Raw genomic sequence first — 57,671 nt, forward strand, 5'->3', positions numbered from 1 at the left:
CGGTTGCAGACTGACGGTGACCTTTCCAGACTCCGTGAACTTGATCGCATTGCCGACCAGATTGAGCAGAATTTGCCGCAGCCGCGCCTCGTCTCCACACACGACATCGGGAAGATCCCGCGCAATCACCAGATCGAGCGAGATCGACTTGCGTGATGCCGCGGGCCTCAAGACTGCAACCGCCTGCCCCGCCATTTCGGCAAGGGAAAATGGCGCAATCGAAAGATCAAATTTGCCGGCCTCGATCTTAGACAGGTCGAGTATCTGGTTCAGCAGTTCCAACAGCGCTCCGGCGGACCGGCGGATGACCGTGAGCATGTCGCGCTGACCCGCGTTCAGCGGCGTGCGCTCGAGTAATTCCAGCGTAGCCAGGACACCGCTCATCGGCGTCCGGATCTCATGGCTCATCGTCGCCAGAAAACTCGACTTCGCGGCGTTGGAAGCCTCTGCCGCCCGGCGCGCGAGCGCCAGGGAATTCTCCCGCTCGGACCGATAGGCGGCATTGCGCCACACAAAGGCTATGGCAATGCCGCCGGAAAACAGGATGAGGGCAACGCCGACAACCGACATGTAGAGACCGATCCGCCGATAGGCGCGCGCACTGGCCGAGACATCGAGATATGCCTCGAACGCCCCAATAACGGTTCCTGTTTTGCCGCCGGTTCCATTATCCGAACCGGCCCCCCGGCTGAAGACCGGCAGATAGGTTTCGGCGACAATGACGGGTTCCACCGCACCGTCCGCAGGCAGTATCTCGATTGCCGCGTGCGGTTCGCCCCGGAGCACCTGATCCGCCCAATAGGCGGACGTATTGACCCGGCCGACCTCCTCCGCATTCGAGGAGGCGACGGCACGGCCGTTCTGATCGAATATGACAAAATCCCGCAACCCGCCGAGCCGGGACGCCAGCGCGATGGTGCGACGGTCGGCCTCGGAGAGGCTCTTTCCCTGGAGCACGGGTACAATCGATTCCAGATGCGCGACAATGCCGTTGGTCCAGCGTACCCCCATGGAAATTGCATCGCGCTCAAGCAGAGCGGTCTGGATACGATTGACAGCCAACACCATCAGGATTGCGGCCAGTGCCAGCACGGCCACGATCAAACCGATCAAGGCGCCGAAACCCGGTCCTCGTCCACTGTCCGGCAGCGATCTGTCGAGATGATGTTTTGCGGCAAGCGCCATAGGTCAGCCAGAAACGAAGGAGCCGATAACGCCACCATGCCCGGCCGCTGCCAGAGGCGAAATGACTTGCATCAATCCGGATCTCTGACACGCCGGGCTCGGTGACGGGATCAAAAAAACGATCCGGCGCAGCAATCTTGGAAATTCAGGCTTAGTCTTCCCCGGGCGGGATCACCCTCGGGTCGCCATAGCCGAAATGTTCGGCATACGGGGCAAGTGTGTCCAGATAAGGCGCCATCTGGTCCCGGTATCGTACCCATCGGCCAACGGCGCGCGTATAGATCGGCTCCGAAACCTGCCGGAAACTGGGGGTGCGGATCATCCCGCGCGCCTTGGCGTGCGCCGTGTGATCGAGAACCGCGTCGGTCCAGTCGAGACCGAGGAAGCTTGTCACCCGCCGGGCAGTTCCTTCCGTGTCCGCAACGAGATCCTCGTAGCGCACGGTAATATGGTCGGGCGACAGTGTCCGCTCGATCTCCTGCCACAGCGCCATGACGCGCGCATAGAAACCGGCGGCGCCCTCCATCGAGGTGAAACTGGCCATCGCCGAGTTCAGCCGTATCGACTGCATGAAGCAACTCAGGCAGCAATCGCACGGATGGCGCAGGGACAGGATCACCTTGGCATTCGGATAGAGCCTGAGAGCAAGCGGAAGATAGACGATATTGAGCGGCATCTTGTCGATCACCACACGCGGCCGGCTCCCCTCTTCGCCAGCCCAGCGCGCCAGCTTGGCACGGTATTCCGCGCGCAGCCGGTCGGCGTCAGCCTCATTGAGCGCGGCAAGACGTTCGGCCAGCGTTCCTGCGCCCAGCGCCGCGAACCCGGCCCCGACGCTGGAGAGCACCGGCTGCTCCTCGATCACCCGCGCATCCGGATGGGCATCCAGAATCTGGTCGAGCAATGTTGTCCCGGAGCGCGGAAAACCGACCATGAATACGGCGGGCGGCTCCGCTTCCGGAAGCGGCGTCCAGCGGGTCGGCCACCCGTCCGATATCGCCCTCTCATAGGCATTGAGCGTGTTCAAAAACAGGCGCGGGTCGGCAGTACCCGACGGCGCGCGCTGGACCGCGATCTCATTGCCATGCTCGAAGCGAGCCCAGGCCTCATCATATTGCCCGAGCCGGTCGAGAACGGTCCCCAGCTCAAACTCGACGGCATCGCGCCCCGCCTCACCGTCCAGCGCCTCCGGCAAAGCCTGCAAGCGATGCAGCGCGCCTTCGAGATCGCCCTGGCGACGCTCGACAATCGAGAGAAACACCGCACTGACATGATCCTCGGCGTCAATGATCAGAGCCCGGCGGGCCGCCCTGCCGGCGAGCTCAAGCTTCGAAAGTGTCTCGGCAAAGCCCGCCATGCGCCGCCAGGCCAGGTTAGTCCCCGGCTCGGCAATCACGGCCCGGCGCAACTCCGTCTCGGCTTCTCTCTCACGGCCGGATTCACGCAGAATCACGGCGAGATTGACCCGTACCCACGCCATGTTCGGATCGGCATGCAGGGCATCCCCGGCAGCGCGCTCCGCTTCACGGAGTCGCCCCAATTCCTGATAACTGCTTGCAAGGGCACCCAGCGCCTCTGCCTTGCCCGGATGCGTCAGCGCCCAGAGCGCAGTCGCCCTGTGACGGCCGGCCAGAGGTTCTGCAGTGGAGGCAACAGTCAACAAAGCCGTCGCGGATGGGGACGCCGGATCAAGCAGCACAGCCCGCCGCGCCGCCGTCAGGGCAAGCAAGGGCACTCCAGCCCGCAATCCCGCCGCCGCCGCCTGAACCCATCCACCCACCGCCGCTGGGTGGCGCCGGGCGACACGCATGAACCCATCCGCCGATCCCGCCAGATCCCCACGCTCAAACGCCGCCTGGGCGTCGGCCATCAGGCGGCGGGTTTCTGTCAGATAATCAGGATCGGCAGCAAAGGCGGACATCGGGCAAACTCTTCAACAATTCAACCCGAGAGTAGTCGATCAGTATCAGCGTGCGATAGCAATCGCGTTGCGACTGCGCTGAAAATGGAAAAGACGAAGTTGAGCTTGATGCCGAATATCGTTGGCACCATTTTCATCGCACGGGCCCATTCGGCGACCCCGAAAGATAAAAAACATCAGGGAGTATAATAATGAACTTTCGTCCATCACGCGTGATCACGGCCGGTGCCGTTGCTCTTGGGATTACATTGAGTGCCGGAATGGCCTCTGCCCAAGAAGCAAAGAACTATATCCTGTCGACCGCGTCGACCGGTGGCACCTACTACCCGGTTGGCGTCGCCCTCGCTACCCTGACCAAGGTCAAGCTGGAGCCGAAGACGAAGATTGGCATGTCCGCCATTTCCTCGGCCGGATCAGGCGAGAACGTGAAACTGCTCCGGGACGGCGAAGCCCAGTTCGCAATTCTCCAGGGGCTCTTCGGCTATTATGCCGCAACCGGCACCGGTCCTGTCGCGGCCGACGGTCCACAGACCAAACTGCGCTCCATCAGCATGCTGTGGCAGAATGTGGAGCATTACGTCGTTGCTGCCGACAAGGCGAAGACCGGCACAATGGCCGACTTCGTTGCCCTGAAGGGCCAAGCCGTTGCGATGGGCGCCAAGAATTCCGGCACAATCGGATCCAACCGTACCATCATGGCCGGGTTTGGCCTGGACATGGACACGGATTTTGAACTGATGTACGGCGGATATGGCCCGTCGGTCGCCGCCTTGCAGGATGGCAAGGTTGTCGGCGCCGGAGTGCCAGGTGGCGTTCCCGTCGGCGCGCTGGTTCAGCTGATGTCCACCGCGGGCGACCGTGTGAAGATGCTCAGCATGACCGACGACGATATGAAGAAGGCCGACAACGGTCGCGGCCTGTGGGTCCCGTACACCATTCCAGCCAACTCCTATCCCGGTCAGACAACGGACATCCAGACCGTTGCCCAGCCGAACTTCCTGGCCACGACGGCGGATATTCCGGAAGAAGATGTCTATCAGATCACCAAGACGATCTTTGAGAATCTCGGCTTCCTGAACGCCATCCACGCCGCCACGAAAGCGATGGCGATCGACAAGGCGATTGCCGGTCTGCCGGTACCGCTGCATCCCGGTGCCGCGCGTTACTACAAGGAAGTCGGGATTGCCATCCCTGACAGCCTGATTGCTAAATAAGAAGCAGATACCGTTTGTCTAACGTTGGACAGCTTGACCGGAGGCCGAATTGCACGGCCTCCGGTTTTTCAAATCCGGCATCAAGCCGGTGCAAGAAAAAACACCACGGGCAGGGCACAGATGAATCCCGAGAACGCCGAAGACATTGACGTCAAGAAAAGGTCCAAGACAGAGGTCACCATCCTTTTTCTTGCCGTGGGCATCGCCCTTTTCCATATCTGGATGAACACGCTGGGCACTCTGCCCACGCTGTTTCAGAACGGATTCCATTTCGCCGGATTTGCGCTGCTCTGCGGTCTCGTGACGTCGGTCTCGAAAAAACCCTGGGCACAACGCCCGCTGATCCGGGCACTCGATATCGGCTTCGGAGTGCTTGTCGCCCTTGCCGCGCTGTATATCGTGAATGCCGAAAGCGCGATCTACGATCGCGGCGTCCGGCTCTCGTCCCTGGACTGGGTCATGGGATCGATCTGTATCATCGGGGCGATCGAATTTACCCGCCGCACAACCGGGATGATCATTCCGGTCCTGATCGTCACGGCCCTCGCCTATATCTCGTGGTTCGGTGCCTATGTGCCGGGTGTGTTCCGGTTTTCCGGCCTGCAACCCGAAACCCTGATGTTCCGGTCGATGTATGGCGACGATGCGCTGTTCGGCAATATTGCCGGAATCTCCTCGACCTTTGTTTTCATGTTCATCCTGTTTGGCGCCTTCCTGCTGAAATCGGGGGCGGGGAACTTCATCGTCAATATTTCCAGAACCGTTGCCGGCAAGCTTGTCGGCGGGCCCGGCCTGGTCGCGGTGATCGCCAGCGGCCTGACCGGCACGATTTCGGGGTCTGCCGTCGCCAATACGGCATCGACCGGCGTGATCACGATCCCGCTGATGAAAAAGGCCGGATTCAAGCCGCAATTCGCCGGCGGCGTGGAAGCTGCCGCGTCCACCGGCGGGCAATTGATGCCGCCCATCATGGGCGCCGGTGCCTTTGTCATGGCCTCCATCACCCAGATTCCCTACACCACCATCGTGGTGGTCAGCATCCTGCCCGCCATCCTGTATTTCCTGACCGTTGCCTTCTTCGTCCGGATCGAGGCGCGCAAGGTCAACGCCGTCCTCCCGCCAGACGAGAATTCGCCGACCGTCTGGCAAGTCTTCAAGGAAGGCGGCCCGCCATTCATCATCCCGGTCGCCTTGCTGATCGCGATGCTGGTCATCGGCTATACGCCGACATATGCCGCCGGTTTCGCCATTCTGATCTGTATCGGCGCGTCCTGGCTGACCCCGAACCGCATGGGGCTGAAACAGATCATCGCCGCCCTTGAACTCGGGTCGCGAAACATGATCATGACAGCCATCCTGTTGTGTTCCGTGGGCCTCATCGTCAACGTCATTGCGACAACAGGGCTCGGCAACACCTTTTCTCTGATGATTACCAGCTGGGCAGGCGGCTCACTGGCCATCGCCATCATTCTGGTGGCGCTGGCCTCCCTCGTCCTGGGAATGGGCCTGCCGGTAACCGCTGCCTATATCGTGCTGGGCACCCTTTCGGCCCCCGCGTTGAACCAGCTCATCCTGCAGGACCAGCTGATCGATCAACTGGTCAGCGGCACCCTGCCGGACACCGCCAAGGCAATCTTCATGCTGACCGCGCCTGAAGCGATAGCAGCGCTTGCCGGCCCCATGCCTTTCGACCAGGCCCACACGCTGATCAAGGGCATGCCGTTTGAAAGCCTGTCCCTGCTTTATGACACGGCGTTCACCGCCCCGGTGCTGGCGACCGCCCTGTTGTCAGCGCATATGATCGTGTTCTGGCTGTCCCAGGACAGCAATGTGACCCCGCCCGTGTGCCTGGCGTCCTTTACCGCGGCCGCAATCGCCAAATCGCCGCCAATGCTGACTGGATTCTATTCCTGGAAAATTGCGAAAGGGCTGTATTTCGTCCCCTTCCTGATCGCCTTCACGCCGCTCATGAGCGGCAACTGGGGGGAGATGCTGGAAGTGTTCGGTTTCGCCGTTTTCGGTTTCTGGGCGCTCTGCGCTGCCTTGGAAGGCCATTGGGAAAACAGGATGAACCTGCTTGAACGTGCGGTGATTGGCGCGGTCGGCTTCGCCCTGATGTGGCCGGCCCATCTCTATGTCAACATCGCCGCGCTTGCCGTGTTTGCCGTGGTCTTCTACCTCAACAAACGCAAGCCATGGCCCCATGCCAATGCAACAGTGGGCGCGTCGGGCACATAACGCACCCTGCCCGCCGCTTGAGCCATCAGGCGGCGGGTTATGGTGAGTTAGTCTAGGTCAGCGGTAAAGGCGCACATCGCGGCAAACTCTTCGTTCCGTTCAACCACTCCGGCACCTCTCCGAACAGGGGCCGGAACCCGGGACCGCGGTCGGTCTGAAGATGCGGCCCCATCCTCAGAAGATGAACCGGACGCACCGGGCATGAAGGCCGCAATCCCCGTTGGCAGGGCGACGCTGCTAGTCTATGGGGTAAGACGGTCATTCACGGCCACCCTGCCAAGCGCTGCGTCAGACTGCGCCAGAATTGTCGACCCGCCCCCGGAGGAAACATGCCAAGCGTCGGCACCCTGATCGTGGACACACTGGTCCGGAACGGCATCGACCGGGTCTTCTGCGTACCCGGAGAAAGCTATCTCGGCCTGCTGGATGCGCTGTACGAGCGGGACGATATCGACACCGTGGTCTGCCGGCATGAAGCCGGCGCCGGGTTCATGGCGCTGGCCGACGCCCGGCTCTCCGGGGTTCCCGGAATCTCCTGCGTCAGCCGCGGCCCAGGTGCCAGCAATGCCGCCATCGCCGTCCATACCGCCCAGCAGGACGGCGTGCCCCTGATCCTTCTCGTCGGCCAGGTGCCTACACAGGATTTGCGCCGGGATTCCTTCCAGGAGATCGACTATGGCCACATGTTCGGCCGGATCGCCAAATGGACTGCCGAGATCACCGACCCGGCACGCGCTCCGGAGGTCATGCTGCGGGCCCTCGTCACCGCGACGACGGGAACACCGGGGCCGGTTGTCATCGCCGTGCCAGAGAATGTCCTGACGGCGGATGTCGACGCCGCGCCGGTCGTCGTGCCAGCATTGCCGGCAACGGCACCCGACCCGCACCTGCTGTCCGAACTTCGCGCGGCACTCTCGACGGCGGAACGGCCGCTTGCCGTGGTCGGCAGCGCCTTTGACCGGCCGGGCGGTCGCACGGCCATCGGCAATTTTCTCTCTGCCTGGCAGGTACCGGCAGTGGTCTCCTTCCGCCGCCAGGATCTGGTCGACAATACCGAGCGGCATTATGCCGGCGACATGGGGCTGGCCAACCCGACAGAGCAGATGGCAGCGCTACGCGACACCGACCTGCTGCTCGTGCTCGGCGCACGGCTTTCGGACATCACCACACAGGGCTACAGCTTTCCGCGCATGATCCAGCCGGAGATGAAACTGGTCCATGTCCATGGCGACTCGGCGCAGATCGGCACCCATTTCGCACCGGACATCTCGTTCGCCTGCGATCCCATCCGTCTTGTCACCGACATGGGTTCGGCCGCGGCGCCTCCGCCGAACGGCCGGGCGGCCTGGACCGACCGGTTGCGCACCATCCGCAACAATATCGCCGCGCCGCGCAGCTTTTCCGTGACCGACGGTATCCCGTTCGAGACCGTGGTCCACCGGATGGGCGAAATCCTGCCGGAAGATGCCATCGTCACCGTGGATGCCGGAACCTTCGGTGCACCGGTCTATCGCGTGGTGCCGTTCCGGCCCTCCCAGAGACTGCTGGCGCCGATCTCCGGCGCCATGGGTTTCGGAGTCCCGGCAGCGGTTGCAGCCGGTTTGCGCCGTCCCGGCACGCCGGTAATCTGCCTTGTCGGCGATGGCGGTTTCCTGATGACCGGCAGCGAGCTTTCCGTCGCCATGGAACGCGCCCTGCCGCTGAAGGTGATTCTCTCGGAGAACGGCGTCTATGCGTCAATCCGGATCAATCAGGAACGGCACTTTCCGGGCCGTCCGGTCGGGACCGGCTTCGTCAATCCGGACCTCGAGCTGATGGGACGGGCCTATGGCTTCGCCGTCACACGGTTGAAGACAGAGGCCGATCTCGACCGCCTGCCGGCGCTTCTCGTCGCGCCCGGGCCGCAATTCATTGTCGTCGATACCAGTCTGGACGCGGTGCTGCCCAAGAACAGCTAGGCGACCGCCATCAACCGCGGGACTGGCCAGGCCGGTCCCGGAATGCGAACCCGCAACAGGGCAAAGGGAAAGGAAACCAGTATGAGCGAGCAAAAAGTCGCATTGATCACAGGCGGGGGCGGCGGAATCGGAGCCGCTATGGCTCACGCGGTCGCCGCACGCGGCGTCCGGATCGCCGTAACTGACATAGATGGCGCCGCCGCCGGGAGAGTGGCCGGTGAAATCAACGAGCGGCATGGTGCCGGCTCCGCTATCGCCTTCCCTCACGATGTCTCGGTCGAGGCGGACTGCACCAGGGCCGTCGCCGAGACAACCGCCGCCTTAGGCAGCCTCGACATCCTGTTCAACAATGCCGGGATCAGCGTCAGCACATTCCGGCCCGACGCGGAGACGAACCTGCCCTCCATCGCCGAGGTCACGCCGGAGCTGATGACCAGGTTCTTCTCGATCAACTACATGGGCGCCGTGCACATGATCCGCGCCGCGGTACCGGCCATGGTCGAAAGTGGCTGGGGCCGCGTCGTCAACAACACGACCAGCTTCATCACCATGCTGCGGGTGCTGCCCTACGGCCCCCTGAAAGCCGCCCTGGAGGCGAGCTCCGCGGTCTGGGCGCAGGAACTGGACGGCACCGGCGTCACCGTCAACGTCCTGGTCCCGGGCGGACCGACCGATACCGCCTTCATCAGCGACGGGGCGGGCATTCCGCGCGCCAAGATGCTGAAACCCGAGGTAATGGGCCCACCGGCCGCCTGGCTGGCCAGCCCCGAGTCCGACGGGATCACGGGCAAGCGCTACATTGCCGGCTTCTGGGACACGGCCCTGCCCGAGCGCGACGCGGCAAAGGAGGCCGGTGCCCCGATCGGCTGGCCCGACCTCGCCACCGCCACGCGCCTCTGGCCCGGCCAGGAGCCTGGCAAGGGTCCCGGCAAGGGACTCTAGCGGGGTAAGGGGGGCGGTGCGCCCTTGCCATGCAGCGGACTCCGGTGCGACAGGGGGGAGAGCATTCGTGGCACCTTAGATGAACAACAGAACCGGGGTGAGACCAGTCGCAGTTTCTGTGATACCGCACGCGTCGGCGCCGTCTTGCCTGGAGCGCGAAAAGCATCCTCAACTGTCTGGAGTGAGGCGGTCCAATCGGGTAGGCTCGACCGCGAATTCGGCGTGACCCCAGCGTCATTGAGGCAGTTCGTCAGCCAAAGGCTCAAGCATGGATTTTCCGCATATCGAGGCTCCAGGAGGGCGGCGGCTCGCCTATCTTCCCGAACCGTGGGTCGAACCCTTCCTGCTGACCGTACTCGAGGGGCGCGAATACCCGCCGCTGCCGTTCAAAACCTTCGCGCCGCCGGTGATCTTCGACATCGGGGCCCATATCGGGGCGGCGGCGCTGTATTTCGCGCATCAATACCCGCGAGCCCGCATTCACTGCTTCGAGCCGAACCCGAAGACGCTCCCGGTTCTCCACCACAATGTGGCGGAGCTCGCTCAGGTCACCGTCCATGACCACGGCCTGGGGGACCAGGCCCGTATGGCCGACCTATACAGCGGCGTCCACAGCACCATGCAAGTCAGCTTTCTGCCGAATCCGGAGAACACACCGGACACTGCCGCCGCGCCCATCAAAGACGTCGCCAGCGTGCTGGCGGAGGTACCGCTCGTGGCGCCGGCCCTGGTCAAGCTGGACACCGAAGGCATGGAACTCGAGATCCTGAATGCGCTCGCCGACCATCTCTCAGCCGTCGGCGTTCTGTATGTCGAGTATCACAGCGAAGCAGACCGCCGGGCGATCGATGCGCTGCTGGGCGCCGATTTCACCCTGTTCCACGCCAGCGTTGCTGAACCCGACCGCGGGATCATGGGGTTTGTCTCGGCCCGACTGCTTGAAGCCCTGCGCGCAAGCGAGAAGGTCGCGCGGTTTGCCTGGCCAAAACCCGCGCCACACTGGTCCTGATGTCGCCGCCGCTGCCGCCAATCCCATTGCTGTCGCTTGCCCCGCTCCTGGATGACGTGCCCGATATCGCCGTGGTCGATGTCGGCGCCAACCCGTTCTACGACGAAGCCGTCTATCGCGGATTCCTGGACAACGGCTTGGCGCGGGTGGTCGGCTTTGAGCCGGAGCCCGAAGCGCTGGCAGAGCTGCGGCGGCGCGCCGGGCCCCGGGAGACCTACTTCCCCGAGCTGGCCGGCGACGGCCGCGCGCATGAGTTCATCCGCTACCGCGAGAGCGGCTTCTCGTCGGTCCTGGCTCTGAATCCGGCAATCCTGCCCCACATGCACTACCTCGGACAGGCAAGTGAGGAGATCGGCCGGTCGCCCCTTCCGAGTGTCCGCATCGACGATGTCGACGCGGTCGACCGGATCGACTGGTTCAAGATCGACGCCCAGGGCAGCGAGCTGATGGTGCTGGACGGTGCCCGCCGCAAATTGACCGACGCCGCCGTGATCCATGTCGAGGTGTTGTTCGCCCCGCTATATCGCGAGCAGCCGTATTTTGCCGACATCGACGCATACCTGCGCAGCCAAGGGTTCCTTCTGCACCGTTTTCTCGACATCGAAAGCCGCGCCCTGCCGCCGTTCATCAGCCAGGGCGACCGCACCAAGGGCCTGAGCCAGGTGTTTTGGGCCGATGCTCTGTACGTGCCGGACTTCACCCGGTGGCCGACGTTGCCGGCCGACCGGTTGTTGCGCATCGCGTTAATCCTGAACGATGTCTATGGCTCGATCGACATGGCTTCCTGGGCTTTGCGGTGCCGCGACGCCCAACTCGGCACCGAGCTTGCGGATATCTATCATCGCGCGGTCCTTGCCAAATCGAGCGACAGTACCCGGTCCGCACTTTACAAAGGTCGGGTGCCAGCAAGCATGACGACAATGGAACGCGCTGCGATCGACAGGCTCGGGGAGGATTTGCCGCAGGCGGTACGGACCTGGCTCGACGGCGCGGCGTTCGACAATCCGCTGCTGCCGGTCAATCTCGGTGTGGCGCTGTCGAAAGCGGGTGCCGACGATCTGGCGATACCCCACTTGCGGCACGCCCTGCTTCTTGATCCAGCCTCGATCCGTGCGGCCAGTGCGTTTGTCGCGATGCAGCAGCCCAAGTCCCGTTACTACGCCTTGGGATCGACGATCCTCACGCTCGTTGGCGATTCGGCCGCCGTTGCCCGGCTTGGAAAAGACCTGATCCGCCGCGGTTACCTGGCGCCCGGTGTGGCCGCAATGGACCGGGCGCTTGCCGTCGAACCCGGCAACCTGGACTGGACCGGGGCCGCCGCGCAGGCCGAATGGCACCTCTATCTGAGCGACCGCGCGGTCGCTCGTTTGTTGGCGACCGGTGACGACAGGCATTTGGCCCTCGCCTACACCATGGCCTACACCACAGCTCGGGAACTGCCCTGCGATGCACGGGAGACCGTGCTCCCTAGATTACAGGCCCTGCGCGATCGTTTGATGGCGGCGCCCAGTCAGGATCCGGAAATATTCGGCAGCCAACTGTTTGTATTGATGGATCCGGCGATGCAGGTTCGGTACCGGGACTTCCTGGAAACCGTGCCAGCATTGCTGTCCGACCCTAGCCGGGCGGCTGCGGCTGCCAGCCTGACTCCCCCGGGGAGTGGCCCCGCGCCGTGGCAAACGGCATCCCAAATATCGACAGAGATCAGCGGCCCGGGCGGCGTGCCGGTGCGCCTAAAGCGCTTCGACAGACCGGTCGCTGCGGAAGACACCGGCGCGGCGGATGGCGATGACGTTGATGCAATCCGGCGGATGGCATCGGAGCACCGGCTTCATGACGTCCGCGTGCTGTCCGGTGAATGGTTCATCATCACCGCCGAAGACGAGGCCATCGCCGAAACATGGTTTCACACGCCCGCTCAGCAGCGGTCCTCCTATATCCAAAGGATGTGGCAGGACGGCTTCAGTTTTCACCCTCGCGGACCGGAGATTCACGTAGAGGACACCGCCGTTCTGATCGGCGGTGCCGACAACTACTACCACTGGATGATCGATTTCCTGCCAAGGCTGCTGCATGCGCTCTCTGCCCCGTCGATGGTCGACAAAAAGCTGGTCGTCCCGGCGCAGCGCATGCCTTACGAGCAGGAGATGATCGACCTGTTTGCCGCTCCGCCGGACCGCCTGCTGGAGGTCACTTATCCGAGCGTCGTTCGGTGTACCGATCTGGTGGCGCTCACCTTCGGGCCGCGGCCGATGGCGGCGACGGGAACCCCGGCCATGTTCCGCTGTGCCACGCCGCTGCCGGTATTGTCGGCTCTCCGGTCGCGGCTGTTGTCGGCGCTCCGGATCACCCCGAGGGAATGCCCCGCCGGTGGCCGGAGGCTGTTCGTGGTGCGGCGCGACGCGCGACGGGCAGGTCTGACCAACGAGGAAGACCTTGCGATCATGCTTGCCGGGTTCGGCTTCGAGGCGGTTGCCTTGTCGGGCCTCAGCGTTGCCGCGCAGGCGGCGCTGTTCGCCGAGGCCGAGATCATCGTCGGTGCCCATGGCGCGGGGTTGACGAACGCCCTGTTCGCACCGCCCGGTGCCGCCCTGGTCGAGCTGCATCCGGTAACCGAATGCCCCGACTTTTTCAGGCAGATCGCGGCCGTAGCCGGACTACGCTACGAGGCAGTTCTGGCGGACCGTACCTTGACCGGCGACGAGAAACGCTTCTGGCACCATTTCGCAGTCGAGCCGGCCCGGGTCGGAAACATTGTCCGCAGACTACTGCGGTAGACGAGGGGTCGAAACCGCGAAGCTCCCGACAGCTGGAGTTAACTCACGCCATCTGCGCCTCGGCCCGCGCATTGTTAGGTTCAGCGTGTATTGAAAGCGGATCCAGACCAATGCAAAGGTCGGAGTTGTCTTTTATGCGATCCTGGAACGCGTCAGACGAGATCTCCTCGCTGCACGTGATCCGGTAGCGGCGCGGACCATGCTTGATCGCCACCGAACGGCCCGCGCCAGCGGCATCCAGAACTTCGGGAAGGTTGGTCTTGAACTCAAGAACCCGGTCGAATGCCTGAACCGGACGAAGCGTGGCATGCTGCAGAATGAGGAACAGGTCGTCCCGGACAGCTACGTCGATCGGATGACCGAGTTGCTGAGCGACCGTGAACGACAGCATGGTCAGTTCTGCTGCACATTGATCGCTGAAATCAGCCAGCTTGACGCGTGATATGCGAGCTGACGCGTCGGGATCAGCACGCCAAGGCAGATCCTCTGAAGGTGTCGGCCGATACGTTGGGTCACGTAGCTCCTGAAATCGAGTGATGGCACGTTGAGTATACTGCAGTTGTGCCCCAAGCAAGCAGTCGGGCCGCTGACGCAAGAGGCTCAACATCCCGTCGAAAATCGCTACATAATCTAGGCCCATGACATGCCGCAGCAGCAACAGCGCCGGGTGACCCAGGCGAAGCGAATGCAGGAGTATCACCAGCCAAGCGTATTCAACGGCCTCGCCCCAGTCTGGTTCGGGCATTGTGTTGGTGCCGACGACAATTTCATGGGACTCGATGAAACGCGGATCAAGTTCGGGAGACTCGCGATCCGGCAGCCAGGCAGTTTTCAGTCCGAACCGGGCGCGATCCTCCGCGGAGGCCATTTCCGCGTTGGGCAACACGCCACATCTGTAGACGATCACGGAGCTGTGGGGATTGCGGTCGATCGCGACGAGCAAGCCTTCCTTGAAAGAGGCAAGCGTCTCGCCCGGTAATCCGAGGATCATTTCTGTGTAGGTTCTTGTATCCGTCGCGCGCGCATGATCAAGCATCTCGAAGTAGGCTGAATGCTTGATGTTCTGACGCTTGATGTCGCGTAAGGCTGTTTCCGAGTGAGTCTGGAATGATAGCGTCAGGCCGCGGAACATTGGTGTTTTCGCAAGCGGCAACAGAGCGTCAAGGACAGCTCGAGAAGAATTCTTCGATGTCGAGGCAATAAGCCGACGCGGATAGCCGTTCCGTTGGTAGGCGTCAGCCAGGTAAGCGGCTATCTCCTTGTCACGCTTGCGCATGCCGAAATTACTGTCTGCCGCCCAGATGGTGTGAATGCTGTTGCTGGCGATCCAGTCGATGTCGGCGAACACGCGCTCGATCGGAAACTCCGCCATCTTACTGCCGAGACTGCCCCAGTCACAGAAGGTGCATTGGAACGGACAGCCGCGATTGGTCTCCAGCAAAGCGGCGCCTTGCCGGCCGTTCAACTCAGCGAGCGGGCTGTCCATAAGGCCGAGAATATAGGGGGATGGCCGGGTGGACAGGTCACCGGGCCTGGCGCGATGCTGTGAGACTCGAATTCTGCCGTCCTGCGGATCCCGGAACGTCAAGCCATCAATAGGGCCGAGCTGTCCATCAGCAGCGATCACCCGCAATATGTCGAGGAATACCGCCTCGCCCTCGCCCTGGACGATGCCGTCGACCGCCGGATGGGCTGCAAGCACTGTATCGTCGCCGTATTTCGGATGCGGGCCGCCCAGCAAGACGATGGTCTCCGGAGAGCGGCGCTTGACCTCGGCTGCGAGTGCCATGGATGTGTTGAAGTTCCATACATAGCAAGACAAGGCGAGTATGTCCGGCTGACCTGCGCGGTCGACCAAGGTGTCGAATTCCTCGCGTATGAAAATGGTAGGGGAAAACGTAAAATTATCGCGAATATCAGCGAAACTCTCAACGTAGGCCTTGAGTACAGAGGTTGCGTAAGGAAGAGTTGTCGGATTATTCGTTTGTGACAAAGTAATGTCGACCAATTGCACCAATCGTTTTTTGATCAATTCATGCTCTCCTCAAAGTATTTGATCAATTCACGACTCCAAAAGGTGTTGAATTATTTCACTCTCTAAACAAGTTTCGTTGAAATTATTCTCCATACACACATAGTCCTCATACTATCGATAAGCTAGCACGGACTCGGCGTCGGGGTGAAATGCGAAACACTCCAAACTTGCGGCGTCTATCATGGTGTCGATGACGTTTTGTCAGAATGTACCTAACGGAACGTCGTCGGAACTCAAGATCCGACGATAGATCGGACGTTATGTTAGGGGCATCGCACCTACAGCGGAGAGGCCGGCGGTTGGTTGGTTGGGCGGGCCGGACGAGGCTCGTACCTGGCAATGGGTTAGATTGAAGCCTTGCGACAACGGCTGCAGTGGGCGGATCTGAGATTCAGATTTGGAAAAATCTAGAAATTTTATCTTCTTGATGTAGCTTGATGTCAAATCCATAAAGATTCTGATGGAAAGATTAACTTCGATGTTTGGTATCATCGATTTAACCATATGGTTGAAACTTTTTAATGAACCATTGTACGCAAGAGCTCTCCACTGCGCAGTCCCGAACTATATTGTGGGTCGTTAACCACGAATCGCCGGAGCAAATTGCCAGTCTGCGCTACATGGCCTTCCTTCCGGCGCAGGCGCGATGCGAGACCGTTGCGCGTTTCCTGCCGGGGATGAGCGCCACATCGTTTCTCGACCAATGTCGCCCGACGACTCTGGTCCTGACCAAGGCTTTCGATCCGTCAATTATTGCCTTGGCCCAGGCCGCGCGCGAACGGTCGATCCGGATTGTGGCGGTGCTTTGCGACGACCGGTCGGAATTCCCTCAGGTCCATGGTCTCGACTTGGCCTTGGCGAATCTGGCCGACGTCGTCGTCGTCCAGACAACGGCGATGGCCCAGCATGTGCGCGAGGTATTCGGACGGGAAAGCACGATAATTGAAGAACCGTACGAAATGCCGGCGGGGATCCCGCGATTCAACCCTGAAAAGACCTTGCATCTGTTGTGGTATGGCCGCTTCACAAATCACGACACACTTGCTGCGGGCATCCTGCCCCTTATCGACGATCCGGCATTGGATTTCAGGCTCACTGTCATCACGGACAGAATGACGGAGCATCTCTCGGTCTTGGCACGGCAGATCGGCGGCCGGGCGGGGGCCAGCATCGAATTGTGCCCCTGGTCGTTCGACGGTCAGGCCAAGGCACTGGAGAATGCTGACATGGTTATCATTCCCAGCCTCGACCGGCAGGACAAACGCGTTAAAGGCCACAATCGGCTTGTTGAATCGATCAGAGGCGGCGTCCTGGCGGTCGCCTATTCGTTGCCGGCCTATCGAGAGCTGTCCGAGTTCTGTTGGTGCGGGGACGATATGCATACCGGGTTGACCTGGGCGGTGGCAAACCGAGAGGCCGCGGTCGACCGTATCCGGCAGGGGCAGGCGTATATCGAGCAACGGTTCTCGATCGACGCGGTCAGTTCCCGTTGGCAACAGCTCTTCGATGCCGCATGAGCGCTTTCGGAAGGATTGCGCCGCCTGTGTGAGACTTGAAATGCAGCAGTGAACGACCGCTTTGGGTCGGCAGCGGTCACTAGCACAACGGTTGCGCTGATATCGCTCAGCAGGCCGCGTGCTAATGAGGAGCCTTTATGGGAGCTATAAGCCGCCCATTTATAGACATGGACGATATCTTGAGAAGGTCTGGCGGAGAGAGAGGGATTCGAACCCTCGGAACGCTTGCGCGCTCAACGGTTTTCGAGACCGTCCCGTTCAACCACTCCGGCACCTCTCCGAACAGGGGCCGGAACATAGCGGGGCGGGTGCAGGGATTCAACACCGGAATTGCATGCCCGGCTTTCCGGCTTTCACACTGGCCCGCCTCGCCTAATTCACTCGCCTATTTCACCCACCTATTTCAGATGATAGGTCAGGGCACTGCGAACGAGCAGCCGCAGCGGGTCGAGCGGCAGAGCTGCGCCCTCTTTGAAATGCACCGCGCGATTACCTTCATAGTGGAACGCGTCCGGGAAGAGGCTGCGGAAGTCCGGGATGATCGTCGTCTGGCAATGGGCATAGAGGGCAAAGCCGCCCTGTTTCGGCAGGCCTAGCCGGATGGTCGAGCCTGACTTTGTTTCCGGCGTGAGGTAGGCGGGCTGGCCCCATTTCAGGGTTTCCTCAAGCGTGCCGACACCAGGTGTCTCCGCTGCCGTCGCGAAGATCAGCTTGCGCACTGTGAGCAGTCCCTCCCGCAATGGCGGCGGGAAGGACTCGTATGTGGCCGCGACGGCCGGGTTCCCGAAAGGCGGAAATGTTTGCGTCATGACACCGGACCAGTTCACCCGAGCTGATCCTATCCGGCGGTATAGTGCCCGTCAAAAGCGCAGCGGATCCGCCAACTCGTCTCCTGTCCTGCGGGCTGGTGTTTCCGGGCCTTTGCGCCCGCCCACTCCAGACACTATATATAGGGGCCTGATCCGATGACGACGCGGACATCCGGGGCCAACATATCTGCCCCGCAGATTCTCTCAAAAACCGGGCAATCCGCTGTTGACTTGAACGTCGCCAGGAGTATAGTCCGCCGCTCTGACGCGGGAGTAAGTGTCCGCGCGCCCTTTTCATTGCCAGAGTATTGACAATGTTCGCAGTCGTTAAAACCGGCGGTAAACAGTACAAAGTCGCCCCGAACGACGTTATCAAGGTTGAGAAGCTTTCCGGCGACGCCGGTTCTTCCATTGATCTTGCCGACGTTCTGATGCTGGGTGAAGGCGAAGACCTCACAGTTGGTGCGCCGACTGTCGAAGGTGCTGTTGTACGCGCCGAAGTGCTTGAGCAGACCAAAGGCGACAAGGTCGTCGTCTTTAAAAAGAAGCGCCGTCAGGGCTATCGCCGGACCCGCGGACACCGTCAGGATCTGACAGTGCTGCGCGTGACCGACATCCTGGCCGACGGCAAGAAGAAAGCTGCGCCGAAGAAGGCCGCTGCCAAGAAAGCTCCGGCGAAAGCTGAAGCTCCGGCAGAGGTTTCGGCCGAAGCCGAGACGAAGGAGTAATCCATGGCTCATAAAAAGGCAGGCGGTAGTTCCCGTAACGGCCGCGATTCCGCCGGACGCCGTCTTGGCGTCAAGAAGTTCGGTGGCGAAGCCGTGATCCCGGGCAACATCATCATCCGGCAGCGGGGCACCAAGTTCCATCCGGGCGAGAATGTCGGCATGGGACGTGACCATACCCTGTTCGCGCTGTCGGAAGGCAAGGTTGCTTTCCGCCGGAAGAGCAACGGCCGCACCTTCGTGGAAGTGGCGCTGGCTGAAGCAGCAGAATAACGCCGCACCCGCTTTCGGGCGGGTCACGGCTGCGGATGAGGGAACGGTCCTTTGGCTGTTCCCTTTTTTCGTGCCCGAATTCCGGCCCCAATTTCGGATCGCCGGCCCGGGTTCTCACTGGATGACATGAGATGAAGTTCCTCGATCAGGCCAAGGTGTTTCTGAAGAGCGGCGACGGCGGCCCCGGCTGCGTCAGTTTCCGGCGCGAGGCTTTCATCGAATATGGTGGGCCGGACGGTGGCGATGGCGGTCGCGGCGGCGCCGTGGTGCTGGAATGCGTCGACGGCCTGAACACGTTGATCGACTACCGGTACCAGCAACATTTCAAAGCAGACAGCGGCCGTCCCGGCTCCGGCGGTAACCGCAGCGGCGCAAGCGGCGGCGACTCCGTGCTGCGCCTGCCGGTCGGCACGCAGGTCCTCGACGACGAGCGCGAGCATGTTATCGCCGATCTGACGAAGGTCGGTGAGCGTATCGTGCTGATGAAGGGTGGCGACGGCGGCTTCGGCAACGCCCATTACAAAACCTCCACAAACCAGGCTCCACGCAAGTCCCTGCCCGGCTGGCCGGGAGAGGAAATGTGGGTCTGGCTGCGGCTGAAACTGATCGCCGACGCCGGTCTGATCGGCCTGCCCAATGCCGGGAAATCGACTTTCCTGTCCAGCGTCACGCGGGCCCGCCCGAAGATCGCGGATTACCCCTTCACCACATTGCATCCCGGTCTCGGCGTTGCCACGGTCGGCAAGGAAGAATTCGTCATTGCGGATATTCCGGGCCTGATCGAGGGCGCGTCCGAAGGCGCCGGGCTCGGCCACCGTTTTCTCGGTCATGTCGAGCGCTGCGCCGTGCTGCTGCATCTGGTCGACGCCACTCAAAACGATCCGGCCGCGGCCTATCGCACCGTGCGCCAGGAGCTTGAGGAATATGGCGGGGGTCTCTCCGACAAACAGGAGATCGTCGCACTTTCCAAGATCGACTCGGTGCCCGAGGAAGATATCCCGGTGCTGGTCGATATGGTGCAGGAGGAAATCGGCCGCGAGGTGATCACCCTTTCAGCCATATCCGGCGCCGGCCTTGATACCGCGCTTTCCGCCCTTATCGGACCCGTTCAGGAAGCGCGCCGCGCGCGTAAGGACGCGGCGGCGAAGGACGACACCGACTTCTCCGAGCCCGAAGACGAAACAGAAGCCTCCGAAGAAACCGGCAAGACTGGAGCCGGCTGGTCTCCCGTATGAGTCCCGACGGTGCCGAACACCTGAAGAGTGCCGGTCTGGACGACGCTGAACGGATCGTCGTCAAGATCGGCTCAGCCCTGCTGGTCGACGAAGACGGCGGTGAGGTCCGGCGCGACTGGCTGAACTCGCTTGCCGACGATATCGCCGAGCTGAAAGCGCGCGGCAAGCAGGTGCTCGTCGTTTCCTCCGGCGCCATTGCTGTCGGACGGCGCCATCTCGGCCTGCCCAAGGGCGCGCTGAAGCTGGAAGAAAAGCAGGCCGCCGCCGCGACCGGCCAGATCCGGCTTGCCCATGCCTATCAGGAAGCGCTCGCCCGCCATGGCATTACGGTCGCGCAGATCCTGCTCTCTCCCGACGATACCGAAGAGCGGCGACGCCACCTGAACGCGCGCTCCACGCTGACCGCGCTGCTCAGCCTCGGTGCGGTGCCCGTGATCAACGAGAACGATACGGTCGCGACCGAGGAAATCCGGTTCGGGGACAATGACAGGCTCGGCGCCCGCGTCGCCCAGATGGTGAGTGCCGATACGCTGATCCTGCTCTCCGACATCGACGGCCTCTATACCGCCGACCCGCGCCGCGACGCCGCCGCCGCTCATATTCCCTTCGTCGAGCTTATCGACGCGGAGATCGAAGCCATGGCCGGAACGGCCGGCAGCGATCACGCATCAGGCGGCATGGTGACCAAGATCGCCGCCGGGAAGATCGCCACCGCCGCCGGGTGCCGGATGGCCATCGCCAAGGGCTACGCGCCGCATCCGCTCCGCGCCGTCAGTGAAGGCGCGCCCGTGACCTGGTTCGCGGCAGCGACCACACCGCGCGGTGCCCGCAAGAACTGGATTGCCGGCTCTCTCACGCCAAAAGGCTCCCTCACACTTGATGAAGGCGCCCTGAAAGCGCTGACCCGTGGCAAGAGCCTGCTCCCGGCGGGTGTCACGGCGGTCGACGGAAGTTTCGAGCGCGGCGATCTGGTGGAAATCCTCGATCCGGCGGGACGGCCGGTTGCACGCGGGCTTTCGGCCTATAGTGCAGCGGACGCCAAGCTGATCGCCGGGTACAAATCCCGTGAAATAGAGCGGGTCCTCGGCTACCGTGGCCGGGACGAGCTGGTCCACAGGGACGATCTGGTGCTTGAGCGCTGACCGGTGCGCACCGGAAGAAATTGGGGAGCGAATGGACCGATGGCCATTCTTGAGATCGACAGCGCAGATAACGGCGATATTGCCGGGATGATGTCCAGCCTTGGTGCGGCCGCGCGTGAAGCCGCGGCCGCTCTGGCCATTGCGACAACGGAACAAAAAAATGCGGCGCTGAAAGGTGCTGCCGAGGCGATCCGTGCCTCCCTGCCGCAAATTCTGGAAGAGAACACGAAAGACCTTGATTTCGCGAGAGAAAAAGGCGTTCGCGAGTCCCTGATGGACCGCCTGAAACTGGATGCGGGCCGGATCGAGGCCATCGCCCAAGGCATGGAAGACGTCGCCGCCCTGCCGGATCCGATCGGCGGTGTGATGGCTGAGTGGGACCGCCCGAACGGGCTGAAAATCGCCCGCGTCCGGGTGCCCCTCGGCGTCATCGGCATCATTTACGAATCCCGCCCGAACGTGACGGCGGATGCCGGCAGCCTTTGCCTGAAATCCGGTAACGCGGCGATCCTGCGCGGTGGCTCCGAGAGCTTCCATTCCTCGAACGCGCTGGTCGAGTGCCTGCATCAGGGCCTGAAAGCAGCCGGTCTGCCGGAAGCCGCGGTGCAATTGATTCCGACCCGCGACCGGGCGGCGGTCGGCGTGCTGCTGACCATGAACGACACTGTGGACATCATCGTACCCCGCGGCGGCAAGAGCCTGATCGAGCGGGTGCAGAAGGAAAGCCGGATTCCGGTCATCGCCCATCTCGACGGGGTCTGCCATGTCTATGTCGACGCGGCGGCGGACCCGTCCATGGCGCGCGATATTGTGCTGAATTCGAAAATGCGCCGGACCAGCGTCTGCGGTTCCGCCGAAACCCTTTTGATCGATGGAAAAGTCGCCGCCGAGCAACTCCCCGGCATCGCCGCCGCCCTTCAGGAAGCGGGCTGCCAACTCAAGGGCGACGCAGCGGCACGGAAAATCGTTCCGGATATGCAAGAAGCGACGGAAGCCGACTGGTCCACGGAGTATCTGGACGCCATTCTCTCGATCCGGGTGCTCGATGGTGTGGATGCGGCAATCGACCATATCAACCACTACGGCTCGCACCATACGGACAGCATCGTGACCAGTGACGACGCAGCAGCCGCGCGCTTCGCCTCACGCGTAGATAGCGCCATCGTGCTGCATAACGCCTCGACCCAGTTCGCCGACGGCGGCGAATTCGGCATGGGCGCGGAGATCGGCATCTCGACCGGCAAGTTGCATGCGCGGGGACCGGTCGGGGCGGAGCAGCTGACCAGCTTCAAATATGTCGTGACCGGAACCGGCCAGACGCGCCCGTGAACGGGCACCTGCGCCAGACGGGCAGCATGTCCGGCACCCTGTCATGATCAAGACCCCCAAGGCCCGTCGCTTCCTGGCCGCCGCGCGCGGCAAGACCATCGCGGTGATGGGCGGGTCCTTCAACCCTGCGCATAAAGGCCATCTCGACGTCGCGCTCTACGCCCTGCGGAAGCTCAAAGCGGACGAGGTCTGGTGGATGGTCTCGCCGCAGAACCCGCTAAAAACCGCTGACGGGATGGCGCCTTTCGCCGAGCGCATTGCGTCCGCCGAGCGGCTGGCCCGGCATCACTCCAGGATCCGTGTCACGGATATCGAGGTTCTGCTCGGCACACAGTTCACAGCCGACACGCTCCGCACCCTGGTCGGCAGCGTCCGGGACGCCCGGTTCATCTGGGTCATGGGAGCGGATAATCTGGTCAGCTTTCATCACTGGGCTGCATGGCAACAAATCTTCAACAGTGTCGTCATTGCAGTTTTCGACCGTCCATCCTATTCTCTAAGGGCCTTGTCGGGCCCGGCGGCCCGCCGTTTTGCCAGGATGCGTATCCGGGAACGTTCCGGGTCGCTGCTTCGCAATCGACGGGCACCGGCGTGGGTGTTCTTTCACACCCCGCTTAATCCGTTGTCTGCTACCCGGATCCGGTATGGAACGGGATAGCAGGACAAACGGACGCTATTCCTGATATATGGCACGCATTGTGGCGCCGTTCCGGATTGACGGGGCTGCATTATTTGATCGGCTTAGCGCCTCTGGCGCGAAAGGAGACAGTCATACCGAAAAAATCCGCTCTCCCTTCAAGGGAAAGCCTCGTCGATCTGGCCTCTCGCTCGCTCGACGATCTTAAGGCTGAGGATCTGGTCGTTATCGACCTCGAAGGCAAAACCTCGATATGCGATTGCATGATCATCGCAAGCGGGCGATCCACCCGCCAAGTCGCCTCTATGGCGGAACACCTCATCGAGAAACTGAAATCCGCCGGCGTGAAGGGAATCTCGGTAGAGGGTCTCTCGCAGGGCGACTGGGTTCTGGTCGATGCCGGTGACATCATCGTGCACCTGTTCCGCCCGGAAGTCCGCGAATTCTACGGACTTGAGAAAATGTGGGGCAGCGAGCTCGCAGACAGCGGCAGGACCGTCCAGGTCGGCGGCATGGACGATGCCCGGGAATTTGCCCACGCCTGAGTAACCGATCGGATGCTGGCGCGGCGCCGACAATTTGAACCGGCGCCCGCCTCGACATCGCCCGGTCACGGAAAATATCCATGAAACTGACCCTCGCTGCGGTCGGCAAAGCCCGTCGTGACGTTCATTCGGACCTGTTCGCGCATTACAGCGGGCGCCTTTCCTGGCCGCTGGAGCTTCGCGAAGTCGATATCCGCCGCAAGCTCCCGCCCGAACAGATGCAGGAAGAAGAAGCAACACAGCTCCTGGCCCTCGTGCCAGACGGTGCCATCGCCGTGGTACTGGACGAGCGGGGCAAGACGCTTTCGAGTGCTGAATTCGCGGGCAGGATCGGTGGCTGGCGCGATGACGGCATCCGCGACATTGTGTTCCTGATCGGCGGCGCGGACGGACATCATGATCGCGTCCGTCACCGGGCGGATCTGCTGTTCTCGCTCGGCCGGGCAACCTGGCCGCACATGCTGGTACGCGGGATGATCGCCGAACAGCTGTATCGGGCGCAGCAAATTCTGGCCGGACATCCCTATCATCGGGAATGACCCTATCATCATCATCGGGATGACCAAGGGCCCCTAATTCTGTATAAACCGGGACATGACCGAGCAGCTGAACAAACCGCGTCCCGTCGTCCTGTGCATCATGGACGGCTGGGGACAGCGTACCGAGCGTGACCACAATGCCGTCGCCCTCGCAAACACCCCGAATGTCGATCGACTGACCGCCTCCGAGCCGAGCGGCTACATGCGCGCCAGCGGCGCCGATGTCGGCCTGCCGGACGGCCAGATGGGCAATTCCGAAGTCGGGCACATGAATCTCGGCGCCGGGCGCGTGATCATGCAGGACCTGCCCCGCATCAGCAAGGCCGTAAGCGATGGCACCCTGGCCGAAATACCCGCGCTGAAGGAATTGATCGAAAAAGCCAAAGCCGGCACAGGCCGCTGTCATTTGCTCGGCCTCACATCTCCCGGCGGCGTGCATGCGCATCAGTCTCATATCGCAGCCCTCGCGCAGGTGCTCACGGATGCCGGTGTCGACGTCCTGGTCCATGCCTTCCTCGATGGCCGGGACACCCCGCCGAAAAGCGCGCGGGGCGATATCGAACGCCTGCTGGCGGATCTTCCGGACGGCGCGAAGATCGCTACCATCTCCGGCCGCTTCTATGCCATGGACCGGGACAATCGCTGGGAACGTGTTGAAAAGGCCTACAAGGTTATTGCGGAAGCGGAAGGAAATGCCGCCGCCGATCCGCTCTCGGAAATCGACCGGGCCTATGCAGCCGGTGAGACCGACGAGTTCGTTACTCCAGCGGCAATGCCGGGCTATGACGGCGTGAAGGATGGCGACGTCCTGCTCTCCGCCAATTTCCGGGCTGACCGGATGCGGGAAATCCTGGCCAGCCTGCTCGATCCCGAATTCGATGGCTTTGTCCGCGCGCGCCCTCTCAAATTCGCCGCTGCCGCCGGGATGGTGAGTTATTCGAGCGCGCTCGACCCGTTCCTGTCGGTGCTGTTCCCCGCACTCGACCTGAAGAACACCCTCGGCGAGACGGTGGCAAAAGCGGGTCTCGCCCAGCTACGCATGGCCGAGACCGAGAAATATCCGCACGTCACCTTCTTCCTGAATGGTGGCCGCGAGGAAGTGTTCGATGGCGAGGACCGGATCATGGTGCCGTCACCGAAAGTGCGGACCTATGACCTGCAGCCCGAAATGTCCGCGCCGGAGCTGACTGAAAAACTGGTCGATGCCATCGAAAGCGGCAAATACGACCTGATCGTCTGCAACTTCGCCAACCCGGACATGGTCGGCCATACCGGCAGTCTGGAAGCGGCGATCAAGGCTGTGGAAACCGTGGATGGCGCTGTCGGCAAGGTCGAAGCGGCCCTGCGCAAGACCGGCGGCTGCATGTTCCTGACAGCCGATCACGGCAATTGCGAATTGATGCGGGACCCGGAGAACGGCGGCCCGCATACGGCGCACACAACCAATCTGGTGCCGACCGTTCTGGTCAATGCCCCGGCCGGGATCGAGAGCCTCGCAACCGGCCGCCTAGCCGACGTGGCGCCAACCCTGCTGGACCTGCTCGGCCTGGCCCAGCCGGCGGACATGACAGGCACCTCCATGTTGCGCTCCAGCGCCGCCAGCGCGGCAGAGTAGCGACGGCGCGCGGCATGACACGCGCCCCATGTACCCGCGCCCCATGGATCCCCGCCATGAGGAGCAAACGCGGCATCGCAAGCCCGGTGCAGGTCTTCGTCGCGGCGCTCGCAGTGGCTGGCCTGCTTGTCGGGACGATGCCGGCACGTAGCGCCGACCCGCTCCCCGAGGCGGAAACCCTGAACCACAATCTCGACCAGGTGGAAAAGGCACTGCAAAGCGGTGTCGCGCGCAAGCGTGACCTGGACGAGCTCGCAGACAGCGTGGAGCAGGAACTGCAGCGCCTGCGGCACGCGCTGGTCCAGGCTGCCGAAGCCACGCAGGAGCGCGAAGCGGCACTGACCGCCGTCGAGCAGAAACTTGCAGATCTCAAAAGCAAGCGCACATTGAGCGCGGAGGTTCTCGGGGCGAAGAAGCGGCAGCTCGCCCGGGTCTCCGGCGCCCTCCGCCGTCTGGCCGCACGACCGCCGGTCGCCATGGTCGCGTCTCCCGCCGATCCGCTCGATACCGTGCACACGGCCATGCTGCTCAGCTCTCTCGCGCCGAGCCTGCGCCGGGACGCCGGACAACTCGCAACCGAGATTGCCCGGCATGAAGCCGTCGAGCGCGGCATCATGGAGGAAAAGCGGCGTCTTGCCTCGGCGACGAGCGCGCTCGATCGCGAACGGGCAACCGTCACCGCTCTTCTCAAGGAGAAGCAGGAAGCAAGGCAGTCGATGGTCCAGGAGCGATCAGCAGTCGTCGACAGGCTGAATGCGCTCGCCGCCTCGGCACGGGATCTGCGCGACCTGATGCAGAAAATCGAACGCCACAAGGCAGCGGGCGACAAAGCACGGGCCCGGCTGGATTCGATGGTCCAGAAAGACGCAGTACCTTCCGGCGAGAGTGCCGTGGCGCCGGGCGCCGCACCGGCCGATACCGTCAGCGCAACGCCCGGTAATGCCGCTGTCTCACCGGATTTCGTCGCAGACCTGCCAGCCGGCCCGGAGATTGGCGCGAGCAAGGGCGGGCTGACCTATCCGGCCACCGGTGAGATCAGCCAGCGATATGGTGCCGCGAACCGGTTGGGCCTGACCGAACAGGGGGTTGTGATCGCGACACGCGAAAACGCTCAAGTCGTTGCCCCTTTTGACGGAAAAGTCATTTATGCCGGACCGTTTCGCGGATATGGTCAGATTGTGATGATTGAACATGGTCAAGACTACCTTACCTTGATGGCAGGTATGTCCTTGGTCGATGTTCAGGTCGGGCAGGGCGTGCTTGCAGGCGAGCCTGTGGCTCGCATGGGAGATGTCGGGACGGGTGCAGACGGAACAGAGGGGCTCTATGTGGAGTTTCGCCACAATGGTGCCCCGATCGATCCGTTACCATGGTGGTCCGCGCGCACGAACAAGGTAAGGCGATGATGAAATCGATCCGTCAGACGAAATTCTGGACCACAGCCGCTTTGGTTGGTGCCGTGGCCGTAACCGCATTGCTGTTCGCGCCGCCATCGGAAGATGCCAAGGCGCAACTGAAGCCGACCCATGACACCTACGACCAGCTCAAGCTGTTCGCCGACGTGTTCGAACGGGTGCGGTCCGAATATGTCGAGGAAGTCACCGATCAGGAGCTGATGGAAGCGGCCATTAATGGCATGCTGACCAACCTCGACCCGCATTCAAGCTTTCTCAATTCCAAGAGCTTCCGCGACATGCGGGTGCAGACCAAGGGCGAGTTCGGTGGCCTCGGCATCGAGGTTTCCATGGAGAACGGCCTGGTCAAGGTCGTCTCACCCATCGACGACACACCCGCGGCGGAAGCCGGTCTGGAGCCAGGCGACCTGATCACCCATCTCGATGGCGAGCCGGTCATGGGCCTGACCCTCGGCCAGGCGGTCGAAAAGATGCGTGGCCCGGTCGATTCCGATCTGACCATCTCCATCCGGCGCGGCACGAAAGAGCCGTTCGACGTCACGCTTACCCGTGCGGTCATCAAGATCCGGTCCGTGCGCTCGCGGATGATCGACGATGTCGGCTATATCCGCATCACCACTTTCAACGAGCAGACGACTTCCGGTCTGCGCACGGCGATCGAGAAGATCAAGGCCGAGAAGGGCGACAAGCTCACCGGCTATGTGATTGATCTGCGCAACAACCCGGGCGGCCTGCTCGACGAGGCGATCACGGTATCCGACACCTTCCTTGAGCAGGGCGAAATCGTGTCCACCCGCGGCCGCGATCCGGAGAACGCATCCCGCGTTCACGCCAAGCCCGGCGACCTGACCGACGGCAAACCAATCGTGGTGCTGATCAACGGCGGCTCGGCCTCGGCCTCCGAAATCGTCGCCGGCGCCTTGCAGGACCATCGCCGCGCGATCCTGCTTGGCACCAAGAGTTTCGGCAAGGGATCGGTCCAGACCATCATCCCGCTTTCCGGCCAGGTCGCCATGCGACTGACCACGGCGCGCTATTACACGCCGTCCGGCCGCTCCATCCAGCAGACAGGGATCGAGCCGGACATCGACGTGCCGCTGGCCCGGATCGAAAAGCTCGATAACGGACGGGGACGTCGTGAAGCCGACTTGCGCGGCGCCCTGAACAATCCTGCAGGCAATGGCGACGCCGCGCCGGCAGGAACTCCGGAAGACGCAGACGACACAGCAGAGACAAAGCCCGAGCAGGAAGATTACCAGCTCGCCCGGGCCATTGATCTGCTGCGCGGCATTGACCTTTACCAACAGCGCATCGTGAATTGAAGCTACCCATACCAAAAATCAGCCTGAAGCTGCCGGGACTTCCGTTTCGTAAACGGAACCCGGCAGAGGGCGCTGAAGACGATATCGCCGGCGAAGGCAATCCGCCGCGAAAGACCAGCCGGATTGGCAAAATCCTGCGCATCACCGGAATGGCGGTGCTTGGCGTCTCCGTCATCGGAGGCCTCGGCGCCGTCGTCGGATGGCTGGTGGTGAACGGTCCGGAAACCGTCGCCGAGCGCGAGGCCCGCCGGCCAATCCTGAAGGTCTCCGTCCTTGAGGACGGTGCCGTCCCGGAGTCGAATACAAGCCTCGACAACAAGCCTGCGCCGAAGCCCGACAGTCATGGCGACGATCACGCCATGGCGGGCGCTGAGGGCGACGGGCACGGAAGTCCGGAGCAAGGTGCGGCACCGGATGGGCAGGACGCCAATGGTACCGGCCAGGCCGGTACTGAGCCCGCACCGGAAGAACAGAAGGGTCCGCGGTTCGAACTGGCGCTTGTCGAGGAAACCGAGAAGGGCATGCTCCCGATGGTGGCTCCCGACGGGCGCAAAGCCTGGGAGACCTACGCCAGGCCCTTCGACGGAGATACAAAACTTCCCCGGATCGCCATTATCATGACCCGAATGGGCGTGTCCCGCTCCCTGACAGAGGCGGCAGCCGAAATTCTCAGCCCGGAGATCTCGTTCTCCTTCTCTCCCGCGGCGAGCGATCTGGACGATCAGGTCGCGATAGCCCAGCGGGCGGGGCATGAGATTTTTCTCGATATTCCCATGGAACCGTTCGGGTACCCGATCAACGACCCCGGCCCCTTGACGCTGCTGACGTCGCTCAGTGCGGTCGACAATCTCAATCGGCTGGAATCAGCGCTCGGCAGGACCGTCGGCTATGCCGGCGTGATCGGCGTGAAAGGATCGCAATTCACCACTGACGAAGAAGCGCTGACGCCAGTCCTCGCGGTCCTGAAGGAACGCGGGTTGATGTATGTCGACAGCGCCGCGACCTCACGGACCATCGCGCTGGAAATCGCGGGTTCCATCCAGCTTCCCCGGGCCGTGGCAAATGCAAATATCGACGACAATCCGGCTATTTCGGAAATGGAGCGGCGGTTCGCTGCCCTGGAGCGCACCGCACAGCGCACCGGATACGCACTCGGTGTCGTCCCGCCCCTGCCGATGACGATCGATATGCTCGCAACCTGGTCCGCAACGCTTGCCGAACGTGGCTTCACGCTGGTGCCAGTAACATCCATCGCGAACAAGCAAAGCCTGCGCTAGACACACTTAGAATGGATCATGCCGCTTATGGCGCCTGAACCTGCCACTCTCCCCTACCGTCCCTGCGTCGGGATTGTCCTGATCAATGACGAGGGCAAGGTTTTTATCGGCCGGCGTGCAGATATGAAGCCCGCTGCCTGGCAAATGCCCCAGGGCGGCGTAGACGATGGCGAGGACCCACTGCAGGCCGGCCTGCGCGAGCTCGCCGAAGAGACCGGCGTCACCGCCTGTGAGGTGCTCGACATGACACCGGACTGGCTGACCTACGATTTTCCGCCAGAAGCTATCCGAAAGGGGATCAAATCCCGGTATCGCGGACAGAAGCAGAAATGGGTCCTGGCCCGCTTCACCGGTGCCGACAAGGATATCCACCTGTCCGCCCATACTGTCGAATTCGATGCCTGGCGCTGGGCCGACAGCGATGAGGTTCTTCGCCTGATTGTGGAATTCAAGCGACCCGTCTATCAGGCAGCCCTCGACCGGTTCGCACGTTTTCTGTCGCGCTAGCTAGTCTTCTTGCCTTCAGCCGCCGGACTGATAGGGTTGGTCTTGACCGTCAGCCGTCACCGTGACGTTTCCGCACGATTGCCGACCATCGGTTGAGCATAACATAAGGCCAATTACACAATGTCCGGGGCCGCGAACAACCTTCCACAGACATTCGAGCGCCGCGGGACTTGCGTCCCCTTTGCGTCCGTACCGGCGTTCAACCATCTCCGCGTGCGTGAGTATCTGGGCGGGCGCGGGCGCGTGCTGGAAGCGACGATCCCGAATTTCTCCGGCACCCGCCGGGGAGAGTTCGCCATAGTCGACTGGAAGCAGATCCCGAGCATGGGCGTCTTGTCCGAGCGTGACGAGGAAGTTCATGGCAGGATATTAGGCACACGGAATGCGCAGGATCTGGATCCGCTCAATATCCGTTCCATCCTGCAACAGGCCGATGCCGCCTATAACCCGGACGAGGAAACCCGCCGCCTGGCCCGCGAGCAGGCACAGCGCGACCTTGAGGAAAAAGAGATCGTCCGGATGTCCTGTATCGCCCAGATGACACGCGAGTGCGGCGTGGCGCAGGGTGACGCCTTCATGGCACGGGCGAGCACGCAAACCCTGCTGAATTTGATGACCGGGAAGAGTGCCGTCGCCGAGTTCCGGATGGACGAGTTGGTCTCGAAGGTGATGTCTCACACGGCATTGCGCGCCGGCTGTACGGTCAACGAGGTACGGGACTGGCTTGAACCGCTCGTCGGCCTCATCGCACCGTTTGGCTCTGTTGCTTCCGACAAGGAGAAAAAGACCGACGGCTTCCTTTTCCGCCAGCATCTCCGATTGCTGGAACTTCGGGGCTCACTGCAGATCTATGCATCTGAATCGCGGCCCGAGGTGGCTGATTCAATCAATCTTGTTCTCAGGGTGGTGGATCAGACCATCGGCTATGTGAGCGAGCGGATTGTCACCCTTGATAGCCTGCTGGCGAGCATCGCCGGGATGTTCTCGAAGGTCGATAATTCTGTCGCCAAACTGCAGAAGCTGCGGCGGGAAGTCGCGTATGGGCTGGATGGTTGGGACGACCTTGTATCCATCTGGCTGGACGCGTTTGAGAACAGGCACTTGATTGGCGGTGAAGCGGGTCTGGAACGGGCGATCATCCATATTCTGTGGCATCTGCCCGTATTGCCGTACAAGGAACTGCATGGCGATGCGTTCGACGCCCAGTCTTCGGTTGAACGGGCACGGGTCAGGATCGTCAGCCAAATGCATTCCTGGCAGACCGACGAGCTGGATCACGAGCTGAAAGACCGGGTCGAAAAGGGCAAGGAAAAGGCCAGCGAGGAAAAATCCAGCTGGTAGGGATCCCTCGATATACCGCTCTGGCAAGCAGCCAAAGCAAAACGGCCGACGCAAGCGCCGGCCGTTTCGTTATTTCAGTGTCTTTGATCCAGGCGTTTAATCGGCCGCGGCGCGAAGCGCTTCCAGGATCTTGATCCGGCGCTCGATCCGTTCACGATCGAGCTCTTCCTTCGCGTCCTTCAGATCATCACGCAGGTCGGAAATCTCAGAGTCGACCTTGGCTGTGTCGACATCCTTCAGCACCTGAGCGTCTTCGGCCAGCACCGTGCAGCGGGTCTCCGTCACTTCGGCGAAACCGCCGGCAACGAAGATCCGTTCGGCGACGGAGCCGTTCTGATGGATATCAATCACACCGGGCTCGAGGGTCGAGATCATCGGCGCGTGGCGCGGCAGCACACCGAAATATCCTTCAGTACCCGGGACGACGACCATTTCGGCCGCTTCCGAGTAAAGAAGCTTTTCCGGCGATACCAGCTCGAACTGTGTCGTCTCGGCCATGTCTATGGCTCCACTCCGTTAGGCGGCCTGAATTAAGCCGCTTCCGCCGCCATTTTCTTGGCCTTCTCGACGGCTTCCTCGATGGTGCCGACCATATAGAAGGCGCCTTCCGGAAGATCGTCGTATTCGCCTGCAATGATGCCCTTGAAGCCCTTGATGGTGTCTTCGAGAGAAACCAGCTTGCCCGGAGAACCGGTGAAGACTTCGGCAACGTGGAACGGCTGGGAGAGGAAACGCTGGATCTTCCGGGCGCGAGCCACGGTCTGGCGATCTTCTTCCGAGAGCTCGTCCATGCCGAGAATGGCAATGATGTCCTGCAGGGACTTGTAGGTCTGCAGCACTTCCTGCACCGAACGGGCGATCTGATAATGCTCGTCACCGATGATCCGCGGATCAAGCATCCGGGAGGTGGAGTCGAGCGGGTCAACAGCCGGGTAGATGCCGAGTTCGGCAATCTGACGGCTGAGAACCGTGGTCGCGTCAAGGTGCGAGAAGGACGTGGCAGGTGCCGGATCGGTCAAGTCATCGGCCGGCACGTAAATAGCCTGAACCGACGTGATCGAGCCCTTCTTGGTGGTGGTGATACGTTCCTGCAGCATACCCATGTCGGTCGCCAGGGTCGGCTGATAGCCCACCGCCGACGGGATACGACCAAGAAGCGCGGACACTTCGGAGCCGGCCTGCGTGAAACGGAAGATGTTATCCACGAAGAACAGCACGTCCTGGCCTTCTTCGTCGCGGAAATACTCAGCCTGGGTCAGACCGGTCAGCGCGACACGGGAACGGGCACCTGGCGGCTCATTCATCTGGCCATAGACCAGGGCTGCCTTGGACCCTTCGCCGTCCGGCACGATAACGCCGGATTCGACCATCTCGTGGTACAGATCGTTACCTTCACGGGTACGCTCACCAACGCCCGCGAACACGGAGTAACCACCGTGCGCTTTCGCGACGTTGTTGATGAGCTCCATGATCAGAACCGTCTTGCCCACGCCGGCGCCGCCGAACAGGCCGATCTTACCGCCCTTGGCATACGGTGCGAGCAGGTCAACGACCTTGATGCCGGTGACCAGAATCTCGGCTTCGGTGGACTGCTCGGCAAAGGACGGAGCCTGACGGTGGATCGGGGATTTGTTCTTGGTCTTGACCGGCGCGCCATCATCAACCGGGTCACCGATGACGTTCATGATGCGGCCCAAGGTTTCCGGACCGACCGGAACCATGATCGGGGAGCCGGTATCTTCCACCGGCTGACCGCGGACCAGACCTTCTGTTCCGTCCATGGCGATCGTACGAACCGTACGCTCACCGAGGTGCTGAGCAACCTCCAGAACCAACAGATTGTCGCCATTTTTCGTATGCAGGGCGTTCAGGATGGCCGGGATCTCGCCGTCGAACTGAACGTCGACAACGGCGCCAATTACCTGTGTGACTTTGCCTGTCGCATTCTTAGCCATAAGTCAGCTCCAAACCTCTATCCGGGATATCCGGATCCTCGTTAATTCCATTCGATCGAGAGTATCTTCAGTACGGCCTAGACGGCCTCGGCACCGGAGATGATCTCGATAAGTTCCTTAGTAATGTTCGCCTGACGCGCCCGGTTGTAGTTCAGCGTCAGCTTGTCGATCATATCGCCTGCGTTCCGCGTGGCATTGTCCATCGCGGTCATCCGGGCTCCATGTTCACTGGCATTGCTTTCCAGCAGCGCGGTGAAAATCTGCGTCGCGACATTACGCGGCAGCAACGCAGCCAGAATAGCTTCTTCGTCCGGCTCGTACTCATAGAGAGCGCCGCTCTCAGAAGCGGACGAATCCTCTTCCACCTCCGGCACACTTGCCGGAATGATCTGCTGGTTGGTGATGATCTGGGTCATCGCCGACTGGAAGCGGTTGAACAGCAGGCTGCAGATGTCGAAATCTTCGTCTTCGAACATCTTCAGGATCTGGGCCGCCAACTCGTCGGCCGAAGCAAAGGCCACGCCCTTACGGGTCACGTCCTGGACGGAGCCGACGATGATATCGCCGAATTCGCGCTTCAGGGCATCCTTGCCACGACGGCCGACGCAAAACAGCTTGACCGTCTTGCCTTCACCACGAAGCGCTCGAACACGCTGGCGCGCCGCCCGGATGATCGTGCTGTTGAAACCACCGCACAAGCCCCGGTCTGCCGTGAAGACCACCAGGAGGTGGATATCGTCACGACCGGTTCCCGACAGCAGCTTCGGACCACCGGCCTGCGTCGCGGCGCCTGCCAGCGATGCAATCATCCGGTTCATCCGCGCGGCATAGGGCCGGGAGGCTTCCGCCTGTTCCTGGGCACGACGGAGCTTAGCCGCCGCGACCATTTTCATGGCAGAGGTGATCTTCCGCGTCGACTTGACGCTGTTGATCCTGATCTTCAGGTCCTTGAGGGTGGCCATGTATGCTCCTCGCTCTGCTCGCTAGCTGCCGATCCTCAGGCGAAGGTCTTGACGAAGCCGCTGAGGAATGCCTTCAGCTTTTCTTCGATATCGGCGGTCAGCGCCTGCTCGGTACGGATCGCGTCAAGGATGTCCTTACCCTTGGCACGGACTTCCGAGAGATAGGCCTGCTCGAAGCGGGTCACATCGCCGAGCGGCAGCTCGTCGAGATAGCCACGCACACCGGCATAGATCACCGCAACCTGCTCTTCCACCGTCAGCGGAGAGTACTGCGGCTGCTTCAGCAGCTCGGTCAGACGAGCACCACGGGCCAGCAGCTTCTGCGTGATCGGGTCAAGGTCCGACGCGAACTGCGCGAAGGCCGCCATTTCACGATACTGCGCGAGCTCCAGCTTGATGGAACCGGCAACCTGCTTCATCGCCTTGATCTGAGCGGCGGAACCAACACGGCTAACCGAGAGACCGACGTTCACGGCCGGGCGGATGCCCTGATAGAACAGTTCGGTCTCGAGGAAGATCTGACCGTCGGTGATGGAAATCACGTTGGTCGGAATGTAAGCGGAGACGTCGCCGGCCTGGGTTTCGATGACCGGCAGCGCGGTCATGGAACCTGCACCCTGATCGTCGTTCATCTTCGCCGCACGCTCGAGGAGACGGGAGTGCAGATAGAAGACGTCACCCGGGAATGCTTCACGCCCCGGAGGACGACGGAGAAGCAGGGACATCTGGCGATAGGCAACGGCCTGCTTGGACAGATCGTCATACACGATGACGCTGTGCATACCGTTATCGCGGAAGAACTCACCCATGGTGCAGCCGGTATACGGTGCCAGGTACTGCATCGGCGCCGGCTCGGAAGCGGTGGCGGCTACGACGATGGAGTATTCCATCGCGCCGTAGTCTTCCAGAGTCTTCACGATCTGAGCAACGGTGGAGCGCTTCTGGCCAATCGCGACATAGATGCAGAACATCTTCTTGCTGTCGTCGTCGCCGGCGGCGTCGTTGGTGGCTTTCTGGTTGATGAAAGCATCGACTGCGATAGCGGTCTTACCTGTCTGACGGTCACCGATGATCAGCTCACGCTGGCCACGGCCGACCGGGATCAGGCTGTCGATGGCCTTGAGGCCGGTCTGCATCGGCTCATGCACGGATTTACGCGGCATGATGCCCGGCGCTTTGACTTCAACACGCTTGCGCTCGACATTTTCCAGCGGACCCTTGCCGTCGATCGGGTTACCGAGACCGTCGACAACACGACCCAGCAGGCTCTTGCCGACCGGAACGTCCACGATGGAACCGGTCCGCTTGACCGTGTCACCTTCTTTGATTGAACGGTCGTCGCCGAAGATAACGATACCGACGTTATCGTCTTCAAGGTTCAGCGCCATGCCCCGGATACCGCCCGGGAACTCGACCATTTCACCAGCCTGGACCTGATCCAGACCATAGACGCGGGCGATACCGTCACCGACGGAGAGAACCTGGCCGACCTCGGCCACTTCTGCTTCGGTACCGAAATTCGCGATCTGTTCCTTCAGAATCGAAGAAATCTCAGCGGCGCGGATATCCATCAGCCAACACCTTTCATGGCAAGCTGCAAACGCTGCAGCTTGGAACGGATTGAATTGTCGATCATGCGCGAACCGACACGCACGACCAGTCCGCCGATCAAAGCCGGATCGACAGAGAGATTAACGGAGACCTTCTGACCAACGCCCTTTTTCAGAGCCTCGGAGATGTCGGAAAGCTGGGCTTCGCTCAGCTCGACAGCAGAGGTCACATCGGCCGTCACTTCACCGCGCCGGGCGGCAAGCTGGGCCAGGAAAGCAGTAATCATCGCGTTCATCGCGAATAGACGGCGGTTGGACGCGACCGTACCGAGGAACTTCTGGGTCAGCGCATGCGCTCCCATCTTTTCCAGCACCGCCGCGATACCACGCGTCTGTTCTGCCCGCGTCAAAACCGGGGAACGCACCAAGCGAGAGAGGTCCGGGCTTTCGATCAGAGCCTGCCGCAGGGATTTCAAATCCCCCGCAACGGCATCCAAAGCCTTTTCCCCTTCCGCCAGCTCATAGAGGGCGGAAGCATATCTTCCGGCCAAGCCTGTCGTTTCGGAAGCCACCAGGGAACGCCTCATTCCAGAGATTATCGCCGTTTACCGGGCACCGTTTCGGTAGCGCACCGTTTATCAGCGAATATTGACCAATAAAAACCCTCGTCGACGGCAGTTTCCGCCAAGCGCGGCGGTTCTCTAGCATAGAGGTTCAGACCGTGCAAGCGGTGGGTTGTCGCTTCTCGCAGGGTGGGCGGCATAGTCCGGAAGGCTACGGGGCTCAGAGGAAACTGTAGGGATCTATATCCACCGCCACACGAACCGAATTTGGAACCTCGATACGACCGAGCCAACTGCGCAGAACCGCTTGAATATTAACGTCGCGCCGGGTCTTGATCAGCAAGCGACGGCGGTGCCGGCCGCGAAGCAATGCCAGCGGTGCCGGCGCAGGTCCAAGCACGGAGACGCCGTCGAAATCCGGCGCCGCGCGACCGATCCGGCTGGCCACCATATCCGCCTGATTTGGATCCGCCGCGCTGACGATGATCGCGGCCAGACGCCCAAACGGCGGCATGCCCTGTTGTTCCCGCGCCGTTGCCTCTTCCGCGAGAAAGCCGTCGCGGTCCCATGCGGCTATCGCCTTCAGCACCGGATTTTCCGGCTGATGGGTTTGCAGCAGCACCCGGCCCGGATGTTCCGCCCGGCCCGCCCGGCCCGCCACCTGATGCAGCAATTGGTAGGTCCGTTCCGCCGCCCGGAGATCGCCACCGGCAAGGCCGAGATCCGCATCCACCACACCGACCACAGTCAGTTTCGGGAAATGATACCCCTTGGCCACGATCTGGGTACCGAGCAGGATATCAACCTCGCCCGCCCTCACGCTCCGGACGAATTCGGCCGCAGCGGCGGGTCCTTGCAGGGTATCGCTGGAGACGATCTGGAACCGGGCATCGGGGAAAATAGCCGCGACTTCCTCTGCCATCCGCTCGACGCCAGGACCGCTGGCTACGAAACTGTCTTCGGCAGCGCATTCTGGACAGGTTTTCGGCAACCGCGCGCTATAGCCGCAATGATGACACTGCAACCGGCCCAGCAAACGATGCTCGACCAGCCAGGCCGAGCAACTGGGGCATTCCAGCCGGTGTCCACAGGCCCGGCAGAGCGTGAGCGGCGCATAGCCCCTGCGGTTGAGGAAGACCAGCGACTGCTCGCCAGCAGCAAGCGCGCCCGTGATCGCCTCGATCAGCGGCCGGGAGAGCCAACGTCCACGTTGAGGCTGTTCCCGGCGCAGATCGACAAGCTCCACCGACGGCAAGGTCGCGGCGCCATGCCGGGCGGTCAGGCGGAGCTGGCTGTAGCGGCCATTCTCGACATTGCGCATGGTTTCCAGTGCAGGTGTCGCGGAGACCAGGACGACCGGACAGGGGGTCAGGCTGGCACGAACCACGGCCATGTCCCTGCCATGATAGATCACCCCTTCCTCCTGCTTGTAGGCGGATTCGTGCTCTTCATCGACCACGATCAGACCGAGATTCGGGAACGGCAGATAGAGGGCCGACCGGGCGCCAACCAGCACCCGGACCTTGCCCTCGGCGATCTGGCGCCAGGTGTGACGGCGGCGGCGCGGCTTCAGCTCGGAATGCCATTCCGCCGGGCGCACGCCGAAGCGCGCCTCGAACCGGTTCAGCCACTCCGCCGAGAGCGCGATTTCCGGCAACAGGACCAACACCTGCCTGCCTATGCGCAGCGCGGTCGCGACCGCCTCGAAATAAACTTCTGTCTTGCCCGCTCCTGTCTCACCATCAAGCAGCACCGGCGCGAAACTCTCGGCGCTGACCGCCTCACACAGCGCATCAGCCGCCTCCTGCTGCTCATCGGAGAGTGGTGTTGTCCGTGGCAAGTCCGGATCGGGCTCCGGAAAGGGCGTATCCGCCGGCAGGGCGACACTCGCCAAGCCCCCGGCTTCCGCCAGCCCCTTCACCACGGACGTGCCGACCCCGGCCTCATCCGCGATCTCCCGCGCCGTCCGCGGCGGCCCGTCCGCCAGCAGCTCCACCACCCGGCGCCGCGCCGGTGTCAGTCGCAGCCCCTGCGCTTCCACCGCCTCGACCCCGCCGGAAAGCGCGGCATAGGCCGTGACCGGTTTTGCCGGCTCGAACGCATCGGGCACACTGATGGCCATGCGCAATACGGCGCCCTGGGCGGTCAGCGTGTAGGAAGCCGTCCAGTCGACCAGCTTCAAAACGGCCTCCGGCAGCGGCGGCACCGGCAGGGCGCGAATCACCGGCTTCAGTCGGCTTCGTGCCACCTGACCGCTCTCCGGATCTTCCGCCACATCAAGGGCCCAGACCACACCCGTGGTGCGCCGGTTGCCGAGCGGCACCTCGACGATACTGCCGCATTGCAGCGCCATTTCCGCGTCCGCCAGATAGTCGTAGGGACCAGCCAGCGGCAGCGGAATCAACACCTGAATACGACGGGACTCGTCGGGGAAAAGATCGGACATGCGGCGGAGTGTCGAACACCTCGCCACACTCCGCAACGGTCTCGGTTTTGTAGCGGCGGGCCGCCGGCCTCACGGGGACGTGCCGGGCCTCCTGTTTCCTGCAGTTCCGTGAAAAGCCGGTGACGTTACCCCGGCGTCACTGGCACCGGCCCCCTGTATGCGCTAGACTCGCCTCGTCGATTCGGCCATACGAGGCTCGGATTCACCACCTGCCGAGGATACAGGACGACATGAAGTTTTTCATCGACACTGCGGATGTTGCGGAGATCAAGGATCTGGCCGCCACCGGTCTCGTGGACGGGGTAACGACCAACCCGTCACTCATCGCCAAATCAGGCCGCCCGATCCTCGAAGTGATCAAGGAAATCTGTGACGTCGTCGACGGCCCGGTCAGCGCGGAAGTCACCGCGACCGACCACGAGACGATGATGAAAGAGGCCGCTCTGCTGCTCAAGCTGGCCGACAACATCGCCATCAAGGTGCCGCTGACCGTCGACGGGCTGAAGACCTGCAAGGCGCTGAGCGACGACGGCATTCAGGTCAATGTCACTCTCTGCTTCTCCGCCGGGCAGGCATTGCTGGCCGCCAAGGCCGGTGCCGCCTTCATTTCGCCCTTCGTCGGACGGCTCGACGATATCGGCATCAATGGCATGGACCTGATCGCGGATATCGCGGACATCTACGCCAACTTCGATTTCGACACGGAAATCCTCGTCGCCTCCGTACGCGGCCCGCAACATGTCATCGACGCAGCCAAGCTTGGCGCCGATGTCGCCACGCTGCCGCCGGCCGTGCTGCGCGCCCTGTATAATCACCCGCTTACCGACAAGGGTCTCGACGCCTTCCTGAAGGATTGGGCGAAGACCGGCCAGAGCATCCTCTAGGGACGGGCGACAAGCGATGACAGGCAAGGGCTCCGCGGCGGAACCGGGCAAGAAGAGCGTCAAGCAGGCGGCAAATCAGCCTGCCCCGATGCTGACGGCCGGACAAGTCGCGGACTACCTTTCCTCCCATCCGAACTTCCTGATCGAGCACCCGGAACTGATCGACATCCTGACCCCACCGAGCCGGACCAGCGGCGAGGCGGTGGTCGACATGCAGCATTTCATGCTGGAGCGGTTACGCTCGGAGAATCAGAAGCTCAAGGATTCCCACGCCGGGCTGGTCTCCACCGCGCGCGGGAACCAGTCGACCCAGAACCGCATCCACGCGGCGATATTGCGCATCGTCGCAGCGAATTCCTTCGACAACCTGATCCAGTCCGTGACGATCGACCTTCCGGTCATGCTCGGCATCGACGTGGTGACGATCTGCATCGAGGCTGGCGACGTGCCGATCCCGAAGGCCTATGCCTCGGGCGTGCGCTCCATCCCGGCCGGCACGATCGATCGCAAGATCGGCGTCGGCAAGGACGTCCTCCTGGCCGCCAATGTCGAAGGCGATGAAGCTATCTTCGGCTCGGCCGCCGGTCTGGTCTCGTCCATGGCGCTGGCGCGTATCCAGGTCAGCCCGCACTCGCCGATGGGCCTGATGGCCTTCGGGACACGGGACGCCGAGGCCTATCATCACGGGCAGGCCACGGAGCTTCTGAGCTTCCTTGCCCGCACCACGGAGTTGACCATCCGGCAATGGCTGAACCTTCCGGGCTGACACATACCGAGACCATCACGGACCTGGCTGGCGCGACAGATGCCTGGAGACAATGGCTGACGAGCGAAAAACGCGCCTCGGCCCATACCCTCTCCGCCTATGAGCGGGATCTCGAACAGTTTCTCGATTTTCTGCAGGACCATCTGGGCACAGCCCCCGGCATATCTGACCTCGCCGCATTGAAGCCCGCAGACTTCCGGGGATACCTGGCCCGCCGGGTATCGAAAGGCTTTGCGAAAACCTCCACGGCACGGGCCCTTTCCGTCGTGCGCGGGTATTTCCGCTTTCTCGAACGGCGAGGCGTACTCTCGAACGCGGCTGTTTTCTCAATCCGGGGACCGCGCATTCCTGTCTCGGTACCGAAAGCGTTGACCGTCACCGAAGCGGCGGAAACCCTCGATGCCATGGGAGATCTCGCGTCGGAGCCGTGGATCGCCGCCCGCGATGTCGCTCTCGTCTCCCTGCTTTACGGCGGCGGGTTGCGGATCGGCGAGGCACTGGCGCTCAATCGCAGCGATTACCCGATTGGCGACACTCTCTCCATCACCGGCAAGGGCAACAAGCAGCGCATCGTGCCCATACTGCCCGCCGTCCGCGCCGCCATCGACGATTATGTCGCCCGTTGCCCCTATCGCGGCAGCCCGGACGATCCGTTGTTTCTCGGCGCCCGGGGCAAACGCCTGCAGGCCGGTGTCGCCCAGCGCGCCATGCGGCTGGCACGGGGCTGGCTGGACCTGCCGGAAACCGCGACGCCGCATGCCTTGAGGCATTCCTTCGCGACACACCTGCTGGCCGGCGGTGGCGATCTGCGGGCTATCCAGGAACTGCTCGGCCATGCCTCTCTGACCACCACGCAACGCTATACCAGCGTGGATGCGGAGCGGCTGATGGACGTACACAGCCGGGCACACCCGCGCGACCGCTAGCGCGCGCCTAGTTCCGGAAGAAGATCAGTTTGCGGTCCTCTTCCCAGTCCGGCACCCAGAAGTAATAGTGCAGGTCGCACATCCCGTCCTCGAGGATGATCGCGACCGGACAGGCGCCGTCGATACCGGTCATCTCCCGCACTTCCTCCTCCATTAATCGCTCCAGAGAGATCTTCGGCGGCGGGTTACCATCGCCGCACAAACCCATCTGGTTCGCGCTGTCGAAGAATGTCACCACTCCCTCCGAGACCAACTTGCCGTCCTCATGAGTCACCACGGCCATCAGGAACATGGGCCCGTCCGGATTATCGTGGCTTACATACCCGGCGACCTTGTCCTGAAAACCGTCGCAGGTGACGTCCCCGGTCTCGACCTGCCAGTCGTGGCGGAAGACGTTCTGGCCACCCTGGAACCGCATCTCGGCATTGAGGTCGCCCTCCGTCACATCCTGGGCCCTGGCACCGCCGCACCACAGAAACACACATCCAAAGGCAATCAAGACAATCCGCATCTTCCAGGCACTCCTTATCCGCTTCGCCCGAGTGAGCTTGCACAGCCCTTTCGGCTCGGCCATGCTCCATACATATTCATCCGGCGGTCACGCTCATCCGCGCGAACCGCCTCACTAACCATACCGTCCAAACAGGGAACCGCCGATGCCCGAGATTGCGCATAAAGGCTACGCGCCGACTATCTGGGAAAATCTCGCCAGTGCACCGCATCCTTCCCTCAGTTTCCAGAGCTCCTTCTGGCATTCCGTCGCCCCAGCCGGGCCGGTCTGCACCCGCCTTGAAGGTGAGGCGCGAACGGAGACAGCCATTGTCGGCGGCGGTTTTCTCGGTCTTTCGACAGCACTGCATCTAGCCGAGGCCGGGCACAACGTCACTCTGCTGGAAGCGGACGAGGCCGGGTTCGGCGCTTCGGGACGCAATACCGGTTTCGTCGTACCCAACCTCCTCACCGGTCTCGACCCGCGCTATGCAAAAGAGAAATTCGGGCCGGAGAAAGGCGATTTGCTGGTTCGCATGCTCGGTGAAGGCGGCGACTTGGTATTTGATCTGATCAAGCGTCACGAAATTGATTGCTGGGGCAAACAAACCGGCTGGATGCAGCCGATCCATACGGGGAAGAAAACAGCCTGGCTGGAAGACCGGGTGAAACAATGGCAAGACCTTGGCCGGCCGGTGAAGCTGCTGTCCCGCGACGAGGCGGTGGCCGAGACCGGCTCCGAAGCCTATCACGGCGCGTTCCTGGACCCGACCGGCGGCCATATCAACCCGCTCGCCTTCGTGCGCGGGCTGGCCCAAGCCGCCGTGAAGGCCGGTGTCACGCTGCATATCGACAGCCGCGCCAACGAGATCGCCAAGCAAGGCAGCGAGTGGCACCTGAAGACCGACCACGGCACGCTGATCGCCGACCGGGTGCTGCTGACCACCAACAGCACAGGTGGCGGGCTGGCGCCGAAAGCGGAAGGCACCCAGTTCCCGATCACCCTGTTCCAGGTGGCGACCCAGCAGCTTGATCCGGAGCTGCGCAAGAGTGTGCTGCCGAACGACCGCTGCTCGGCCGATACCCGCAAGGACTTGATCGCCTATCGCTGGACGAACGACAACCGGATCGTCACCGGCGGCCTGCTGGCAAACCCGCTCGGATCATTGGAACGCGGGCGCACGCACCATCTCGGCCGTCTCCAGGAACTGTTGCCGCAACTGCCGAAGCTGGAGCCAGAATTCGCCTGGCAGGGCCGCCTTGCCGCCGCACGGGATTACATGCCCCGGCTCATGCGCCTCGGCGACGGTGCGTTCTCCGCCATCGCCTGCAACGGACGCGGTATCGCCATGACCACCGCCCTCGGCCGCAAGCTGGCCTACTGGCTCTCCGGCGGCGCCAACGAGGACCTGCCGCTGCCGATCACCGCTCCGGACCCTGTGATGTTCCCGAAGCTGGCCCCACTCGCCTTCTCTGTATGGCTGCCGCTGAGCCGGCATCAGGATGCGAAGGATATGAGGAAGTAATCTCTCTATCCCTACATCGTCATCCCGGGCTTGACCCGGGATCTCCCGAGGCCGCACTCCGTCCGAGGATCATAAAGATCCCGGGTCAAGCCCGGGATGACGATTAAAGAGTTTGCACAAACAAAAACCGCGGCTCGAAGGCCGCGGTTTTCTGTTCGATCTCAAAAAGCCCGATTAGATGTGGATCGCGCCGGTGCTGGCTGCGAGGCCCGCTTCCTTGACCGCTTCGGAAAGGGTCGGGTGGCCGTGGCAGATCCGTCCGATATCCTCGGACGAGCCGCCGAACGCCATGACGGCCGCGACTTCGTGGATCAGGTTGCCAGCTTCCGGGCCCATGATATGGGCACCGAGCACCGCGTCCGTTTTCTTGTCGGCGAGGATCTTCACGAAGCCCTCTGTCATGCCGACGGACTTGGCGCGAGCGTTGGCGCTGAACGGGAAGGAGCCCGTCTTGTACTCGACGCCCGCTTCCTTCAGCTGCTCCTCGGTCTTGCCGATGCTCGCCACTTCCGGCCAGGTGTAGACGATGCCCGGGACGAGATTGTAATCCACGTGGCCGGACTGGCCCGCCATGGTCTCGACAGCGGCAACGCCGTCTTCCTCGGCCTTGTGCGCCAACATCGGGCCAAGGATCACGTCGCCGATGGCGAAGATGCCTGGGACATTGGTTTCGAAATCGGCATCGACCGAGATGAAGCCGCGCTTGTCCATCTCCACGCCGACCTTGTCGAGCCCGAGACCTTCGGTGAAGGGACGACGGCCGATGGCGACCAGCACCACGTCAGCGTCGATGCTCTCCTTGTCGCCGCCCTTGGCCGGCTCGGCCGTCAGGGTAACGCCGGATTTGGTCTTCTTCGCCGCAGTCACCTTGGTGCCGAGCTTGAAGGTCATGCCCTGTTTCTGCAGCACGCGCTGGAACTTCTTGGCAACCTCGCCATCCATGCCCGGGACGATCCGGTCGAGGAACTCGACAACCGTGACCTTGGAGCCGAGACGGGCCCAGACCGACGCCATTTCAAGCCCGATCACACCGCCGCCGATGACCACGAGGTGATCCGGAACCTTGTCGATGTCTAGCGCGCCGGTGGAGGTGACGATCTTCTTCTCGTCGATCTCCAGACCCGGCAGCGGGGTCGGCTCGGAGCCGGTGGCGATCAGGACGCGCTCGGTCTTGAGCACTTCCTTCTTGCCCTTCTCGCCTGTGACTTCGACCTCGGAAGCGGATTTCACTACGGCGGAGCCGGTCTTCCAGTCGATCTTGTTCTTCTTGAACAGGAAGGCGACACCGCCCGTGAGCTGTTCGACGACGCTGGCCTTGTTGGCCATCATCTGCTTCAGGTTCAGCTTCACGGAGCCGACATCAATGCCGATATCCTTCAGGTGATCCTGAGTCTCGGCATATTTCTCCGAGGAGGAAAGCAGTGCCTTGGAGGGAATGCAGCCGACATTGAGGCAGGTGCCTCCGAGGGTCGCACGCTTTTCGACGCACGCCACTTTCATGCCCAGTTGCGCAGCGCGGATGGCGGCCACATAACCGCCCGGGCCCGCACCGATGACGACGAGATCGTAGCTGTCAGCCATAATAAATCGCTCTCTTGTCCAGCTCGTTCTTGAAAGGCCGCGCGCGGGACAAGCCCGCGCGCGATGAAATTACATGTCGATCAGCAGGCGGCGCGGATCTTCCAGCGCATCCTTGACGCGGACCAGGAAGGTGACCGCCTCGCGGCCGTCGATGATGCGGTGATCATAGCTCATCGCCAGATACATCATCGGCCGGATCTCGACCTTGCCGTTCACGACCATCGGACGGTCCTGGATCTTGTGCATGCCGAGAATACCGGACTGCGGAGGATTCAGGATCGGGGTCGACATCAGCGAGCCATACACACCGCCATTGGTGATGGTGAAGGTACCGCCCGTCATGTCCTTCATGGTGAGCTTGCCGTCCCGCGCCTTGCGGCCGAGATCGCCGATACCCTTTTCCACGCCGGCAAAGCTGAGATCGTCCGCATCGCGCAGAACCGGTACAACCAGGCCCTGCGGCGTGCCGACCGCAACACCGATATCGTAGTAGTTCTTGTAGATCAGCTCATCGCCGTAGATCTCGGCATTGACTGCCGGGAGCTCCTTGAGGGCGGCGATGCAGGCCTTCACGAAGAAGGACATGAAGCCGAGCTTCACGCCGTGCTTCTTCTCGAAAGCGTCCTTGTATTCAGAGCGCAAACCCATGACCGCGCCCATATCCACCTCGTTGAAGGTGGTCAGCATGGCGGCGGTGTTCTGGGCCTCTTTCAGGCGCCGGGCGATGGACTGGCGCAGGCGCGTCATCTTCACCCGCTCTTCGCGCGGGTCATCCGCACGCGGCGGCAACGGACCTGCGGCGGCCGGTGCGGCGCCGGCGGGAGCCGACGCGGAGGCCTTGGCGGTACCGGCTTCGATCGCGGCCAGCACGTCGCCCTTCACCAGACGGCCGTCCTTGCCGGTCGGCTTGATCTTGGCGGGATCGAGATTGTTGTCCTCGACCAGCTTGCGCACGGCCGGGGACAGGGTCTTCAGCTCGTGGGCAGCGGCGGCAGGGGCCGGAGCGGGCTTCGGCGCTTCTGCCTTCGCGGCAGGGGCCGGAGCTGCTTCAGCCTTTGCTTCAGCAGGTTTCGCTGCCGGTTCCGCCTTCTTCGCGGGAGCGGCGCCTTCGGCGATCACACCAAGCAGCGCATCGACACCGACGGTCGCGTCCACGTCAGCGACAATTTCCTGCAGGGTTCCCGCAGCCGGGGAATTGACCTCAAGGGTCACTTTATCGGTTTCCAGCTCAACCAGGGGCTCGTCAAGACCGACAGCATCTCCGACGGCCTTCATCCAGCGCGCCACAGTTGCCTCGGACACCGATTCCCCAAGAACCGGGACCTTGATTTCCGTCGCCATTTTTCCGTCCATTCTCTCTTTATTGCGCCATGACCGGCGCGTCATATGAGTTGCCGCCGGGGATGGGCCGGCGGCTGATATTTGTTTGGATTACTCGGCCGCGTACCTGCTGCCCTTGCTCATCTCCTCGCCAACGGCGAGAGCCTCCTGAACCAAGCCTTCCTGCTCGCGGACATGCCGGCCATGGTTGCCTGTTGCCGGCGAAGCCGCTTCGGCTCGGCCCGCATAAAGCGGGCGCTTGCAGACACCATCAAGTTCGACCAGCACACTTTCGATGCGGCGGTCGACAAAGGACCAGGCACCCATGTTCCAGGGCTCTTCCTGGCACCAGACAACCTCGGCCTGCGGGAATCGCGCCAGCTCTTCCATCAGTGCCTTGCGCGGGAACGGATAGAGCTGTTCCAGACGCAGGAAGAACACGTCGGTCTGACCGCGCCGGGCCCGCTCCTCATACAGATCGTAATAGACCTTGCCGGAGCAGATCACGACCCGCTTCACGTCCTTGTCCTCGCACAGCACCTCGTTGTCATACATGACCCGGTGGAAACTGGTGCCATCGGCCATGTCGTCCAGAGTCGAGACGCAGAGCTTGTGGCGCAGCAGGGATTTCGGCGACATCACGATCAGCGGCTTGCGGAAGTCGCGGCGCTGCTGACGGCGCAAGGCGTGGAAATAGTTCGCCGGCGTGGTGCAGTACACGACCTGCATGTTGTCCTCGCCGCAGAGCTGCAGATAGCGCTCGAGACGGGCGGAGGAATGCTCCGGCCCCTGACCTTCATAGCCATGCGGCAGCAGCATCACGAGACCGGACATACGCAGCCACTTATGCTCACCGGAACTGATGAACTGGTCGACCACGACCTGGGCACCGTTGGCGAAATCGCCGAACTGGGCTTCCCAGAGCGTGAGAATGTTCGGTTCCGCCTGACTGAAGCCATACTCGAAGCCAAGCACCGAGGCTTCTGACAGCGGGCTGTCGATCACTTCGTAATGCTGCGGGTCCGTGCCCAGACTGTTGAGCGGAATATGCCGCTCCTCGGTGTTCTGGTCGATCCAGACCGAATGCCGCTGGGAGAAGGTGCCGCGGCCGGAATCCTGGCCGCTGAGCCGAACCCCGTCGCCCTGCACGAGCAGCGTTCCGAAAGCCAGGCTTTCGGCATTTGCCCAGTCGATGCCTTCGCCGTTCTCGATCGCCTTGCGACGCTGCTCGACAACGCGCTTCAGCTTTCGGTTCATGGCGAAGCCGTCCGGCGCTTCGGTCAGCTTCATGCCGACATCGCGCAGCGTTTCCTTGTCGACGGAGGTCTCCCCCCGGCGGGCATCGCCGTGCGCCTTGGTGAAGCCGGACCATTTGCCCTCAAGCCAGTCGGCCTTGTTAGGCTTGTAGTTCAGCCCGGCCTCGAACTCGCTGTTCAGGTGGTCATCATGCTCCTTGGCCATACTGTCGGCCTCGCCGGGCTTGATGACGCCTTCGCGCTCAAGCTGCTCGGCATAAAGCTGACGGGTGGTCTTCTGGGTCGCGATCTTCGAGTACATGAGGGGCTGTGTGAACATCGGCTCATCCCCCTCGTTGTGCCCGAAGCGGCGGTAGCAGAACATGTCGATAACCACATCGACGCCGAATTCCTGACGGAACTCGATAGCGATCCGGGCGACGTGCACGACGGCTTCCGGATCGTCCCCGTTCACATGGAAGATCGGTGCATCGACCATCTTCGCGACATCCGTCGGATAGGGCGAAGAGCGCGAGAAGGCAGGCGCCGTGGTGAAGCCGATCTGGTTGTTCACGATGACATGGATGGTGCCGCCGGTGCGGTAGCCGCGCAGATCGGAGAAAGCGAATGTCTCCGCCACCACGCCCTGACCGGCAAAGGCCGCATCGCCATGCATCAGAATGCCGAGCACTTTCCGGCGATCGGATGCATCATCCCGTTGGGTCTGTTTCGCGCGAACACGGCCGATCACCACCGGGTTGACGATTTCCAGATGGGACGGGTTGGCGTTCAGAGTCAGGTGGACATTGGCGCCGTCGAACTCACGATCGGCGGAAACGCCCATATGGTATTTCACATCGCCAGAGCCGCCCACGTCTTCCGGGTTCGCCGGATTGCCGAGGAACTCGGAGATGATGGCACGGAACGGCTTGCTCATGAAATTGTTGAGCACGTTCAGGCGGCCGCGGTGCGGCATGCCGATCACGACCTCTTCCAGACCGATCTGGCTACCCCGTTTCAGGATCTGTTCCAGCGCCGGGATCAGGCTTTCGCCGCCATCGAGGCCGAAACGCTTGGTGCCGACATATTTCCGGCCGAGAAACTGCTCGAAGGTCTCGGCGGCGGTCAGCCGCTCAAGGATCGTGTGCTTGCCCCGCTCGGTAAACTCGGTCCGGTTGCGGATCTGCTCGATACGCTCCTGAATCCAGGCCTTCTGTTCCGGGTCCTGCATATGCATGAACTCGACACCGATACTGCCGCAATAGGTGCGGTCCAGCAGCTCGATGATCTGCCGCAGGGTCGCTGTTTCCAGCCCGAGAACATTGTTGATGAAGATCGGGCGGTCCCAATCCTCTTCGGTGAAACCGTAATGGGCGGGATCGAGTTCGGGGTGCGGGGTCGGCGGCTCAAGGCCCAGCGGGTCGAGCTTCGCTTTCAGGTGTCCCCGGATCCGGTAGGCCCGGATCAGCATGATCGCCCGGAGTGAGTCCAGACTGGCCTGCCGGATATCGCTGCCTAAAAGCGGGTCCGCTGCCGCGGCGGACTTGTCGTCCGTGATCGGACCCGAGCCGTCTGCCGCCTCGCCGGTGCCGCCGATGACACGGTTGCCGCGGTCTGCCCAGCTTGGCCCGTGCACATCTCCCTGGACGGGCCCGACATCGTCGTGCAGCTCCGCGAAATATTCGCGCCAGCTTTCGTCTACTAGGGCTGGATCCTGGAGAAATCGTTCGTAGAGTTCGCCGATGAACGGTGCGTTAGCACCGGAAAGAAAGGATTGGTCGCTCACTGCCGTCGCCATATTGGAACCTGCCCCTTTGCGAAGTGGCTGTTGGTCCTGTCTGTGTCGGCTCCGCGCGCCCCTCGCGCAGGGCCTAGGTCACCCTTGCGGCAAAGCGCCGCAACGGCAAGTATCTTCTTATACTAGCTAAGAATTTACTAACTTGAAGCCGTTCTGCATGGCAGAGGGCAAAAAATCGCAAGGGTGTGTCCGGACGGCAGCATGTTGGTGCCGTCCGGAACATGTCATTTAGCCCTTGATCGCCTTGACCATGGTGGTCCCGAGAGATGCCGGGCTGTCGGCAACGAGAATCCCGGCAGACTTCATGGCCTCCATCTTGGAATTGGCGTCGCCCTTGCCACCCGAGATGATCGCACCGGCATGGCCCATGCGACGGCCCGGAGGCGCGGTAACGCCGGCAATGAAGCCACACATCGGCTTCTTCACCTTGTTTTGCCTGAGAAATTCGGCTGCATCCTCTTCCGCCGAGCCGCCGATTTCACCGATCATGATGATCGCTTCTGTCTCCGGATCGCCAAGGAAAAGATCCAGCGCGTCGATAAAGTTGGTGCCGTTCACCGGGTCGCCACCGATGCCGATACAGGTCGACTGACCGAGGCCGGCCGCCGTGGTCTGAGCCACCGCTTCGTACGTCAGCGTGCCCGACCGGGAGACGATCCCGACCTTGCCGCGGCGATGGATATGACCCGGCATAATGCCGATCTTGCATGCGTCCGGCGTGATAACACCGGGGCAGTTCGGGCCGATCAGGCGGGTCTTGGAGCCAGAGAGGGCCCGTTTGACCGTAACCATATCAAGCACCGGAATGCCTTCGGTGATGCAAATCACCAGCGGAATTTCCGCGTCGATGGCTTCCAGGATCGAATCGGCAGCGAACGGCGGCGGAACGTAGATCACCGAGGCATTGCAGCCAGTCCGGTCTTTCGCTTCCATGACCGTGTCGTACACCGGCAGGTTGAGGTGGGTCTGACCGCCTTTACCCGGGGTGACGCCGCCGACCATCTTGGTGCCGTATGCGATCGCCTGTTCGGAGTGGAACGTGCCCTGACTTCCGGTGAAGCCCTGGCAGATGACTTTCGTATTTTCGTCGACCAGAACGGCCATCAGGCTGCCTCCTTCACCGCAGTGACAATTTTTTCCGCCGCGTCCGCGAGATTGTCCGCGGACGTGATCGGCAGGCCCGAATCGGCGAGGATCTGCTTGCCGAGATCGACATTGGTGCCTTCCAGCCGCACAACCAGAGGCACGTGCAGGCTGACTTCCTTGGCCGCCGCGACGACGCCTTCGGCGATCACGTCACAGCGCATAATGCCGCCGAAGATGTTGACCAGGATGCCTTCGACGTTCGGATCGGAGAGAATGATCTTGAAGGCGGCGGTGACCCGCTCCTTCGTTGCCGACCCGCCGACATCGAGGAAGTTTGCCGGCTCGGAGCCATAGAGCTTGATGATGTCCATGGTGGCCATCGCGAGACCCGCGCCGTTCACCATGCAACCGATGCTGCCGTCGAGCTTCACGTAGTTCAGCTCGTACTTGGCGGCTTCGAGTTCGGAAGCATCTTCCTCGCTCTCGTCCCGCAGCTCGGCCACGTCCTTGTGCCGGAACAGCGCGTTGTCGTCGAAGCCCATCTTGGCATCGAGCGCGATCACGTCACCGGAGCCTGTGATGACAAGCGGGTTGATTTCGACCATCGCGGCATCGAGATCCGTGAAGGCCTTGTACATGGCCATCAGGAACTTGACGGCCGACTTCACCTGGTCGCCTTCAAGGCCCAGAGCGAAGGCGATGCGGCGGGCATGGAAGCCCTGCAGGCCGGTCACCGGGTCGATGGCGATGGTGATGATCTTTTCCGGGGTCGCTTCGGCGACTTCCTCGATCTCCATGCCGCCCTCGGTCGAGGCCATCACGGTGACGCGGCTGCTGTCGCGATCGACCAGCAGGCTGAGGTAAAGCTCGCGCTTGATGTCGCAGCCTTCCTCGACATAGATACGGCTGACTTCCTTGCCTGCCGGACCTGTCTGCTTGGTGACCAGCGTGGCGCCGATCATCTCGCCGGCGTTCGACTTGACGTCCGCGACCGATTTGACGACGCGGACACCGCCGGCACCGTTCTCATTGCCCTTGAAGCGTCCAGCGCCTCGGCCACCGGCATGAATCTGAGACTTCACGACCCAGACCGGACCGCCAAGCTCGTTGGCGACCTTCTCGGCCTCCTCCGGGGTGTAGGCAACGCCGCCCCGCGGCACTGCAACACCGAATTTGGCCAAGAGTTGCTTGGCCTGATACTCGTGAATATTCATGGCTCTCCCATTTCCCTTGCACCGGTTTTGGCGCGAGAACCGCCGAAGCCGTTGCTGCAACTGGCCCAACGGGCCAGCTTATTCCCCAAACGCGGGCAGTGGCCCGGTGCCGCAGTCACACTGTAGCACCGAACCACCCGATAACATATGGTGGTATACAATATACCACTATCTCGGCATCAGAGGCCGAATTTCGCCGCAACTTCGTTGAGGCTCTTCACCGCGCCGACCGAATGATCGAACATCGCTTTCTCGTCCGCGTTCATCTCGATTTCGACGATGCGCTCGACGCCATTCGCGCCGATCACGCACGGCACGCCGACATAGAGACCATCGAGGCCGTATTCGCCGGTGCACTGGGCCGCGCACGGCAGCACGCGCTTCTTGTCCTTGAGGTAGGAGTCGGCCATCTGGATAGCGGAAGACGCCGGCGCGTAGAAAGCGGAGCCGGTCTTCAGCAGGCCAACGATCTCGGCGCCGCCGTCACGGGTGCGCTGAACGATCTGGTCGATTTTTTCCTGCGTGGTCCAACCCATCTTGATCAGATCCGGAACCGGAATACCGGCAACGGTCGAATAACGGGTCAGCGGCACCATGGTATCGCCGTGGCCACCAAGCACGAACGCGGTGACGTCTTCGACGGAGACATTGAACTCTTCGGCCAGGAAGTAGCGGAAGCGGGCGCTGTCGAGCACGCCGGCCATGCCGACAACCTTGTTGGCGGGCAGGCCGCTCAGCTTCTGCAGGATACCGACCATGACGTCGAGCGGGTTGGTGATGCAGATCACGAACGCGTCCGGGCAATTCGCGCTGATGCCATCGGCAACGGCTTTCATGACCTTGGTGTTGGTTTCGATGAGATCGTCGCGGCTCATACCCGGCTTACGGGGTATGCCTGCGGTGACGATAACGACGTCTGAGCCTGCCAGCGCGCTGTAGTCGTTCGCGCCGAGCATCTTGGCGTCGAAGCCTTCGACCGGGGACGCTTCAGCGATATCGAGAGACTTACCCTGGGGGATGCCCTCAACGATATCGAAGAGCACCACGTCGCCGAGTTCCTTCAGGCCGGCGAGCAGCGCCAGCGTGCCGCCGATATTCCCAGCGCCGACCAGCGCGATTTTGTTGCGAGCCATCTTGTTCCCCACTCCTCTGATTCGGGACAGATCCGCCGCGCCATCTAAGGCTTCGGCCTCCTCCTGGGCGGCGGAAAACCGAGGCGCGGTGTAGCGCGATTCCGGCACCCCCGCAAGGGTCCTGCCGGTCGAACGTGCCTACAAAGTACAAAGATCAGAAGCGCGGGGCCGAACTCTCAACCTGAAGCAGATGATCCAGGCCCGGTTGAAGGTCGGACATTACGAAGTCCACGCGCTGCTGAATTCCTACATTCGGCTTGGCAAAACGACTACGCCACTCAAAGACTTTGACCGTGATACCGCAGAGTACCTCTGCCAAAGTTGCCTGATGTTCGAGGATCTGCTGCCGTGCCGTGCGGAAATCCTCAAGCGTCAGCGTTTCCCAGTTGAACACCGCCCTTCGATCGAACTCCCGGAAACGTTCCACAACGCTTTTTACGATGTGATCGATGGCGGCGGATACCTGCTTCATGCGCTTGATCGCCGGATCGCCCTTGCGGAACGAACCGCGCTCGATCGCTTCGTCGATCCAGCCGTGCAACTCCTTCACGCGCGGCACGATCAGATTGAGGTAGCTCCGGTAATAGCCAAGGGAGAGAAAAGCGTCGCCATAATCTTCAAGCAGCTCGGGCAGGCTATCGAGATCCGTCTCCAGGACCTCGGACAACAGCTCAAGCTTCTCCCGCGCGGTCGCCTTGTCTGCCATCTGCATGATATCCCGCAGACTGCTGGGGTCCGTTATATCCATGCCGGCACCGCCGAACACATGCCGCACAAGCGGCCGGGTCAGATTGCGCATATGGCCCGCAAGCTCACGCTTCTTCTCATCCGACAGACTGAGCACGTCCGATGTTTCAACATCAATGCCGCTGGACCGGACCGCGCGGCGCAGGGAATAGCAGTCGAACGCCGGAAGCTTGGCCGCCTCCTTCAACAGCGGAATGTCGTGCTTGATCAGGTCTTCGTCCCGGTTGACGTAGTTCGGCAACTCATCGATGCCGAACTGGCCACTGCCCGTCCCGCTGCCGCGAAACAGCTCAATCCGGGTTTCCAGCCGCACATTCTTGATCAGGCGAAGACGGAAAAGGCCCCTGTTCCGTATAGGGAGCGCCGCACAGGCAAACGTGTTGATGGAATCCCGATCCTCACGGTCGATGACGGCGCGTTCACTGTCGTCCTGGTGGGTCGACCCGGGCATGGTGTTCATGACAATAGGCGCGACACACGGAACAGTTCCGCGCGAACGGGCTTATTTGGAGACCTATTCGAAAGTGCCGGCATCGCGTTCAATCTCGGTCAGACGGTCAAGTCCGGCCCGAAGGTCCGACAAGACAAAATCAGCGCGGCGCTCAAAGCTGCCGCCGCCGCCGGGAAATCGGGTTTCCCATTCAAAAATCTTAACCGTGAGCCCGCACAGAACAGCGGCGAGACTCGCCTGATGATCCGTGATCAGGGCACGCACCTGGTTGAACGTTCCCAGAGTCACGCGCTCCCACCGGATGTCCGTCTTATTCTCAAAATTACTGAAGCGGCGTTCCAGGGATTGCTGCAAGGCACCGAGCACGCGCTCCGTCTTGTGCAGCGCCGGCCCCATCATGGGATCCTTGCGGATATGCGGCACCTGGTACGCTTCGTCGACCCAGATCTGGAGTAACGTGATCCGGGGCCCGATCTCGGCCAGATGCTGTTTGTAAAAGGCAAGCGAGAGGAAGACGTCGCCGTAATCCTCAAGCAGGTCCGGCAGGTTTTCAGGCGACGTATCCAAAGCCGAGGCAAGACTGTTAATCCGCCGGAGAACGGCAGCGCTGCTTGTATTAGTCAGCCGATCACGGAGCATTTCCGGGTCGGTCAACTCGATATTGCTCGCGCCGAATACATGCTGCAGCAGCGGTCGCGTCAGGTTCCGCATATGCGGTTGCAATTCGCGTTTTTTCGGATCGCTCAGCTTGAGAGCGTCAAGATTGTCGACCGAAATACCTGCAGCCCTCAAGCCGCGGCGCAGGGAATAGGGATCGAAGCTGTCCATCTCGCCGACGCTAACCAGCATTGGCATATCGTGGAGCAGGAGATCGTCGGTCGCACTCATGAAGGCCGGCAACTCGTCGATTGCAACCTGTCCGCTGCCCATCCCCGCTTCACGATAAAGCTCGATGCGGGTTTCCATCCGGACATTCTTGATCAGCCGGACCTTTTTGAGTCCGTTTGTCCGCAGCGGAAGGATGTCGCAGCGCAGGGTATGAAGGGCGTCCTGATCTCGGTCTGGAACCAGCGGATTACGCTGTCCCGAGAAATCGATGGCGTATGCGATGACTCACTCCCGGATGAGATGCCTTTTACGGGGCCTTCTGCCGTCCGTGAGCCTTATCACGCTCTATCTTAAGTTACTCTTAAGAGTTAGATTTAAATTTAAGTCTTTTTGCGGCTATCGGGCAAGTTATTGCACCACAAACTATTCTCGCACCTCAGCGGCGGCGCGATTCGAAGTAATCAGAGGATTGCATTTCCATCAGCCTGGAAATCGTCCGGTCGAATTCGAAGCCCCAGTCCTCGCCGTCATAAAGCTTTTCCGGCGCGGCCTCCGCCGAGGCAACCAGACGAACGCCCTGATCGTACAGCGCGTCGATCAAAGTCATGAAACGGCGCGCCTGATCTCTGTTCGCAGCACCAAGGATCGGGATATCGGAGAGAATCACCGTGTGAAACCGTTCCGCTACCGCAAGGAAATCGGCAGCCGCCAGCGGCACATCGCACAGATCCCGGAACCCGAACCGCGCAATACCCGACGCGGCAGCCGGAACCGCGATCTGCCGGCCCTTGCGATTGATCGCATCCGGCTTTGCCTCCGCATTGTCCGTCAGCTCGGCAAAGGTCCGGTCCAGAGCCGCATCCGCTTCCGGACCGCACGGAACATGATAGACGGTCTGCCCACGCAACCGGCCAAGCCGGTAATCTTCCCCGTCATCCAGCCGGAACACCTCGTGACGCGCTTTCAGGATGCCGATAAACGGCAAAAAGAGGTCCCGCTGCAGGCCGTCCTTGTAAAGCTCATCCGGCGCCCGGTTAGAGGTCGCAACGACCACGACACCCAGCTCGAACATGGCAAAGAACAGACGGGAGACGATCATCGCGTCGGCAATGTCCCGAACCTCGAACTCATCGAAACAGAGCAGCCAGGCACTGTCGGCGAGTTTCTGCGCCGTCGGACGAATTGGCTCCGCCGTTTTCGAAACCTTGTTCTCCTGCCGCCATTGATGGATTAGCTCGTGGGCCTCCCGCATGAATTCGTGAAAATGCACGCGCCGCTTCCGCTCGACCTTTGCTCCGTCGAAAAACAGGTCCATCAGCATGGATTTCCCGCGCCCGACCGAGCCGTAGATATAGAGCCCTTTCGGCGGCGTGGACGGTTTGCTCCGGGCAAAGCCGAGCTTCGCCGTCCAGCCCGTCTTGGCTTGCGGCGGCCGGTAGTCGATCAGCTGGTCGTGCAGCCACTGCAGTTTCGCGGCGGCCGCCGCCTGCGCCGGATCGGCCGTAACGGAACCCTCGGCGATCAGGGCTTCATAGCGGGCCAACGGCCCTTCATGAGTCACAGTTCGTTCTCCCGTCGGACGAGCCATTCGGCCCGTTGCCCTCGGCGCACACAAGTTGCGCAAGTCGCGGTTCCCGTCAAGCGGAGGCAGACATGAGGCAGGTTCAACGCCCGCCTGCCACCTCGAGGATCGAGCCGGCGCAATATCCCGCCGAATCGCTGAGCAGCCAGACGATGGCCTCCGCCACTTCCTCCGGCGCGGCCGCCCGGCCAATCGGCGTGGTCGGTCCGAGGCGTGCCACCCGGTCCGGCGCGCCGGCACTGGCGTGAATGTCGGTGTCGATCATGCCAGGCGCCACCGCGTTGACGCGCACGCCCTCGGCGATGACTTCGCGGGCGAAACCGATGGTGAAGGAATCCACCGCCCCCTTGGACGCGGCGTAATGAGTAAACTCGTTCGGCGCGCCGAGCCTGGCGGCGATCGAGGAGAGATTGACAACGGCACCGCCGGCACCGCCATCCTTCTGCGACATCCGGCGTACCGCCTCACGGCAGCAGAGCATCAGCCCGATCACGTTAAGCTGCATGACCTCGAGGATCGCGGCTTCGGACATGTCCCGAACCTGGGAGATCTTGCCGGTGATCCCGGCATTGTTGACCAGCCCGCGCACCGGGCCGAGTGCGGCCTCCGCCTCGTCGAAGAGCCGGACAATGTCGGCTTCCTTCGAGGTATCCGCCTGAATAACGACGGCCTTGCGCCCCTCCGCTTCGACCTTAGCTGCAACCGTGCGGGCGGCGGCTTCGTTGCCGGCATAGTTCACCGCGATGTCCCACCCGTCGCGCGCCGCCAAGACGGCCGTGGCCGCGCCTATACCGCGGCTGGCACCGGTGATTATGCAAAGCCCTTTACTCATGGATCGTTCCCCCCAGAACATTTTGATTCCGGGGGGATCATAGCGCGGTTCAGTCGCCGGAGCGAACTTCCGCCGCGAATCTGACAGAGGCACGCAGCTCGGCTTTCTGGGCAACACTGTCGCCGCCACCGCTGGCATCGGCTGCAAACTTCGGCGCCGCTTCCGAGCGCAGCATCATCGCTGGCTGCGGACGCGGGGTAGCACCCGGCGCAATATGAATCGCGGCCACGCGATATCCGCGGTCCGGATAAACCGCTTTCAGGCGCGCCAGCTCATCGGCGGCACGCTGG

The 57,671-nt window shown here is 62.0% G+C and carries 46 protein-coding genes, 1 tRNA gene and 1 pseudogene (2 of these 48 cut by a window edge); 25 read left to right on the top strand and 23 right to left on the bottom strand.

The window, feature by feature from the left end:
- On the bottom strand, nucleotides 1-1,185 hold the 5' portion of the coding sequence (locus tag VOI22_RS17455; protein ID WP_323797734.1) for a hybrid sensor histidine kinase/response regulator. The gene continues 1,077 nt to the left of window position 1, outside the view; only the first 1,185 of its 2,262 coding nucleotides appear in the window; its start codon is at nucleotides 1,183-1,185; the stop codon falls past the left edge of the window.
- A gap of 151 nt (nucleotides 1,186-1,336) precedes the next feature.
- A complete protein-coding gene (locus VOI22_RS17460; RefSeq protein WP_323797735.1) occupies nucleotides 1,337-3,106 on the bottom strand; it encodes a tetratricopeptide repeat-containing sulfotransferase family protein in 1,770 nt (589 codons plus the stop codon).
- A gap of 191 nt (nucleotides 3,107-3,297) precedes the next feature.
- Here VOI22_RS17460 and VOI22_RS17465 point away from each other — a divergent pair, with 191 nt between their 5' ends.
- The 6 genes from VOI22_RS17465 to VOI22_RS17490 all read left to right on the top strand — a co-directional run bounded on the left by VOI22_RS17465 (nucleotide 3,298) and on the right by VOI22_RS17490 (nucleotide 13,244).
- Nucleotides 3,298-4,320: a TAXI family TRAP transporter solute-binding subunit gene (locus VOI22_RS17465; RefSeq protein ID WP_323797736.1), complete on the top strand. Its 1,023-nt coding sequence runs from the start codon at nucleotides 3,298-3,300 to the stop codon at nucleotides 4,318-4,320.
- Between the two features lie 120 nt (nucleotides 4,321-4,440).
- Complete coding sequence (locus VOI22_RS17470; protein ID WP_323797737.1) at nucleotides 4,441-6,558, top strand: TRAP transporter permease; 2,118 nt, start codon at nucleotides 4,441-4,443, stop codon at nucleotides 6,556-6,558.
- A gap of 329 nt (nucleotides 6,559-6,887) precedes the next feature.
- A complete protein-coding gene (locus VOI22_RS17475; protein WP_323797738.1) occupies nucleotides 6,888-8,516 on the top strand; it encodes a thiamine pyrophosphate-binding protein in 1,629 nt (542 codons plus the stop codon).
- An 81-nt stretch (nucleotides 8,517-8,597) separates the two neighbouring features.
- Nucleotides 8,598-9,458, top strand: a complete 861-nt coding sequence (locus tag VOI22_RS17480) for an SDR family NAD(P)-dependent oxidoreductase (RefSeq protein ID WP_323797739.1) — start codon at nucleotides 8,598-8,600, stop codon at nucleotides 9,456-9,458.
- A 268-nt stretch (nucleotides 9,459-9,726) separates the two neighbouring features.
- Complete coding sequence (locus VOI22_RS17485) at nucleotides 9,727-10,467, top strand: FkbM family methyltransferase (protein WP_323797740.1); 741 nt, start codon at nucleotides 9,727-9,729, stop codon at nucleotides 10,465-10,467.
- The gene (locus tag VOI22_RS17490) at nucleotides 10,467-13,244 is read left to right on the top strand and encodes a glycosyltransferase 61 family protein (RefSeq protein ID WP_323797741.1); all 2,778 of its coding nucleotides are present in this window, start codon (nucleotides 10,467-10,469) and stop codon (nucleotides 13,242-13,244) included. The genes VOI22_RS17485 and VOI22_RS17490 overlap by 1 nt, the downstream gene beginning before the upstream one ends.
- 43 nt (nucleotides 13,245-13,287) lie before the next feature.
- On the opposite strand, the gene VOI22_RS17495 is transcribed toward VOI22_RS17490, so the two are convergent.
- Entirely contained in the window at nucleotides 13,288-15,276 is a 1,989-nt protein-coding gene (locus tag VOI22_RS17495; protein ID WP_323797742.1) for a B12-binding domain-containing radical SAM protein, read from the bottom strand.
- 623 nt (nucleotides 15,277-15,899) lie between these two features.
- On the opposite strand from VOI22_RS17495, the gene VOI22_RS17500 reads away from it, so the two are divergent.
- Nucleotides 15,900-16,796 carry a glycosyltransferase gene (locus VOI22_RS17500; RefSeq protein ID WP_323797743.1) on the top strand — a complete coding sequence of 299 codons (897 nt, stop codon included), beginning with the start codon at nucleotides 15,900-15,902 and terminating at the stop codon, nucleotides 16,794-16,796.
- A gap of 190 nt (nucleotides 16,797-16,986) precedes the next feature.
- Here VOI22_RS17500 and VOI22_RS17505 read toward each other — a convergent pair.
- A tRNA-Ser gene (locus VOI22_RS17505) sits at nucleotides 16,987-17,076 on the bottom strand.
- A 118-nt stretch (nucleotides 17,077-17,194) separates the two neighbouring features.
- Complete coding sequence (locus VOI22_RS17510) at nucleotides 17,195-17,605, bottom strand: DUF1801 domain-containing protein (RefSeq protein WP_323797744.1); 411 nt, start codon at nucleotides 17,603-17,605, stop codon at nucleotides 17,195-17,197.
- A 314-nt stretch (nucleotides 17,606-17,919) separates the two neighbouring features.
- Here VOI22_RS17510 and rplU point away from each other — a divergent pair.
- From rplU to VOI22_RS17580, 14 genes and pseudogenes are all read left to right on the top strand, one after another.
- A pseudogene (gene rplU / locus VOI22_RS17515) lies at nucleotides 17,920-18,228 on the top strand (50S ribosomal protein L21); the annotation flags it as partial.
- 108 nt (nucleotides 18,229-18,336) lie between these two features.
- Nucleotides 18,337-18,603, top strand: a complete 267-nt coding sequence (gene rpmA, locus VOI22_RS17520; RefSeq protein WP_028466096.1) for a 50S ribosomal protein L27 — start codon at nucleotides 18,337-18,339, stop codon at nucleotides 18,601-18,603.
- A gap of 131 nt (nucleotides 18,604-18,734) precedes the next feature.
- Nucleotides 18,735-19,838 carry a GTPase ObgE gene (gene obgE / locus VOI22_RS17525; protein WP_323797746.1) on the top strand — a complete coding sequence of 368 codons (1,104 nt, stop codon included), beginning with the start codon at nucleotides 18,735-18,737 and terminating at the stop codon, nucleotides 19,836-19,838.
- Nucleotides 19,835-20,980 carry a glutamate 5-kinase gene (gene proB, locus VOI22_RS17530; RefSeq protein ID WP_323797748.1) on the top strand — a complete coding sequence of 382 codons (1,146 nt, stop codon included), beginning with the start codon at nucleotides 19,835-19,837 and terminating at the stop codon, nucleotides 20,978-20,980. The genes obgE and proB overlap by 4 nt, the downstream gene beginning before the upstream one ends.
- A 39-nt stretch (nucleotides 20,981-21,019) precedes the next feature.
- Nucleotides 21,020-22,309, top strand: a complete 1,290-nt coding sequence (locus tag VOI22_RS17535) for a glutamate-5-semialdehyde dehydrogenase (protein WP_323797749.1) — start codon at nucleotides 21,020-21,022, stop codon at nucleotides 22,307-22,309.
- A 43-nt stretch (nucleotides 22,310-22,352) separates the two neighbouring features.
- Nucleotides 22,353-22,967, top strand: a complete 615-nt coding sequence (locus tag VOI22_RS17540) for a nicotinate-nucleotide adenylyltransferase (RefSeq protein WP_323797750.1) — start codon at nucleotides 22,353-22,355, stop codon at nucleotides 22,965-22,967.
- 74 nt (nucleotides 22,968-23,041) lie between these two features.
- Complete coding sequence (gene rsfS / locus VOI22_RS17545) at nucleotides 23,042-23,491, top strand: ribosome silencing factor (RefSeq protein WP_416366260.1); 450 nt, start codon at nucleotides 23,042-23,044, stop codon at nucleotides 23,489-23,491.
- Between the two features lie 80 nt (nucleotides 23,492-23,571).
- Nucleotides 23,572-24,030, top strand: a complete 459-nt coding sequence (rlmH, locus tag VOI22_RS17550) for a 23S rRNA (pseudouridine(1915)-N(3))-methyltransferase RlmH (protein WP_323797751.1) — start codon at nucleotides 23,572-23,574, stop codon at nucleotides 24,028-24,030.
- Between the two features lie 55 nt (nucleotides 24,031-24,085).
- On the top strand, nucleotides 24,086-25,645 hold the full coding sequence (gpmI, locus tag VOI22_RS17555) for a 2,3-bisphosphoglycerate-independent phosphoglycerate mutase (protein WP_323797752.1): 1,560 nt from the start codon (nucleotides 24,086-24,088) through the stop codon (nucleotides 25,643-25,645).
- A gap of 56 nt (nucleotides 25,646-25,701) precedes the next feature.
- The gene (locus tag VOI22_RS17560; RefSeq protein WP_323797753.1) at nucleotides 25,702-27,051 is read left to right on the top strand and encodes a murein hydrolase activator EnvC family protein; all 1,350 of its coding nucleotides are present in this window, start codon (nucleotides 25,702-25,704) and stop codon (nucleotides 27,049-27,051) included.
- The gene (locus VOI22_RS17565; RefSeq protein ID WP_416366261.1) at nucleotides 27,048-28,382 is read left to right on the top strand and encodes a S41 family peptidase; all 1,335 of its coding nucleotides are present in this window, start codon (nucleotides 27,048-27,050) and stop codon (nucleotides 28,380-28,382) included. Before VOI22_RS17560 ends, VOI22_RS17565 begins: the two co-directional genes overlap by 4 nt.
- Nucleotides 28,379-29,659: a divergent polysaccharide deacetylase family protein gene (locus VOI22_RS17570; RefSeq protein ID WP_323797754.1), complete on the top strand. Its 1,281-nt coding sequence runs from the start codon at nucleotides 28,379-28,381 to the stop codon at nucleotides 29,657-29,659. The genes VOI22_RS17565 and VOI22_RS17570 overlap by 4 nt, the downstream gene beginning before the upstream one ends.
- A gap of 27 nt (nucleotides 29,660-29,686) precedes the next feature.
- Complete coding sequence (locus VOI22_RS17575) at nucleotides 29,687-30,166, top strand: RNA pyrophosphohydrolase (RefSeq protein ID WP_323797755.1); 480 nt, start codon at nucleotides 29,687-29,689, stop codon at nucleotides 30,164-30,166.
- Between the two features lie 120 nt (nucleotides 30,167-30,286).
- Nucleotides 30,287-31,507, top strand: a complete 1,221-nt coding sequence (locus VOI22_RS17580; RefSeq protein ID WP_323797756.1) for a hypothetical protein — start codon at nucleotides 30,287-30,289, stop codon at nucleotides 31,505-31,507.
- 96 nt (nucleotides 31,508-31,603) lie between these two features.
- Here VOI22_RS17580 and VOI22_RS17585 read toward each other — a convergent pair whose 3' ends face one another.
- The 6 genes from VOI22_RS17585 to VOI22_RS17610 form a co-directional block, all read right to left on the bottom strand.
- On the bottom strand, nucleotides 31,604-32,005 hold the full coding sequence (locus VOI22_RS17585; RefSeq protein ID WP_323797757.1) for a F0F1 ATP synthase subunit epsilon: 402 nt from the start codon (nucleotides 32,003-32,005) through the stop codon (nucleotides 31,604-31,606).
- 32 nt (nucleotides 32,006-32,037) lie between these two features.
- On the bottom strand, nucleotides 32,038-33,462 hold the full coding sequence (gene atpD / locus VOI22_RS17590; protein ID WP_028466107.1) for a F0F1 ATP synthase subunit beta: 1,425 nt from the start codon (nucleotides 33,460-33,462) through the stop codon (nucleotides 32,038-32,040).
- A gap of 77 nt (nucleotides 33,463-33,539) precedes the next feature.
- Complete coding sequence (locus VOI22_RS17595; RefSeq protein ID WP_028466108.1) at nucleotides 33,540-34,424, bottom strand: F0F1 ATP synthase subunit gamma; 885 nt, start codon at nucleotides 34,422-34,424, stop codon at nucleotides 33,540-33,542.
- A 35-nt stretch (nucleotides 34,425-34,459) separates the two neighbouring features.
- Nucleotides 34,460-35,995 carry a F0F1 ATP synthase subunit alpha gene (atpA, locus tag VOI22_RS17600; protein WP_323797758.1) on the bottom strand — a complete coding sequence of 512 codons (1,536 nt, stop codon included), beginning with the start codon at nucleotides 35,993-35,995 and terminating at the stop codon, nucleotides 34,460-34,462.
- Nucleotides 35,995-36,546: a F0F1 ATP synthase subunit delta gene (locus VOI22_RS17605; RefSeq protein WP_323797759.1), complete on the bottom strand. Its 552-nt coding sequence runs from the start codon at nucleotides 36,544-36,546 to the stop codon at nucleotides 35,995-35,997. Before VOI22_RS17605 ends, atpA begins: the two co-directional genes overlap by 1 nt.
- Before the next feature lie 211 nt (nucleotides 36,547-36,757).
- Nucleotides 36,758-38,983, bottom strand: coding sequence for a primosomal protein N' (locus tag VOI22_RS17610; protein ID WP_323797760.1), 2,226 nt, complete (start codon nucleotides 38,981-38,983; stop codon nucleotides 36,758-36,760).
- A 230-nt stretch (nucleotides 38,984-39,213) separates the two neighbouring features.
- Between VOI22_RS17610 and fsa the strand changes: the two genes are divergently transcribed.
- From fsa to VOI22_RS17625, 3 genes are read left to right on the top strand one after another with little or no spacing between them, the layout of a single operon-like run.
- Nucleotides 39,214-39,867 (top strand): fructose-6-phosphate aldolase, encoded by a 654-nt coding sequence (gene fsa / locus VOI22_RS17615; protein ID WP_323797761.1) that lies wholly within the window; start codon nucleotides 39,214-39,216, stop codon nucleotides 39,865-39,867.
- Nucleotides 39,868-39,883: 16 nt separating this feature from the next.
- A complete protein-coding gene (locus VOI22_RS17620) occupies nucleotides 39,884-40,633 on the top strand; it encodes a DUF484 family protein (RefSeq protein WP_028466113.1) in 750 nt (249 codons plus the stop codon).
- The gene (locus tag VOI22_RS17625) at nucleotides 40,612-41,559 is read left to right on the top strand and encodes a tyrosine recombinase XerC (RefSeq protein ID WP_323797762.1); all 948 of its coding nucleotides are present in this window, start codon (nucleotides 40,612-40,614) and stop codon (nucleotides 41,557-41,559) included. The genes VOI22_RS17620 and VOI22_RS17625 overlap by 22 nt, the downstream gene beginning before the upstream one ends.
- 7 nt (nucleotides 41,560-41,566) lie before the next feature.
- Here VOI22_RS17625 and VOI22_RS17630 read toward each other — a convergent pair whose 3' ends face one another.
- Nucleotides 41,567-42,070: a hypothetical protein gene (locus VOI22_RS17630; RefSeq protein ID WP_323797763.1), complete on the bottom strand. Its 504-nt coding sequence runs from the start codon at nucleotides 42,068-42,070 to the stop codon at nucleotides 41,567-41,569.
- 145 nt (nucleotides 42,071-42,215) lie between these two features.
- On the opposite strand from VOI22_RS17630, the gene VOI22_RS17635 reads away from it, so the two are divergent.
- A complete protein-coding gene (locus VOI22_RS17635; protein ID WP_323797764.1) occupies nucleotides 42,216-43,574 on the top strand; it encodes an FAD-binding oxidoreductase in 1,359 nt (452 codons plus the stop codon).
- A gap of 174 nt (nucleotides 43,575-43,748) precedes the next feature.
- On the opposite strand, the gene lpdA is transcribed toward VOI22_RS17635, so the two are convergent.
- The 11 genes from lpdA to VOI22_RS17690 form a co-directional block, all read right to left on the bottom strand.
- Nucleotides 43,749-45,155, bottom strand: coding sequence for a dihydrolipoyl dehydrogenase (gene lpdA / locus VOI22_RS17640; RefSeq protein ID WP_323797765.1), 1,407 nt, complete (start codon nucleotides 45,153-45,155; stop codon nucleotides 43,749-43,751).
- Nucleotides 45,156-45,224: 69 nt separating this feature from the next.
- Complete coding sequence (gene odhB, locus VOI22_RS17645; protein WP_323797766.1) at nucleotides 45,225-46,496, bottom strand: 2-oxoglutarate dehydrogenase complex dihydrolipoyllysine-residue succinyltransferase; 1,272 nt, start codon at nucleotides 46,494-46,496, stop codon at nucleotides 45,225-45,227.
- 90 nt (nucleotides 46,497-46,586) lie between these two features.
- Nucleotides 46,587-49,508: a 2-oxoglutarate dehydrogenase E1 component gene (locus VOI22_RS17650; RefSeq protein WP_323797767.1), complete on the bottom strand. Its 2,922-nt coding sequence runs from the start codon at nucleotides 49,506-49,508 to the stop codon at nucleotides 46,587-46,589.
- 228 nt (nucleotides 49,509-49,736) lie between these two features.
- Nucleotides 49,737-50,612, bottom strand: a complete 876-nt coding sequence (gene sucD, locus VOI22_RS17655; RefSeq protein ID WP_028466118.1) for a succinate--CoA ligase subunit alpha — start codon at nucleotides 50,610-50,612, stop codon at nucleotides 49,737-49,739.
- A complete protein-coding gene (gene sucC, locus VOI22_RS17660; RefSeq protein ID WP_028466119.1) occupies nucleotides 50,612-51,808 on the bottom strand; it encodes an ADP-forming succinate--CoA ligase subunit beta in 1,197 nt (398 codons plus the stop codon). Before sucC ends, sucD begins: the two co-directional genes overlap by 1 nt.
- Nucleotides 51,809-51,987: 179 nt before the next feature.
- Nucleotides 51,988-52,941 (bottom strand): malate dehydrogenase, encoded by a 954-nt coding sequence (gene mdh, locus VOI22_RS17665; protein ID WP_028466120.1) that lies wholly within the window; start codon nucleotides 52,939-52,941, stop codon nucleotides 51,988-51,990.
- A 154-nt stretch (nucleotides 52,942-53,095) separates the two neighbouring features.
- Nucleotides 53,096-54,148, bottom strand: a complete 1,053-nt coding sequence (locus VOI22_RS17670) for a hypothetical protein (protein ID WP_323797768.1) — start codon at nucleotides 54,146-54,148, stop codon at nucleotides 53,096-53,098.
- Nucleotides 54,149-54,202: 54 nt separating this feature from the next.
- On the bottom strand, nucleotides 54,203-55,105 hold the full coding sequence (locus VOI22_RS17675; RefSeq protein WP_323797769.1) for a hypothetical protein: 903 nt from the start codon (nucleotides 55,103-55,105) through the stop codon (nucleotides 54,203-54,205).
- A 298-nt stretch (nucleotides 55,106-55,403) separates the two neighbouring features.
- Nucleotides 55,404-56,528 carry a cell division protein ZapE gene (zapE, locus tag VOI22_RS17680; RefSeq protein ID WP_323797770.1) on the bottom strand — a complete coding sequence of 375 codons (1,125 nt, stop codon included), beginning with the start codon at nucleotides 56,526-56,528 and terminating at the stop codon, nucleotides 55,404-55,406.
- 103 nt (nucleotides 56,529-56,631) lie between these two features.
- Complete coding sequence (locus VOI22_RS17685) at nucleotides 56,632-57,381, bottom strand: SDR family oxidoreductase (RefSeq protein ID WP_323797771.1); 750 nt, start codon at nucleotides 57,379-57,381, stop codon at nucleotides 56,632-56,634.
- 49 nt (nucleotides 57,382-57,430) lie between these two features.
- Nucleotides 57,431-57,671, bottom strand: partial view of a hypothetical protein gene (locus VOI22_RS17690; RefSeq protein WP_323797772.1) — the 3' portion only. Its footprint extends 461 nt past the window's final position; 241 of the gene's 702 nt are visible here — the last part of the coding sequence; its start codon lies beyond the right edge, outside the window; the stop codon is at nucleotides 57,431-57,433.

Source organism: Nisaea sp. (assembly GCF_034670185.1).
In the GTDB taxonomy this organism is placed as follows: Bacteria; Pseudomonadota; Alphaproteobacteria; order Thalassobaculales; family Thalassobaculaceae; genus Nisaea.

What these genes read in the sequence shown, in the direction of transcription:
- VOI22_RS17460 (WP_323797735.1), bottom strand. Translation starts at nt 3,106, where the DNA reads ATGTCCGCCTTTGCTGCCGATCCTGATTATCTGACAGAAACCCGCCGC.
- VOI22_RS17465 (WP_323797736.1), top strand. Translation starts at nt 3,298, where the DNA reads ATGAACTTTCGTCCATCACGCGTGATCACGGCCGGTGCCGTTGCTCTT.
- VOI22_RS17470 (WP_323797737.1), top strand. Translation starts at nt 4,441, where the DNA reads ATGAATCCCGAGAACGCCGAAGACATTGACGTCAAGAAAAGGTCCAAG.
- VOI22_RS17475 (WP_323797738.1), top strand. Translation starts at nt 6,888, where the DNA reads ATGCCAAGCGTCGGCACCCTGATCGTGGACACACTGGTCCGGAACGGC.
- VOI22_RS17480 (WP_323797739.1), top strand. Translation starts at nt 8,598, where the DNA reads ATGAGCGAGCAAAAAGTCGCATTGATCACAGGCGGGGGCGGCGGAATC.
- VOI22_RS17485 (WP_323797740.1), top strand. Translation starts at nt 9,727, where the DNA reads ATGGATTTTCCGCATATCGAGGCTCCAGGAGGGCGGCGGCTCGCCTAT.
- VOI22_RS17490 (WP_323797741.1), top strand. Translation starts at nt 10,467, where the DNA reads ATGTCGCCGCCGCTGCCGCCAATCCCATTGCTGTCGCTTGCCCCGCTC.
- VOI22_RS17500 (WP_323797743.1), top strand. Translation starts at nt 15,900, where the DNA reads ATGGCCTTCCTTCCGGCGCAGGCGCGATGCGAGACCGTTGCGCGTTTC.
- VOI22_RS17510 (WP_323797744.1), bottom strand. Translation starts at nt 17,605, where the DNA reads ATGACGCAAACATTTCCGCCTTTCGGGAACCCGGCCGTCGCGGCCACA.
- rpmA (WP_028466096.1), top strand. Translation starts at nt 18,337, where the DNA reads ATGGCTCATAAAAAGGCAGGCGGTAGTTCCCGTAACGGCCGCGATTCC.
- obgE (WP_323797746.1), top strand. Translation starts at nt 18,735, where the DNA reads ATGAAGTTCCTCGATCAGGCCAAGGTGTTTCTGAAGAGCGGCGACGGC.
- proB (WP_323797748.1), top strand. Translation starts at nt 19,835, where the DNA reads ATGAGTCCCGACGGTGCCGAACACCTGAAGAGTGCCGGTCTGGACGAC.
- VOI22_RS17535 (WP_323797749.1), top strand. Translation starts at nt 21,020, where the DNA reads ATGGCCATTCTTGAGATCGACAGCGCAGATAACGGCGATATTGCCGGG.
- VOI22_RS17540 (WP_323797750.1), top strand. Translation starts at nt 22,353, where the DNA reads ATGATCAAGACCCCCAAGGCCCGTCGCTTCCTGGCCGCCGCGCGCGGC.
- rlmH (WP_323797751.1), top strand. Translation starts at nt 23,572, where the DNA reads ATGAAACTGACCCTCGCTGCGGTCGGCAAAGCCCGTCGTGACGTTCAT.
- gpmI (WP_323797752.1), top strand. Translation starts at nt 24,086, where the DNA reads ATGACCGAGCAGCTGAACAAACCGCGTCCCGTCGTCCTGTGCATCATG.
- VOI22_RS17560 (WP_323797753.1), top strand. Translation starts at nt 25,702, where the DNA reads ATGAGGAGCAAACGCGGCATCGCAAGCCCGGTGCAGGTCTTCGTCGCG.
- VOI22_RS17565 (WP_416366261.1), top strand. Translation starts at nt 27,048, where the DNA reads ATGATGAAATCGATCCGTCAGACGAAATTCTGGACCACAGCCGCTTTG.
- VOI22_RS17575 (WP_323797755.1), top strand. Translation starts at nt 29,687, where the DNA reads ATGGCGCCTGAACCTGCCACTCTCCCCTACCGTCCCTGCGTCGGGATT.
- VOI22_RS17580 (WP_323797756.1), top strand. Translation starts at nt 30,287, where the DNA reads ATGTCCGGGGCCGCGAACAACCTTCCACAGACATTCGAGCGCCGCGGG.
- VOI22_RS17585 (WP_323797757.1), bottom strand. Translation starts at nt 32,005, where the DNA reads ATGGCCGAGACGACACAGTTCGAGCTGGTATCGCCGGAAAAGCTTCTT.
- atpD (WP_028466107.1), bottom strand. Translation starts at nt 33,462, where the DNA reads ATGGCTAAGAATGCGACAGGCAAAGTCACACAGGTAATTGGCGCCGTT.
- VOI22_RS17595 (WP_028466108.1), bottom strand. Translation starts at nt 34,424, where the DNA reads ATGGCCACCCTCAAGGACCTGAAGATCAGGATCAACAGCGTCAAGTCG.
- atpA (WP_323797758.1), bottom strand. Translation starts at nt 35,995, where the DNA reads ATGGATATCCGCGCCGCTGAGATTTCTTCGATTCTGAAGGAACAGATC.
- VOI22_RS17610 (WP_323797760.1), bottom strand. Translation starts at nt 38,983, where the DNA reads ATGTCCGATCTTTTCCCCGACGAGTCCCGTCGTATTCAGGTGTTGATT.
- fsa (WP_323797761.1), top strand. Translation starts at nt 39,214, where the DNA reads ATGAAGTTTTTCATCGACACTGCGGATGTTGCGGAGATCAAGGATCTG.
- VOI22_RS17620 (WP_028466113.1), top strand. Translation starts at nt 39,884, where the DNA reads ATGACAGGCAAGGGCTCCGCGGCGGAACCGGGCAAGAAGAGCGTCAAG.
- VOI22_RS17625 (WP_323797762.1), top strand. Translation starts at nt 40,612, where the DNA reads ATGGCTGAACCTTCCGGGCTGACACATACCGAGACCATCACGGACCTG.
- VOI22_RS17630 (WP_323797763.1), bottom strand. Translation starts at nt 42,070, where the DNA reads ATGCGGATTGTCTTGATTGCCTTTGGATGTGTGTTTCTGTGGTGCGGC.
- VOI22_RS17635 (WP_323797764.1), top strand. Translation starts at nt 42,216, where the DNA reads ATGCCCGAGATTGCGCATAAAGGCTACGCGCCGACTATCTGGGAAAAT.
- lpdA (WP_323797765.1), bottom strand. Translation starts at nt 45,155, where the DNA reads ATGGCTGACAGCTACGATCTCGTCGTCATCGGTGCGGGCCCGGGCGGT.
- odhB (WP_323797766.1), bottom strand. Translation starts at nt 46,496, where the DNA reads ATGGCGACGGAAATCAAGGTCCCGGTTCTTGGGGAATCGGTGTCCGAG.
- VOI22_RS17650 (WP_323797767.1), bottom strand. Translation starts at nt 49,508, where the DNA reads ATGGCGACGGCAGTGAGCGACCAATCCTTTCTTTCCGGTGCTAACGCA.
- sucD (WP_028466118.1), bottom strand. Translation starts at nt 50,612, where the DNA reads ATGGCCGTTCTGGTCGACGAAAATACGAAAGTCATCTGCCAGGGCTTC.
- sucC (WP_028466119.1), bottom strand. Translation starts at nt 51,808, where the DNA reads ATGAATATTCACGAGTATCAGGCCAAGCAACTCTTGGCCAAATTCGGT.
- mdh (WP_028466120.1), bottom strand. Translation starts at nt 52,941, where the DNA reads ATGGCTCGCAACAAAATCGCGCTGGTCGGCGCTGGGAATATCGGCGGC.
- VOI22_RS17670 (WP_323797768.1), bottom strand. Translation starts at nt 54,148, where the DNA reads ATGAACACCATGCCCGGGTCGACCCACCAGGACGACAGTGAACGCGCC.
- VOI22_RS17675 (WP_323797769.1), bottom strand. Translation starts at nt 55,105, where the DNA reads ATGGAAACCCGCATCGAGCTTTATCGTGAAGCGGGGATGGGCAGCGGA.
- VOI22_RS17685 (WP_323797771.1), bottom strand. Translation starts at nt 57,381, where the DNA reads ATGAGTAAAGGGCTTTGCATAATCACCGGTGCCAGCCGCGGTATAGGC.